The 57,671-nt window shown below is 66.4% G+C and carries 42 protein-coding genes (1 of these 42 running past the window's edge); 20 read left to right on the forward strand and 22 right to left on the reverse strand.

The window, feature by feature from the left end; genetic code table 11:
- Window positions 1-36: 36 nt before the first annotated feature.
- Window positions 37-321, reverse strand: coding sequence for a hypothetical protein (locus WC815_14190; GenBank protein MFA5909925.1), 285 nt, complete (start codon window positions 319-321; stop codon window positions 37-39).
- Here WC815_14190 and WC815_14195 point away from each other — a divergent pair, their 5' ends adjacent.
- Together WC815_14195 and WC815_14200 are read left to right on the forward strand one after the other, a co-directional pair.
- The gene (locus WC815_14195; GenBank protein MFA5909926.1) at window positions 322-567 is read left to right on the forward strand and encodes a hypothetical protein; all 246 of its coding nucleotides are present in this window, start codon (window positions 322-324) and stop codon (window positions 565-567) included.
- A gap of 675 nt (window positions 568-1,242) precedes the next feature.
- Window positions 1,243-2,241: a methyltransferase gene (locus WC815_14200; protein MFA5909927.1), complete on the forward strand. Its 999-nt coding sequence runs from the start codon at window positions 1,243-1,245 to the stop codon at window positions 2,239-2,241.
- A gap of 12 nt (window positions 2,242-2,253) precedes the next feature.
- On the opposite strand, the gene WC815_14205 is transcribed toward WC815_14200, so the two are convergent.
- The 10 genes from WC815_14205 to WC815_14250 form a co-directional block, all read right to left on the reverse strand.
- A complete protein-coding gene (locus WC815_14205; protein MFA5909928.1) occupies window positions 2,254-3,450 on the reverse strand; it encodes a cytochrome P450 in 1,197 nt (398 codons plus the stop codon).
- A gap of 16 nt (window positions 3,451-3,466) precedes the next feature.
- Window positions 3,467-4,078: an FkbM family methyltransferase gene (locus WC815_14210; GenBank protein ID MFA5909929.1), complete on the reverse strand. Its 612-nt coding sequence runs from the start codon at window positions 4,076-4,078 to the stop codon at window positions 3,467-3,469.
- A 146-nt stretch (window positions 4,079-4,224) separates the two neighbouring features.
- Window positions 4,225-5,547 carry an LLM class flavin-dependent oxidoreductase gene (locus WC815_14215; protein ID MFA5909930.1) on the reverse strand — a complete coding sequence of 441 codons (1,323 nt, stop codon included), beginning with the start codon at window positions 5,545-5,547 and terminating at the stop codon, window positions 4,225-4,227.
- A gap of 29 nt (window positions 5,548-5,576) precedes the next feature.
- Window positions 5,577-6,104, reverse strand: coding sequence for a GNAT family N-acetyltransferase (locus WC815_14220; protein MFA5909931.1), 528 nt, complete (start codon window positions 6,102-6,104; stop codon window positions 5,577-5,579).
- Window positions 6,105-7,174: 1,070 nt separating this feature from the next.
- Window positions 7,175-7,396, reverse strand: coding sequence for a hypothetical protein (locus WC815_14225; protein MFA5909932.1), 222 nt, complete (start codon window positions 7,394-7,396; stop codon window positions 7,175-7,177).
- A gap of 7 nt (window positions 7,397-7,403) precedes the next feature.
- Window positions 7,404-9,137, reverse strand: coding sequence for a carboxypeptidase-like regulatory domain-containing protein (locus WC815_14230; protein MFA5909933.1), 1,734 nt, complete (start codon window positions 9,135-9,137; stop codon window positions 7,404-7,406).
- A gap of 34 nt (window positions 9,138-9,171) precedes the next feature.
- Window positions 9,172-10,197 carry a hypothetical protein gene (locus WC815_14235; GenBank protein MFA5909934.1) on the reverse strand — a complete coding sequence of 342 codons (1,026 nt, stop codon included), beginning with the start codon at window positions 10,195-10,197 and terminating at the stop codon, window positions 9,172-9,174.
- A gap of 62 nt (window positions 10,198-10,259) precedes the next feature.
- Window positions 10,260-12,011, reverse strand: coding sequence for a carboxypeptidase regulatory-like domain-containing protein (locus WC815_14240; protein MFA5909935.1), 1,752 nt, complete (start codon window positions 12,009-12,011; stop codon window positions 10,260-10,262).
- Window positions 12,012-12,137: 126 nt separating this feature from the next.
- Complete coding sequence (locus WC815_14245; GenBank protein MFA5909936.1) at window positions 12,138-13,712, reverse strand: NAD(P)/FAD-dependent oxidoreductase; 1,575 nt, start codon at window positions 13,710-13,712, stop codon at window positions 12,138-12,140.
- Window positions 13,709-15,289 (reverse strand): NAD(P)/FAD-dependent oxidoreductase, encoded by a 1,581-nt coding sequence (locus WC815_14250; protein MFA5909937.1) that lies wholly within the window; start codon window positions 15,287-15,289, stop codon window positions 13,709-13,711. Before WC815_14250 ends, WC815_14245 begins: the two co-directional genes overlap by 4 nt.
- Before the next feature lie 68 nt (window positions 15,290-15,357).
- Between WC815_14250 and WC815_14255 the strand changes: the two genes are divergently transcribed.
- Window positions 15,358-16,551 (forward strand): aminomethyltransferase family protein, encoded by a 1,194-nt coding sequence (locus tag WC815_14255; GenBank protein MFA5909938.1) that lies wholly within the window; start codon window positions 15,358-15,360, stop codon window positions 16,549-16,551.
- Window positions 16,552-16,621: 70 nt separating this feature from the next.
- Here the strand turns inward: WC815_14255 and WC815_14260 are convergent, their stop codons facing one another.
- Together WC815_14260 and WC815_14265 are read right to left on the reverse strand one after the other, a co-directional pair.
- Window positions 16,622-16,987 carry a hypothetical protein gene (locus WC815_14260; GenBank protein ID MFA5909939.1) on the reverse strand — a complete coding sequence of 122 codons (366 nt, stop codon included), beginning with the start codon at window positions 16,985-16,987 and terminating at the stop codon, window positions 16,622-16,624.
- Window positions 16,987-18,048, reverse strand: coding sequence for a fumarylacetoacetate hydrolase family protein (locus tag WC815_14265; protein MFA5909940.1), 1,062 nt, complete (start codon window positions 18,046-18,048; stop codon window positions 16,987-16,989). The genes WC815_14260 and WC815_14265 overlap by 1 nt, the downstream gene beginning before the upstream one ends.
- A gap of 149 nt (window positions 18,049-18,197) precedes the next feature.
- On the opposite strand from WC815_14265, the gene WC815_14270 reads away from it, so the two are divergent.
- The 3 genes from WC815_14270 (at window position 18,198) to WC815_14280 (ending at window position 23,477) form a co-directional block, all read left to right on the forward strand.
- Window positions 18,198-19,022 (forward strand): nitrilase-related carbon-nitrogen hydrolase, encoded by an 825-nt coding sequence (locus WC815_14270; protein MFA5909941.1) that lies wholly within the window; start codon window positions 18,198-18,200, stop codon window positions 19,020-19,022.
- Between the two features lie 176 nt (window positions 19,023-19,198).
- Window positions 19,199-22,156 (forward strand): ATP-binding protein, encoded by a 2,958-nt coding sequence (locus tag WC815_14275; GenBank protein MFA5909942.1) that lies wholly within the window; start codon window positions 19,199-19,201, stop codon window positions 22,154-22,156.
- The gene (locus WC815_14280) at window positions 22,140-23,477 is read left to right on the forward strand and encodes an APC family permease (GenBank protein ID MFA5909943.1); all 1,338 of its coding nucleotides are present in this window, start codon (window positions 22,140-22,142) and stop codon (window positions 23,475-23,477) included. Before WC815_14275 ends, WC815_14280 begins: the two co-directional genes overlap by 17 nt.
- Window positions 23,478-23,480: 3 nt before the next feature.
- On the opposite strand, the gene WC815_14285 is transcribed toward WC815_14280, so the two are convergent.
- The 3 genes from WC815_14285 to WC815_14295 are packed head-to-tail and all read right to left on the reverse strand — an operon-like array spanning window position 23,481 to window position 24,990.
- Window positions 23,481-23,954 (reverse strand): PIN domain-containing protein, encoded by a 474-nt coding sequence (locus tag WC815_14285; protein ID MFA5909944.1) that lies wholly within the window; start codon window positions 23,952-23,954, stop codon window positions 23,481-23,483.
- Window positions 23,951-24,247: a type II toxin-antitoxin system prevent-host-death family antitoxin gene (locus WC815_14290; protein ID MFA5909945.1), complete on the reverse strand. Its 297-nt coding sequence runs from the start codon at window positions 24,245-24,247 to the stop codon at window positions 23,951-23,953. Before WC815_14290 ends, WC815_14285 begins: the two co-directional genes overlap by 4 nt.
- 44 nt (window positions 24,248-24,291) lie before the next feature.
- A complete protein-coding gene (locus tag WC815_14295) occupies window positions 24,292-24,990 on the reverse strand; it encodes a DUF2461 domain-containing protein (protein MFA5909946.1) in 699 nt (232 codons plus the stop codon).
- Window positions 24,991-25,013: 23 nt separating this feature from the next.
- Between WC815_14295 and WC815_14300 the strand changes: the two genes are divergently transcribed.
- The 6 genes from WC815_14300 to WC815_14325 all read left to right on the forward strand — a co-directional run bounded on the left by WC815_14300 (window position 25,014) and on the right by WC815_14325 (window position 33,236).
- Window positions 25,014-26,372, forward strand: coding sequence for an FAD-linked oxidase C-terminal domain-containing protein (locus WC815_14300; GenBank protein ID MFA5909947.1), 1,359 nt, complete (start codon window positions 25,014-25,016; stop codon window positions 26,370-26,372).
- Window positions 26,372-28,792, forward strand: coding sequence for a DNA topoisomerase IV subunit A (locus WC815_14305; protein MFA5909948.1), 2,421 nt, complete (start codon window positions 26,372-26,374; stop codon window positions 28,790-28,792). Before WC815_14300 ends, WC815_14305 begins: the two co-directional genes overlap by 1 nt.
- A gap of 16 nt (window positions 28,793-28,808) precedes the next feature.
- Complete coding sequence (locus tag WC815_14310) at window positions 28,809-30,695, forward strand: response regulator (protein MFA5909949.1); 1,887 nt, start codon at window positions 28,809-28,811, stop codon at window positions 30,693-30,695.
- Window positions 30,696-30,779: 84 nt separating this feature from the next.
- Window positions 30,780-31,310, forward strand: a complete 531-nt coding sequence (locus tag WC815_14315) for a GNAT family N-acetyltransferase (GenBank protein MFA5909950.1) — start codon at window positions 30,780-30,782, stop codon at window positions 31,308-31,310.
- Between the two features lie 7 nt (window positions 31,311-31,317).
- Entirely contained in the window at window positions 31,318-31,863 is a 546-nt protein-coding gene (locus WC815_14320; GenBank protein MFA5909951.1) for a DUF1697 domain-containing protein, read from the forward strand.
- Window positions 31,860-33,236, forward strand: coding sequence for a M20/M25/M40 family metallo-hydrolase (locus tag WC815_14325; GenBank protein MFA5909952.1), 1,377 nt, complete (start codon window positions 31,860-31,862; stop codon window positions 33,234-33,236). The genes WC815_14320 and WC815_14325 overlap by 4 nt, the downstream gene beginning before the upstream one ends.
- Window positions 33,237-33,329: 93 nt before the next feature.
- Here WC815_14325 and WC815_14330 read toward each other — a convergent pair whose 3' ends face one another.
- Window positions 33,330-36,257, reverse strand: coding sequence for a TonB-dependent receptor (locus WC815_14330; GenBank protein ID MFA5909953.1), 2,928 nt, complete (start codon window positions 36,255-36,257; stop codon window positions 33,330-33,332).
- Window positions 36,258-36,396: 139 nt separating this feature from the next.
- Between WC815_14330 and WC815_14335 the strand changes: the two genes are divergently transcribed.
- Together WC815_14335 and WC815_14340 are read left to right on the forward strand one after the other, a co-directional pair.
- Window positions 36,397-36,786 (forward strand): PA2779 family protein, encoded by a 390-nt coding sequence (locus WC815_14335; GenBank protein MFA5909954.1) that lies wholly within the window; start codon window positions 36,397-36,399, stop codon window positions 36,784-36,786.
- A 20-nt stretch (window positions 36,787-36,806) separates the two neighbouring features.
- Window positions 36,807-38,891 carry a C39 family peptidase gene (locus tag WC815_14340; GenBank protein ID MFA5909955.1) on the forward strand — a complete coding sequence of 695 codons (2,085 nt, stop codon included), beginning with the start codon at window positions 36,807-36,809 and terminating at the stop codon, window positions 38,889-38,891.
- A gap of 45 nt (window positions 38,892-38,936) precedes the next feature.
- On the opposite strand, the gene WC815_14345 is transcribed toward WC815_14340, so the two are convergent.
- Entirely contained in the window at window positions 38,937-39,485 is a 549-nt protein-coding gene (locus WC815_14345) for a peroxiredoxin (protein ID MFA5909956.1), read from the reverse strand.
- Between the two features lie 62 nt (window positions 39,486-39,547).
- On the opposite strand from WC815_14345, the gene WC815_14350 reads away from it, so the two are divergent.
- Complete coding sequence (locus tag WC815_14350) at window positions 39,548-46,162, forward strand: translocation/assembly module TamB domain-containing protein (protein ID MFA5909957.1); 6,615 nt, start codon at window positions 39,548-39,550, stop codon at window positions 46,160-46,162.
- A gap of 2 nt (window positions 46,163-46,164) precedes the next feature.
- On the opposite strand, the gene WC815_14355 is transcribed toward WC815_14350, so the two are convergent.
- Window positions 46,165-46,731, reverse strand: a complete 567-nt coding sequence (locus WC815_14355) for a tetratricopeptide repeat protein (protein ID MFA5909958.1) — start codon at window positions 46,729-46,731, stop codon at window positions 46,165-46,167.
- 292 nt (window positions 46,732-47,023) lie between these two features.
- On the opposite strand from WC815_14355, the gene WC815_14360 reads away from it, so the two are divergent.
- The 3 genes from WC815_14360 to WC815_14370 all read left to right on the forward strand — a co-directional run bounded on the left by WC815_14360 (window position 47,024) and on the right by WC815_14370 (window position 51,902).
- Window positions 47,024-48,499, forward strand: a complete 1,476-nt coding sequence (locus tag WC815_14360; protein ID MFA5909959.1) for an NYN domain-containing protein — start codon at window positions 47,024-47,026, stop codon at window positions 48,497-48,499.
- Window positions 48,500-48,578: 79 nt separating this feature from the next.
- Window positions 48,579-50,483 carry a DNA topoisomerase IV subunit B gene (locus tag WC815_14365; protein ID MFA5909960.1) on the forward strand — a complete coding sequence of 635 codons (1,905 nt, stop codon included), beginning with the start codon at window positions 48,579-48,581 and terminating at the stop codon, window positions 50,481-50,483.
- Window positions 50,484-50,501: 18 nt separating this feature from the next.
- A complete protein-coding gene (locus WC815_14370) occupies window positions 50,502-51,902 on the forward strand; it encodes an MATE family efflux transporter (GenBank protein MFA5909961.1) in 1,401 nt (466 codons plus the stop codon).
- Window positions 51,903-51,907: 5 nt separating this feature from the next.
- Here the strand turns inward: WC815_14370 and WC815_14375 are convergent, their stop codons facing one another.
- The 3 genes from WC815_14375 to WC815_14385 all read right to left on the reverse strand — a co-directional run bounded on the left by WC815_14375 (window position 51,908) and on the right by WC815_14385 (window position 54,130).
- Window positions 51,908-52,744 carry a hypothetical protein gene (locus WC815_14375; GenBank protein ID MFA5909962.1) on the reverse strand — a complete coding sequence of 279 codons (837 nt, stop codon included), beginning with the start codon at window positions 52,742-52,744 and terminating at the stop codon, window positions 51,908-51,910.
- A gap of 102 nt (window positions 52,745-52,846) precedes the next feature.
- Window positions 52,847-53,695, reverse strand: coding sequence for a Cof-type HAD-IIB family hydrolase (locus WC815_14380; GenBank protein MFA5909963.1), 849 nt, complete (start codon window positions 53,693-53,695; stop codon window positions 52,847-52,849).
- 3 nt (window positions 53,696-53,698) lie between these two features.
- Window positions 53,699-54,130: a hypothetical protein gene (locus WC815_14385; protein ID MFA5909964.1), complete on the reverse strand. Its 432-nt coding sequence runs from the start codon at window positions 54,128-54,130 to the stop codon at window positions 53,699-53,701.
- Window positions 54,131-54,270: 140 nt separating this feature from the next.
- Between WC815_14385 and WC815_14390 the strand changes: the two genes are divergently transcribed.
- Window positions 54,271-57,198, forward strand: coding sequence for a 2-oxoglutarate dehydrogenase E1 component (locus WC815_14390; protein MFA5909965.1), 2,928 nt, complete (start codon window positions 54,271-54,273; stop codon window positions 57,196-57,198).
- Between the two features lie 5 nt (window positions 57,199-57,203).
- Window positions 57,204-57,671, forward strand: the 5' end (the start) of a protein-coding gene (gene odhB, locus WC815_14395; GenBank protein ID MFA5909966.1) for a 2-oxoglutarate dehydrogenase complex dihydrolipoyllysine-residue succinyltransferase. The gene runs 816 nt beyond the window's last position; only the first 468 of its 1,284 coding nucleotides appear in the window; its start codon is at window positions 57,204-57,206; the stop codon falls past the right edge of the window.

The raw sequence follows: 57,671 nt of genomic DNA on the forward strand, positions 1-57,671 counted from the left end.
GAACAAGATGAAGTCAGGGCAGAAGAACCGAACGTACTAACTAACCCCGAAGGGGCCATTCTCCAGTAACGATTGGTCCGAAGAAACCCGGCAGGTCACGGCGCGTCGGGCATTCTGCTGGAATGCGGCATCAAGTAATCCCACAATGACATCGTTAAGAGCGGCCTCTAGCTGTTGGGTCTTGCCGTCCTTCCAGGTATGCCGAACACCCCAAACTCCTTCAATGGTGAGCACGAGCGTTCCTGATGCGACGAGATCGTAAGGCGTGGGCCGCATCCATGCGTATTTCTTGGAGTTGGCGATCTCCTGCGCGGTCGGCACGTGCTTGACCTGCTTGCTTGGCTCCCGCAGGCTGAGATCAAACCGCTCGTCCAGAACCGTGATGTTCGTTTTGCCGTCCTTCGTCGCGTTAACGGCCTGGCCGCGCTGCTCGAGTGCAACAAACAGCGCCTGCAGCAGCTCAAGGCGCGCGGGAGGATTGGCAACGAAACGCGAATGTTCAGATGCGGCAGCTTGTTCTCGCCGTACGTGACCTCGCCGCGCTTCTGCGCCGCCCAGTATTCCTGAGACTGCTTGATAGCAGGGTGCTTGGAGCGCAGGCCATCAGGCACAACGACCCGGTTCTCCGCCTGTCGCTCAAAGGCGATGAGGGGATGAACCGCTATTGCTTCTTCTTCGGCTGGCGATTCAGAACGCAGCGATCCGAGCAGGGTTATGATCTCGCTGCGCGCCGTTAATTTGGGTAGCGCCGGTCGACGATCAGCGTATCCAGCCGCCTTGCGCTGCCAATAGCCGCGCGGTGGCACCGGGATGCCGTGGCGTCGACAGGCCTTCCCCAAGCCAACGTTTGATATCCCGAATTCTTTGCACAATTTGTCGATCGGCGCTGCCCAAACGCGGTCGTACAGCTGCTGGCGAGTAAGGGTTGTGCTCATTGCTGTTGGCCCTCGGGCCGCGATGAATAAGAGCGGCGGCGGCAGCCGGCCTGACGCACTGCCTCGACTACGAAGCGCAATGCCGGTCAAGCGTATCCCTGATATTCTCTTGGTTGCGTCCTTTCATTTTGGAGGTAAGCCATGCGCTACGATCATTAGCCGGCGAAGAGACGTTGACACTTCCGCATCCAAACGATTTCGGGCGGGGCAAGGGCGGTGCTGTAGGCATCTGCCTTTGTCCTCGTGCTTTTTGTGTGATGTCTCAACTGCCTTTGACCGCCTTTGGCTGCGGCATTGAGGGTTGAGCATGGTGCAAACGGATGAAGAGCTGCTTGTTCATCTCTTGCGCGGATCCGCCCTGACCCAGGTGATCGCTTCGGCCGTTCGGTTTCGCATTCCCGATCTGACGTGCGATCGAACCGTGACCGTCGCCGAGCTGACTGCGCTTACCGGGATCGACGAATCCGTCCTGCCGCGCTATCTGCGCACCCTGGAAGCTCTCAATCTGATTGAGGAAACAAGCCGCGGGACGTATACCGGCACCACCCTTGCCAAGTTGCTGCGCCGTGACGCCGGCCCCCTATATGGGCAGGCCCTAATGTCGGGAACCGAGTATTACGATGCATGGGCTCAACTAGATCAGTGTCTTACGGATGGCGTTTCAGGCCTTGAACGAAGCGCCGGAACAACGCTGTGGGATCGGCTGCTTCAACAACCCGACTCTGCTGCGTCATTCGCGCGAACAATGGGATGGAACTCTCGCCGTGCGTTGGCTGAGGTCAGTGTTTTCTATGAATTTCCCAATATAGGACTGATTGCAGACCTTGGTGCTGGTGACGGTTCCTTCCTCGCTGGCATCCTTGAAGGTCGAACAGCGCTTCGCGGGATTGCACTCGAGCATCCCGCGATGGTCGAGCACACGCGACGCACGGTCAGAGCAACTGGCCTGGCTGACCGATGCGATGTAGTTGAAGGGGATATCCTTCGGGGCGATTTACCGACCGCAGACCTGTACATCTTGAAATCCGTGCTTCACAACTGGAACGACGACAGTGCGCGGATGATTCTCAGCCACTGCCGTCGAGTCATGCAGCCTCACAGCAAGCTGTTGATCATCGAGAGAGGCTTCGACGACAGCGATCCGCTGGCTTCGGGGATCCGAGACCTTACGATGCTTGTACTGTTTGGCGGGCGAGATCGCACAGCGGACGAATGTTCAACGCTCCTGCGATCGGCAGACTTTGCATCGACTGAGATCAGGGCCGGCGCCGCCGGATATTTCGCAGTGGAAGGTGCCCTGGCCTGAGGCGCTGAGACTTCAGTTCCTCAGTCTTACAGGAAGATACTCAAGGCAACGCAAGGTTGCTGTCCGGCGCCTCCTCGGTGTGCCAGCAAGTTCGATCGCTCGCGGCAGATTTGCAAGGCAGCTAAGGTACTCTGCGAGGGCTTGCTGTCCAACAAAGCCTCCGAGGCAAGCATGGGGACCCCATCCAAAACCCAGATGGCGGTTCGGTGATCGATCAAGAATCATTTCCGCGGGCCGGTCAAACTGTCTGGGGTCGCGATTCGCCGCTGCGAATAACGTCAGTACGACTTCGCCACGCTTGATCGGTACGCCACTGAGTTCCGTGTCGCGCGTCGTTACGCGGCTCGTCCCCTGCGCCGGCCCGGCGACTCGGACGATTTCTTCGACTGCAAGCGGAAGCACTGACCGATCACGCAGCTTCTCAAGAGCGTCGGGATTCCTGAGTAGAGCCAGCGTCGCGTTTCCTGTGGTCGCAAAGGTGGTGCTGTAGCCAGCATTAACAATGATGCCGATAGTGTTACGGATTACGTGCCTGGGGTATCCCAGACTGTCAGATCGCCCTTGCACCATCGCCAAAAGGCCTTGATCCGATCCAGGCTGAGACAACCAATCGTCAACAAGCTCATAGAGGCGTCGGCGCGCACTGTCGCCAGGCGCAGCTGTCGAGGGATCTAGACCTGCGTCCATGCGTCGAGCAATGGCCTCTGAGACAGCTGCAAACTCATCCAAGTTCGGCTCGCGAATGCCTAGCAGCTTGGAGACAACGAACATCCCGTATGGCGCGGCAATCTCCTTCTGGAACTCAAACTCACCTGACGGCTCCAATTCCTCGAGACGGTGTCGGATAATGTCGCAGCCTTGACGGCAGATCTCTGTGATCGGCTGCAATTTGATTGCGCTCATGAGAAAGTTGCGGAGCGCCGTTTGCTCGGGAGGGTCCATTGACTGGACGCTCTGTTTATCATCTGGAACGTCCTCGCCGGCGAGGCGAAAGTCGCGCGCATAGAGATCGCTGTTTGTTAAGACATAGCGGCAGTCCTCGTATCTAGCGACTACCCAACACTGCATCTGGGCGTGCCAATGAACAGGATGCTCCGCGAGTAGGTAGTCGTAGATCGGCTCGGGATTTTCGATGGTGTCGAGACCGAGAGGTTCGTAGACAGGCGGATTTGGCACGACACCTTCCTTAGAGGCAATACCTTGATTCACTTACCGCGAACGATACCTATGCAGGTGCCGGCGTGGCGAACAAGTGTCTTCTGTCAATGCGCTCGACGCAATACCCGTGCTTGCGGAGCCACGCGACTAGGCGCTCTTGCCTCCGGTGGTGTTCAACAACCAAAAGCGGGCGACACGTTGCCAGTGTTTCCAGCGATCCGGTTAGTGCCTCTTGCTCAAAGCCTTCGATGTCTAGCAGGATGACGTCCGGATCAGATGACTTGATCGCGCGAAAGTCATCAAGCGTGGTCACCGGCACAATGACGGTACTTTCCAGTGGGTCACAGGTGGCTGCCATGTGGTGGCGGCCATCAGAGGGCCCGGCCATCATCGGTCGCTCTCCCGAGCAGTCACCGACCGCACAATGGTGGGGCGATATGACGTCGGAGAGCCGAGGGTTACAAGCAATATTTCGAGCGAGTAGGCGATAGTTCTCCGCCCATCCCTCGAATGCGTGCACGTGTCCTTTACCGCGAAGCAGGCTAGCGATCATCAAGACGTGAATTCCCAAGTGTGCGCCTACGACGTAAACGGTCATCCCGGGCTCGATAACTTGCCTGAGCCACTGCGTGACGTTGGGTTCATACGCTCGATAGAAGACCTCTTTTCTCTTGACCATCAGACCGGATAGTTCAAAGCGGATTCCACGGTAGGGCCCGATGAGGCTGCGGCGAACGCTGCCTTCCCGCAAGTAGGCGCCGGCGATGATGTCAGCGATACGGTCGCATTCGTGTCCTGATCATTCTTGGTCGGGCGCGCCGATGTTCACGGCCGAGGCAGACCCAGATTCTCTCGAAGAGTGTCACCCTCATATCCGCTTCTAAATCGGCCTCGACGTCGCAACTCTGGCAATACCAGTTCCGCGAAGTCCTCTAGACCTCCAGGCAGCACTGCGGGCATAAGGTTGAAGCCGTCAGCGGCCTCGTGATCGAGCCATTCCTCGATCACATCGGCAATCGTCTGAGCGGTGCCAACGACTTGCAGATGACCGCGCCCGCCTGCAAACCGAAGGTAAGTTTGTCGCAGGCTTAGACCATCTCGACGCGCCGCGTCGAGAACCAGCGCCTGTCGGCCTCTGCTGCCGTCGGTTAGGGGCACTTCCGGTACTGGGCCATCTACGTCGTACTTAGAAAGGTCGACCCCACCGAGCAGAGAAGACAAGAACGCCAGCCCCGCCCTCGGATGAATCAGTTGCTGGAGTTCTGACAGATGCGCTTCTGCTTCCGCTTGGCTGCGACCGACAATTGGCACTATGCCGGGCAGCACGAGCAAGTCCTGCTCGCGACGTCCGTGGCGAGCTAGCCGACTCTTGACCGACCGATAGAAGGCCTGGGCACCCTGCAATGTTCGCTGCGCGGTGAAGACAACGTCCGCTGTTCTGGCCGCCAACTCCTGCCCGTCGTCGGATGACCCTGCCTGGACGCGGACCGGATATCCCTGAGGAGAGCGCGCAATGTTCAGTGGGCCGCGGACGCGAAAATCGCTGCCGACATGATTGAGCACGTGCAGCTTAGTGGGATCGAGTTGGCGACCCGTGTCCTTGTCTCTCAGAAACGCATCGTCAGCCCAACTATCCCAAAGGCCTGTGACAACGTCGATGAATTCGCCGGCCCGCCTGTAGCGCTTGTCGTGGTCGAGATGGTGCTCCTTCCCAAAGTTGGCTGCTTCGTTGGGGTTCGCCGACGTAACCAGATTCCAGCCTGCTCGACCAGATGACAAGTGGTCGAGAGATGCAAACTTGCGCGCGATGTGGTACGGCTCGTTGTACGTGGTGCTCGCGGTGCAGATGAGCCCAACACGAGTGGTCACAGCTGAAAGCGCGGACAGCAGCGTAATGGGCTCGAAGTGCCCAGCACGCGCGCCGTACTCGGCAGCTTCTGGAGTCTCTCGTGGCAAGTGAAATGCCGCAACATCAGCAAAGAAGATCGCATCGAGTGCCGCCGCCTCCGCACGCTGAGCGATGTCTTTGAAATGAGCGAAGCTATGGCCAGCATCGCGGGGGACGCTCGGATGTCGCCAAGCGGCCAGATGGTGACCGTTGGCCGTTACGAAGAGGATTAGCTTGGCTTGTTTCCTGTCGCCGGGCATGGTGGGTCGCTCACTTGAGAATCCGCGATTTAGCGCCCTGGCGTGCGGTCACGTAAATCCTTCGACATTTCGATCATGGTCGACACGAATCCTCTTTTGCCATTCATAGCAAGCATTTGCGTATTGTTGGAATGCACGGTCACAGAGATCTTCTCGGCCCCCTTGTCGCGAGCCCATTGCTCGCCTCGCGACATAAGTTCAGTTGCGATTCCAGAATTCCAGCAGTCTTCGTTTACCCACAGGGAGACTCTCCGCGCGCATGTCGCTTGATGCCTTCCGTCGTGATATCCGGAGTACTTGGCAACCTTCGGTCCACGCGGTTCGATCACCAACCAATGAAAGCCAACTAACTGCGCGTTAGGTGACTCCACCACCAAGAGGAGTGATTCCGATGATGCCTGAGAAGCGCTAATCGTCGCCTCGACGTTCTTTAAGCCTTCCGACGATACCTGCCAGCCTTTATCCCAGTAGCCGGGGCTTTCGCAGTACACGCGAGCTGCCCAAGCAATTTCGTCACGGCTCGCGAAGTCTAACGTCCGATATTTGAATGGCCCCATGAGCAATCACACGCTTCTCGAACGGTTCGCTGCTGCGGAGATCATCGCGCTAGGGCAGGTCATCAACGCATAATTCCTGGCCGTTCCAGAACGCGAATACTGCCCCCTGACGGACTCGAAGAGTAAATCCATTTAGCGGCGACAATTGTTCAGCCGCCGCGGTTGGGCCGAAGAGCCAAGCCATTGCTGGCATCAAGATCGAATAGTGGCTTACGCACACGCCATTCCCTCTGCCCAGCCTCTCAATAGCGACTGATAGGAGTATCGGGACAGCCTCCTCAGGCGCACGCATTCCAGGGAGTTTCGTCCCTTCAACGAGGGCCCGGACGACCCCCATGCTTCCTCGCGCCGCGAACTCCTTCACAGCGTCTTCCCGGGATTCGATCCACGGCCCGTGACGACCTAGCCTAGTATCGATTTCTGGATCCACGCCGAAGCATCGTGCGGTCACTTGGCAGCGCTTATAGGGACTCGTTGCCGCCCACGCCACGGGGGCGGGCAGTGCCAAGGCAAGTGCCGCAACCGCTGCGTAACCCTCAGGCGTCAGATCGACATCGGCGTAAGGATCGTCAGGAGGAATTGGCGGGCGATCCGCATGCCTCATGAAGAGCACAAACTGGTCGGCGGCGAGGGCCATAGCTGAGCTAAACGTAGCACGACGCAGGCCGAGCGCAGGGCGGCAGCCGTGTGGCTCGAGCACGTCACAGACGAACGGTACCGAACAGTACCGAGGGCTCTTCGGTGCGCCCGCTATGGGGACTGCTGATTTGGAGGCGGCGGGCACACTCCCAAAATTCACGGGATCGGGCAACGTGTCCCGCCGCCTCCAACATGTCTCCACGAATTGGGTCGATTTCTGGGGATTCCTGGGAACGTGAGTGGAGTCAACGAGCGGCGGCAAACACCGCCGTATCAACGCGTTAGCATCAGAAGTCGCGCGCCATCAGCAGTTTAGGAAATCTGCCGATTTTCGTTTCAACTCCCGCCGCCTCCAAAAATACCTCCACAAGTCAGGTCGAATTCTGAGGATTCCCAAAGACACCGGCCCGGCTCCCGGGTTCCGGCAGGTTCTACTTCCTGCCGCCCAGATCGAAGACGCCCGATCGGTCACCGGCTTTCAGATAATCCGTCAGGCATTTCCGCGAGCAGAACAGGCCCGCGTCCTCCATGTGCACGTTCGCCGTCAGGCTTTCGGCGTCCGCCGGCGTGACGTGCTGCCGGCGCACTTCCCACATGTCGTACGACTGGCCCTTCGGGAACGACTCCGCGCACTGCTTGCAACGCATGCTCATACCAACCTCATTTCGGTGCGGAGAGTTTAACGTCAACCGCCTTGGTTTCGCCCTCGCCGAGCGAGAACTTGGTGGCGAGGTCTTTCACCGAGGCCAGGAACTCCGCGTCCCCGGCCTGGCCGTCTTCGAGGACTTGCAGTGCCACGACCAGGTAGTCCTCCGACGGCGGCAACGCGGTCATGCGATACGTGCCCGCTTGATCCGGACGAGCCGCCTTGATGAACCGCGACTGAAACGCCCAGAGCTTCTCGTTGGCGGGGAACACCACCACGGTGGCGTCGAGCAACGGCTGGCCGCGCGAGTCGGTCACCTGGCCTGACAGCGTGCTCACCTTCTTGGTGAGCACCACCTGCACGCCGCCGACGGTCTGGCCCGCCGGGAACTCCGTGGGCACGTCGGTGATGTCCTGGCCGTTGAGGCCAACCGACTTGAGCACCCAGCCGGTCGGGGCGCCGACGCGGATCAGGCGCGTGTCGGTGAGGCCGCGCAGCTCGAAGCTCCAGTCGTCGCCGACGCGGCCGAGGCCGCCGCTGCCGATGCCCTGCACGTCGATGTTGACCGCGCGCGCCGCCACCTGGAGCTGCTGCGGGCGGAAGTCCAGCGGCTCGCCCGTGTCGCTGACCACGGTGCCCGTCACCACCGCCCCGGGCGAGGTGACCATCGTCAGGCCCGTCACATCCTCCGCGCCGACCACGAGATCCATCCTGGCCAGCTCGCCTTCGCCACCGCGACCGCCGGTTCGTGCCTGTACCTGGTAGCGGCCCGGGGCCACGTTGCCCACCTGGAACGCGCCGGTACGATCGGTGCGTCCGCCGTTGCCGCCCTGTTGCATCACGACGCCGCGTCCGCCCGCGGTGCCGCCTGGAACGAGCATCACCGTGCCGCCCGAGGCCGGCGCGCCGTCCGACGACATCACCGTGCCCGACACGCGCACCATCCGCGTGGCGATCAGGCCGAACGACACCGACGTGTTCTCCTGCGACACGGCCAGCGTGACGCGCGCGGCTTCGGCGATGTTCGGAGTGCCGGGATAGTAGGTGGCGGCATAGCCCGAGGTTTCGCCGGCGGGATCCGCCGCTTCAGTGCCGCCGGTGCGGAGCGTCGCGCTGACGAAGTACTCGCCGGGCGGCAAGCCGAACAGGCGGTAGTGTCCCTGGTCGTCGGTGGTGTCGCGCGAGTTCGATCCCGGCGCCGCGGTCAGTCGTCGCCCTCCGGCCGCGTAGCTGTAGCGCATGGCGATCACCGAGGCGTTGGCCACCGGTTCGCCGAACTCATCGGTGACGCGGCCGCCCAGCACGCTGCCGCGCGGCAGCGCGATCTGCAGCTTCTCGAGCGTCTGCCCATCCGCGAGCTCGATAGGCGTGCCAGATTCGGACGGACGCCGCTGGCCGTATTGCAGCGAGACGAACCCGCCCTTGCTGGCGGTCATGGTGTAACGGCCGGCGGGCAGTTCCTTGATTTCAAATCGGCCCTGCGCGTCGGTGGCCGCGAGCCGGCCCTCGCGCGCTTCGTTCGACACAATCCGCACCTGCGCGCGTCGGATCGGCGCGCCGTTGTCGGCGGCCACGATCTGTCCGCGCATCACGGCCGTGCCCCGGGGCGCATCCGCCCGCGGCGCATTCGCGCGGGCGGGGCCGCGCAGCTGGCCCTGCGCGCCGCCGGGTCCCCCGGCGCCACCCTGGGCCAGCAGTCCCACCGACGCCAGGCACGCCACCACCGCGACGAGAAGATGTTGCTTCACATCTACAGTCTACGAGCGAAGGGGGCGGCCCCGCTTACCGGCCGGCGGCGGCAAAGGCGTCCTTCATCTGCGAGTAGGTGGCCCACTGGGCCTTGCCGGACGCGACCAGCGGGTCGATTTCGTCCTGCAGCCACCGCTCGAGCGTGCGATCGCCGCCGTAGCTGTTCCCCTGCAATTCGCCGGGGTGCAGCGTCAGGTGGAACACATGCGTCACCGACGGCTTCGACGCCACCATCGACAACGATCCGCTGAGTCCGTCGGTCCAGTAGTCCTGCAGCGCCCGGGCCGGGTCGGCCGCGGCGTTGATCTCGTCTTCGTGCATGGCCTTCGGCTCGATCGCGCCGGTCGGCAGGTAGACGACGGCGGCGTTGGCGTTGTGGCGCAGGAACGCTCTCATGGTCGCTTCGCTGGGCCCGCCCGATGGCCGCCACGGCGTCGTTACCTGCAGTCGCGGGTCGGCATCCTGCGTGCGCGGGTTCTTCCAGTCGCTCATCACGTCGAGGCCGACGGCGGCCGCGGCCTCGAGCACGTGCGGATACAGGTTGCCGCCGCTGAACATGCGCACGCGCTCCACGCCCAGGGCGCGGATCGTCGCGAGCTGGCTCCCCATCACCTCGATCCAGCGCTCCACCGCCAGGTCTTCGCTGTCGGATCCGAGATGCGCGTCTTCGTGGAAGTGGAAGGCGATCTCGTGACCGCGCGCGGCGAGCTCACCGATCACGTTGTCGCCGTACTTCACGCACGAGTCGGTGAACGGCGATTGCACCTGGATGGTGGCGCGGCCCCCGTGCGCTTCGATGGTGGCCATCAGCGAGCGCAGCAACTCCGCGTGCCGGCGGAAGTAGGCCTCATTGTCGTAGCTGCCGCTGCGGCCGGTGCTGACGATCACGCCATCCTCGAGGCCGAACGGCTCGACGTGAATGCCGATCCCGACCAACAAAGTGCCGGCCGAGCCTTGCTCGGCCCGGAGGGACGCCTCCCGGGCCGGTCCGGCGACGGCCAGCAGGCCGGCAATCAAGGAGACGGCAGCGAAACGATGGGCAATCTTGTGCGCGCGCATAACGTAGTCCCCTCCTGGGGATGAGCACTACGTCAGACCCGGTGCCCGGCCGAATGGTTACATCAAGGCTGCAGCTTCGACAACTTGATGTCGATCGCCTTGGCTTCGCCCTCGTTCAGCGTGAACGGCTTGGCCTCTTCCCTGGCCCGATCGAGGAAGTCCGGGTCGCCGCCCTGTCCCTGCTCGAGGTTCTGGACCGCGATGATCAGATAGTCCTCGCCCGGAGGCAGCGCCTTGATGGCGTAGCGGCCCTGGGTGTCGGGCCGCAGCGTCCGAAGGTAGCGCGACTGGCTGGTCCAGCGCTCGCGATTGACCGGGAAGATGACCACGCTCGCGTCAACGACGGGACGATTGCGGTCGTCGGTGACGAGACCGGAGAGGTCCGTGGCCTTCCTGGTGAGCACGATCTCGATGCCTTCGACCGCACGGCCGGGGACGAAGTCAATGCCGGTATCGGTCACCTCGTTGCCGCCCTGGAAGACACCCTTGACGTACCACCCTCCCGTCACGAAGGCGCGAATCAGGCGGCGGTCCGACAGCCCGGACATCGTGAACGTGAAGTCGTCGTTGACCTTGGTCTGCGGCATGCCTCCCGCCATCACCATCGGTTCGGCGGTCGTGGCCGAGACCTGGACCTCGCCGGGACGGAACGTGGGCGCCGCGCCGTCATCGGTGGTGATGACGCCGTGAGCGGTGGCGCCAACCGACGTCGTGACCAGGACGTTGTCGATGTCGTCGTTGCCGACCGTGATCGGGACGATGGCGAATTCAGCCGTCGCGTCGGGCATCCCGTTGGGACGGGCCTGGAGGTTGTAGCGGCCGGGCGGCACGTTCGTGAACTCGAACGAGCCGTCCGAGCGCACCATGGCGTTGCTCATGTTCATCATCATGGACATCTGCGCGGGATCGCCCGGCGACAACATCAACATCATTCGCGGCACCGGCTCGCCGCGGGAGTTCATCGCGCGTCCGCGCACGCGCGCCATCCGTGCCACGATCATCGCGAAGTTCGCGCCGGTCATCTCCTGGCCGGCCTTCAGCGGGATCCGCGTCGCCTCGCCGATGTTCGGTGTGCCGGGATAGTAGGTGGGCGCGAAGCCATCGGCCTCGGTGTTGTTGCCACCGGTCACTATGATCATGCTGCGGCTGACGGCGCTGACGTAGTAGTCGCCGGGCGGCAGGCCGAACAACCGGAACCCGCCCTGGTCGTCGGTGCGATCGTTCGAGCCCTCGGCGCCCGCCGGCATCAAGCGCCGGCCGCCCCCCATGAACACGTAGCGCACGGCAGTGACTTGCGTGCCCGACACCGGCTCGCCGCCATCGTCCAGGATGCGGCCGGCAATGACGCCGCCGCGCGCGAGCGAGAAGTTCACCTTTTCCGCCGTTTGCGCGTCGACCAGCTCGATGGGCGTGCCTTGTTCGCCGGGCCGGCGCTGGCCGTACTGGCCCGTGACGAAACCGCCCTTCTGCGCCATCAGGCTGTAGCGTCCGGCCGGCAGTTCCTTGATTTCAAAGCGTCCTTCGCCGTCGGTGCTCGTGACACCGCCGCCTCCGCTGGCGTCCATGGCCATCGCGCGAACCTGCGCGCGGCGGACCGGCGCACCGGTCACGGCCGCGACCACGGTGCCACGGATGATCGCGGTGCCCTTAGGCGGCGGTTCACCCGGCCGCGTCGGCCGCGCCGGCATGCGGGTGGGTTGCCCCGGCGCCGGCTGCCCGGGCTGAGCCGTCTGTCCTGGTGCCGTGGGTTGCGGCGCTTGAGCCAAAAGGGCTGTTCCAGCAGCGATGGTGAGGACGAATACGAGATAACGCATCGGCTTCTCCGTGTCCCGACCTGTCCTGAGCGAGCGGGTGCGATGGCGGTCGCGATCGCACCCGCGAGTCGAAGGACTCCCGACTCCCGGATTAGGACGTGTTTGTAGAACGGTTTGTTTGGAGGGTCAAGCCAGTTCGCGTGCAATCACCGCGGCGGCATTTGCCCCTGAGCCCCCAGTGAGGCCGGTGCCGGGATGCGAACCGGAGCTGCACAGGAAAAGACCGCGCACCGGCGTGCGATGGTCGCCGAATCCCAGCAGCGGACGCATCGTGAAGAACTGGTCGAGCGACAACTCGCCGTGGAAGATCTGGCCGCCGGTCAGTCCCCAACCGCGCTCGAGGTCCAGGGGCGTGAGCACCTGCCGGGCGACGACCGACGACGAGAAGCCCGGCGCGTAGTGCTCGATCGTCGAGGAGACGATGTCGCCGAAAGCCTCGCGCTCGGCGTCCCAATTACTGTCTCGCAACTGGTAGGGCGCGAACTGCGCGTAGGCCGACAGCACGTGCGCGCCCTTGGGCGCGAGCCCGGGGTTGTCGATCGACGGGATGGTGAACTCGACCCACGGATGCGTCGAGTAGCGGCCGTACTTGGCGTGATCGAACGCACGCTCGAGGTAGTCGAGGTCCGGCGCCAGGCGGACCCGCCCCGACAGCATTTCCCGCGTGGCGCCCGTGAACGACGGCAGGGAAGACAGCGCGAAGTTCACCTTGGCCAGCGTGCCGCGCGAACGATAGTTCGTGATGCGCCACAGGAACTCCGGCGGCAGGTGGTCGGCTCCGCACAACGTCAGGAGCGTGCGCTTCGGATCGACGCCAGACACCACCGAGCGCGCCTCGATGTGCTCGCCTCCGGCCAGTGTCACGCCGGTGGCGCGATCGTCGGCCACGTCGATTCTCGCGACCGCCACCCCGGTCCTGATCTCCACGCCGTAGCGCTCCGCCGCGCGCCGCAACGCGCTCGCGAACGCCGCCGGCCCGCCGGCCACCACCTGCCCGCCCGGCCACGCCAGCGACCGGTTGGCGGCCGCCAGCAGCAATTGTAGGCCGCTGCCCGCGGACCACGGCCCCAGCATCGCGCCGAAAATGCCATCCGCGGCCAGCGTGGCGCGCAGCAACTCGGTCTCCACCGACTCGCTCACCAGGTCGGCCACCGCCATCGGCCCCCATCGCAGCAGGCGCCACTGGTCGGCCTTGGGCAGCCCGCGGAACGCCGACAGCGTGTGCATCAGCGCGAAGATGTCGCGCGCGTTCGGCGCGTCGATTGACGGCGGCGCGGCCTGAAACAGCGATCCGATCAATCCGCCGAGGCGGCCAAGCGACTGGTGAAACGCCGGCCACGCGCGCGCGTCATTCGCCGACCACGCGCCGAGGCCCTCCGCCGTCCGGCGCGCGTCGTTCCAGACCACCAGCGCGCGGCCATCCGGCGACAGGGTGCTGACCTCGATCGCGGTGTCGAGAAACCGCAGGCCGTGGAGGAAGAGCTGCAAGCCTTCGACGACGTCGCGGCGGACCGGTGCGGTGGCATGCGCCAGCGTGGGGACGCGGAAGCCCGGAGCGATCTCGCTCTCGGCGGCGCAGCCGCCAACCTCGTCGCGCTGCTCGACCAGCAGCGTGCGCACGCCCGCCTTGCCGAGCAGCGCGGCGCAGGTCAGCCCGTTCACGCCGCCGCCAATGACAATGGCGTCGTAGCGCGTGGTCACCGCGACACCTGTTTCAGGATCTGTGTGGCAGCGTTTCTTCCCGGCGCGCCCATGATGCCGCCGCCGGGGTGCGTGGCCGACCCGCACATGTAGAGGCGATCGATCGGCGTCGCGTACTGCGCGTAGCCCGGCACCGGCCGGAGGAAGAACAACTGCTCGAGCGTCAGCTCGCCCTGGAAGATGTTGCCCTCGGTGAGGCCGAACTCGCGTTCGATGTCGAGTGGCGTCAGCACCTGCCGGTGCAGGATGATGTCCTTGATGTTGGGGGCATACTCCGCGATGGTGTCGATCACGGCATCGCCGAACGCCTCGCGCTGGCGGTCGTCCCACACGCCGTCCTTCAGGTGATACGGCGCGTACTGCACGAAGCACGACATCACGTGCTTGCCCGGCGGCGCCACCGACGGATCGGTCAGCGACGGGATCACCAAGTCCATGTACGGGCGGCTCGAAAACCTCCCGTACTTCGCATCGTCGTAGGCGCGCTCCATGTAATCCACGCTGGGGGAGATCGAGATGGCGCCGCGCAAGTGCGGGCCCGGCCCAGGCAGGCAGGTGAAGTTGGGGAGCGCGTCGAGGGCCAGGTTCACCTTGCCGGACGATCCCCGGTACTTGTACCGCTTCACGCCTTCGACGAACTCGGGTGGCAGGTCGCGCTCGTCCATGAACTTCAGGAAGGTGAGGTTCGGGTCAACGCTCGAGACCACGACCTTGGCGTGAATCTCGTCGCCGTTGGCCAGCGCGACACCGGTGGCCCGTCCGTTCTTCGAGAGAATCTGCGCGACCGCGGCGTCGGTGCGAATCTCGGCGCCGAATTCGCACGCCGCCGCGGCAATGGCATTCGAGACCGCACCGGTCCCGCCGCGCGAGAGGCCCCACGACCGGAACGCGCCGTCGATTTCGCCCATGTAGTGATGCAGCAGCACATAAGCCGTGCCGGGCGAGCGCACGCCGAGAAAAGTCCCGATGATCCCCGACGCCGACATCGTCGCCTTGAGCACGTCGGTCTCGAACCACTGATCCAGGAAGTCCACCGCGCTCATGGTGAGTAACTGGACCTGGTTCACCTTGTCGTGGAACCGCATGTCGCGGAAGCGCTTGCCCATGCCGAGCAGCTCGAGCAGTCCGCGCGGATCGAGCGAAGTCGGATCCGGCGGCAGCATGCCCATGATCGGCTTGGCGAAGCGGCCCATTTCGACCATGGCCTTGCCGTACTCGTCGTAGGCCTCGGCGTCGAGGCGCGAGTGGCGGGCGATGTCGCGGCGGGTCTTGTCGTGATCGTTGACGCGCCACAGGTAGTCGCCGTTCGGCATCGGCGTCATGGTGCCGTCGAGCGGCAGCAGCTCCATGCCGTGGCGCGGCAGGTCGAGCTCGCGGATGATCTCCGGCCGGAGCAGGGACACCACATAGGAGCAGACCGAGAACTTGAAGCCGGGGAACACTTCCTCGGTCACGGCGGCGCCGCCGACGACGTGCCGGCGCTCGAGCACCAGCACCTTGCGGCCGGCCCGGGCGAGGTAGGCGGCGCAGGTCAGGCCGTTGTGTCCGCCGCCAATCACGATTGCGTCGTATTTCACAGTATTGTTTTGCCTCGCTCCACCCGGCGGCCCGGCTCCGCAGGCCCGCCCGAAAGTATACTTTCGTCGTGCCTGTCGGTTCCGCCTTCCACGCCCGCACCATCGAGTTGTGCGAAAGCCTGAATTACCGCGATTGGGCGGGCTACTACGCGGTCAGCGCCTACGAGACCCACTACGAGCACGAATACAACGCCCTCCGCAACGCCTGCGGGATGATCGATATCTCTCCGCTGTTCAAGTACCGCGTCTCGGGCAATGACGCCGTCCGCCTGGTGAACCGCGTAATCACCAGGGATGCGTCGAAGATGGCGGTGGGGCAGGTCTACTACACGCCGTGGTGTGATGACGAGGGCAAGGTCATCGATGATGGCACGGTGACCCGGGTCGGGGAGCAGTCGTTCCGGTGGACCGCGGCGGACCCCAGCCTGCGCTGGCTGACGCGGAACGCCTCAGGCCTCGACGTCCAGGTCGAAGACGTGTCGGAACAAGTCGCCGCACTGGCGCTGCAGGGGCCGACCTCGGCGCGGCTGCTGCGGCAGGTGAGCACGGCCAACCTCGACAGCCTCCGCTACTTCCGCGCGACCAGCGGCACGATTGCCGGTGTGCCGGTGGACATCTCGCGCACCGGCTACACGGGCGATCTCGGCTACGAAATCTGGATGCCGTGGGACGCCGCGTTGCGGGTATGGGACGCCATCGTGTCGGCCGGCGCCGCGTTCGACCTGCATCCAGTGGGCATGCTCGCCTTGGACATCGCCCGCATCGAGGCGGGGCTGCTGCTGATCGACGTCGATTTCCACGGCAGCCGCAAGGCTTTGATCGAGTCGCACAAGTACTCGCCGTTCGAGCTCGGCATGGCGCGCCTCGTCGACATGAAGAAGGGCCCGTTCATCGGCCGCCAGCCGCTGGCCGAAGAGGCGTGGCGCGGCCACCCGCGGCAGATCGTTGGCCTGGCGATCGACTGGACCGACGTCGAGAAGCTGTTCGAAGCGGTCGGCCTGCCGCCCACGGCTCCTGCCGGCACCTCGCGCGTCGCCGTGCCGGTCTACAAGGGCAGCACGCAGGTCGGGCGCGCGACCTCGACCACGTGGTCGCCGATCCTGAAGCAGCTGATTGCGCTCGCCACCATCGACGCGCCCCACTTCGCCGTGGGGACGCGCCTCGAAATGGAAGTGACGGTGAATGCCGTCCGGCATCGTGCCAGGGCCACCGTAGTCCCCACTCCGTTCTTCAATCCGGCTCGAAAGACCGGGTCCGCCTGAAGGCGGACCCCACAAAATGTGGCGTCCGGCTTCTCGGGCACCGAAGCCTTGGCGAAGGTGGCCAGCCGGACTACTTGCCGAGTCTCGCCTTGCGGGCAGCGATGAACGACTGGACCCCCAGCGCGACGTAGACGATCAGCAGCACGGCCATGATGGCCTGCGAGATGAACGCCGGCCGCATGACATCGCCGCCGTTCAGCATCGCCGGCACCGCGCGGCCCAGTGACGCGAGCGCGCCGATCAGGCCGACCGAGACCGCCGCATGCATCGCATGCTTCCGCATGGCCTCCTTGCGAGCGACGAGCGCGCACATCACGAACACCGCGCCGAAGATGGCCGGAATCAGCGCGGTCACGCTCGTGCGCCCGGTGCCAACGTAGCTGGCCACGCCCAGCACGATTAAAATCAATCCAAACAGCCGCGTCGTCGAGGGCATTACTTCTCCGCCTTTACTGGGTTTTCGAGCGTGCCGATGCTCTCGATCGTGCACGTGGACGTGTCGCCGTCCTTGAAGTAGATGGGCGTGCCGCGCGCGGTGCCGACGCCCGCCGGGCTGCCCGACGAGATCATGTCGCCCGGCCGCAGCGTCAGCATGTGCGACGCGTACTCGACCAGCTCGTAGACGTTGTGCGTCATGCGATCGGTGTTCGAGTCCTGCATCACCTTGCCGCTCAGCGAGAACTTGATTGCCAGCTTCTGCGGATTCGGCACGAACTGCCGCGGGACCACGTAGGGGCCCATGGGGTAGAAGGTGTCGTGGCTCTTGCCGAGCATCCAGTCGGAGCCGTGGCGCCCGTCGGCGCGGCCGCCGCGGTCAGAGACGTCGTTGTCGAGGGTGTAGCCGAAGATGTACTCCGCTGCGTTCTCGGCCTTCACGTTCTTGGCGGTCTTGCCGATCACGATGTTGAGCTCGCACTCCCAGTCGATCTGCGTGCGGCCCTTCGGCAGGATGATGGGGTCGCCGTGGCCGGTGATCGAACTGGATGCCTTGATGAAGTAGTAGGGGTTCTGGCGCGGATCGCCCGGCTTGCGGTTCCAGTAAGCGGGTATGCCGAGGGCCACTTTCGGATCCACCTTGTCGGCGCTGGCGGCGCTGGTGGCGACGCCGGTCATCTCGATGCCGTGCTCGCTGTAGTTGACGGCGGCGTTGAGCAGCACCGACGGGTCCGGAATCGGCGGCAGCGACTTCACCTCCGAGACCTTCATCGAGAAGGCGGGCGCCTTGGCCGCGGACGACGCCGCCAGCGCGGCGAGGCGCGTGCCGGTGTTGGCATCCCATCCGGCGATGAGCTGCTTCAGCGTGGCCGGCGCCCCGACATTCGCGCGCGACAGGTCGATGACGACCGTGTCGTTCTGGATCACCATCCCGACAAACGACCGCGTGCCCTGCCGGAACATGCCCAGCTTGTAGGGCGTCGCACTTTGCGCGTCTGTGACCGCCACCCCGACGATGGCGGACAGGACCGCGGCGAGCAACCCGGCGTACAGTGTCTTCATTGATGCCTCCATGGCGGAGCCCATAATACCCCGCGCGATTCTCACGGGGAGGCATACCTTGACGGGGGTGTCTCCCGACTCGCGGTGCCCTCCCGACCCGAGGTGCCCTCCCGACCAGTGGTGCCCTCCCGTCAAGTAACATTGGCGCGATGAAGATCGCGCTCATCCAGCAACACGCCACCAAAGACAAGACCGCGAACGTCGCCCGCGGCCTCGCCGCCCTCGACGAGGCGGCCAGGAACGGCGCGCGGCTGGCGTGTTTTGCCGAGCTGGCGTTCGAGTGGTTTTACCCGCAGCGCCCGGCCGAAACCGGGTTCCGCGAGCTGGCCGAACCGCTTGACGGTCCCACCGTGAAGGCGTTCCAGCAGAAGGCCCGCGAGCTCGGCATGGTGGTGGTGATCAACCTCTACGAGCGCGAGGGCCACAAGACCTTCGACAGCTCGCCGGTGATCGACGCCGACGGCACGCTGCTCGGCGTGACCCGGATGGTCCACATCACCGAGTACCCGTGCTTCCACGAGCAGGGCTACTACACGCCGGGCGACCAGGGCGCGCCGGTGTTCGAGACCAAGGCCGGCACCATCGGCGTGGCGATCTGCTACGACCGCCACTTCCCCGAATATATGCGCGCGCTCGCGGTCAACGGCGCTGACCTGGTGATTGTTCCGCAGGCCGGGACGCTGGGGGAATGGCCCGACGGCCTGTACGAGGCCGAGATGCGAGTCGCCGCCTTCCAGAACGGCTACTTCACCGCGCTCTGCAATCGGGTGGGGAAAGAAGACTGCCTCGAGTTCGGCGGGGAGTCGTTCGTCTGCGGACCGGATGGCGAGGTGCTGGCCCGCGCCCCCAAGAGCGAAGACGCCATCCTCTATGCGGACGTCGACCTGGCGTCGGCGAACAACTCAAACGCCCGCCGGTTGTTCCTGAAGCACCGCCGCCCCGAACTCTACGGCGACTGGGTCAATAAGAAATAACAGGAGATCAGGAGATCAGGAGAAAACCAAGTCTTCTTCTGATCTTCTAATCTCCTGTTCAGGATCCGCGCGTATATTCGGTCCATCTCCGTGCCGAACCATGCCGGATCGGTGTACGCTCCGGAGTCCAGCGTGGTGCGCGCACCGTGCGGAGAATTGGTGCTCATTCGGCAATCATGGCACGTCGCGGCCTCATAGATTATCGCGGGCGCTCGCTGATCACGGGCGCGATCGGCGTGCTTGCGCTCGTCGCCTTGTCGCTCGTTCCGGCGCACTCGCAACCCTCGGCGACCGAACGGATCTCGGCCGTCCGCCAGCGCACGTCATGGACGCCGTCGCCTGGGCTCGTGCGCGTGCGCGCCACCGTCACCCTGCGCGACGAGCAGCGGCACCTGCTGTTCGTGCAGGACGCCACCGGCGGCATGTTCGTGACGCTGGCGCCCCGGGCGCCGGCCCTGGCGCAGGGGCAAGTCGTGGAGCTGTCGGGCACCGCCGTGACGACATCCCGCGGGCCCAGCATCATCAACGCCATCGCCACCATTGCCGGCACTGCCGCGGTGCCGGCGTCCCAACCGTTGTCGGCCGCCGCCGGCCGCCTAATGGCGGCCGATGCCCGGCTGGTCGCCGCCGACGGCGTGGTGCGCAAGCTGCAGGCGGTGGGCGCGGGCGTCGAGGTCACGCTGCGTACCCCAGAGGGCACCTTCACGCTGCTGCAGCCTGACGGCACTCGCCTCGAACAGACACCGGTCGATTCGGTCGTGCGCGTGGAAGGCGTGCTCTCGCACTTGATGGCGCAGGATCGATCGCTCCAGCGCCGCGAGTTGCTGGCGGTGTCGCCGGCCCGGCTCATCGACACGCCGCCGGCCGACCCGTACGCCCCCGCCGAGATCAGCGTCGCGGACCTCCGCCGGCAGCCGCCCGGTAACGAACTGACTCGGCGCGCCAGGGTGAGCGGCATCGTCACGCGCCAGCGCGCCGGCCGCTCGCTGCACGTGAGGACGGCGACGCAGCCGATTCGCATCGAGTCGGATCAGGACTCCACGGTGATGCCGGGCGATCGCGTCGAGGCGGTCGGCTTTCCCGAAGTCGACGGCTACTCGCCGTTCCTCGCCGACGCGATCTTCCGCCGCGTCGAATCAGGCCCGCCGCCCCTGGCGGTGGCGTCCACCCTGAACGAGCTGATGGATGGCACCCGCGACGCCGAGTTGGTGCGGGCCGAGGGTGTTCTGCTCGACAGCGAGGCCGGCCGCGACGAGCACACGCTGGTGATTCAGGACGGCGACGTGATCTTCAACGCCACCTTGTTGCGCGCCCAGGCGGCGGAGCTGCCGCCCGGGTTGCGCCCCGGCCGGCGCGTCCAGCTCACCGGCATCTGCACCGTGATCGTGGACAGCGAGCGCGCGCCCCGCGCCTTTCGCCTGCAACTCCGCGACGCCGCCGATGTGACCGTGCTGTCACCCACGCCGTTGATGCCGTTCGCCTCGCGTATTCCCTGGTGGGCGTGGATCAGCGTGGCGCTGGCCGCCGCGGCCGCGGGCCTGGCCGGCGTCGCCTTTCGCAGCGGGCGGGAAAAGGAGCAGACCATCCGCCGCCAGTTGGCGCGGGAATCGGCGTTGAAGGCCCGCTTCGACGACCTCTTCGAGCGCTCCAGCGAAATCATGATCGTCCACGACCGGCGGGGCCGCGTCTCCACGCTGAATCGCGCCGGCGAGCAGGCCACCGGCTATTCGCGGGAAGAGCTGCGGATGCTCGACCCCAACTGGATCTTCGGGTCCGACTACCTCGACGCCATCACGCACATGCTCGAGGAAGGCGCCGACAGCACGCCGCGCGCCTTCCGGTCCGAGCTGGTGCCGCGCAAGGGCGCCCGCATCCCGATTGACGTGCACGCCCGCGTCCTGGTGGGCGACGGCAAGGTGGTGGGCGTCACCTCCATCGCCCGCGACCTCAGCGAGCGCGACCGGCTCGAGAACGAACTGCGCCAGGCGCAGAAAATGGAAGCGGTCGGCCGTCTCGCCACCGGCATTGCCCATGACTTCAACAACCTGATCACCGTCCTGCTCGGCTACAGCGACGAGCTGATCGAGCAGGTGCCGGCCGACTCCGACTGGCAGCGGTCGGCCATCGAGATCCGCCGCGCCGCGGAACGCGCCTCGGGCCTGACCCAGCAGCTGCTGTCGTTCAGCCGCCGCCAGGCCGCGGTGGCGCACACCATCGACATCAACCAGGTCGTCGTCAACATGGAAGACATGGTCCGGCGCCTGCTCGGCCCCGAGATCCGCCTCGAGTTTTCCCTCGAGCCGCACCTGGCGAACATTCGCGCCGACGATGCGCAGATCGGGCAGGTGGTGATGAACCTCGTGGTGAACGCCCGCGATGCCATGCCGAAGGGCGGCACCTTGACAATCGAAACCGCCAACGTCGAATTGGGGGCGGAGAACCTCGACGTCATCCCCGGCCCGCACGTCAGCCTGTGCGTGCGCGACACCGGCGTCGGCATGGCGGCGCACGTCCGCGACCGGCTCTTCGAGCCGTTCTTCACCACCAAGGATTCCGGCCAGGGCACCGGCCTGGGCCTGTCGATGGTGCAGGGAATCGTCCGCCAGGCCGGCGGTCACGTCGTGGTCGAGAGCGTGCCGGGCGCGGGCACCGTGTTTTACGTCTACTTCCCGAGGATTGCCGAGGAGTCACAGGCGCCGCTGATTCCGCCGCTGGCCGCGCCGAGCATGGCGGCGGTGAAGGGAGAGGGCGTCGTCCTGCTCGCCGAGGACGATCGCTCGGTGCGCCGGCTCGTGGTCACGGAGCTCGGCCGCCGCGGCTTCACGGTGCTGGATGCGGAAGACGGCCGCGCCGCGCTCGAGTTGTTCACGCAGCACAAGGACTCCGTCGACATCCTCGTCACCGACGTCGTCATGCCCCGCATGAACGGCGCCGACCTCGCGAAAGAAGTGGAGAAGCTGCGACCCGGCCTGAAGGTATTGTTCATCTCCGGCCATCCCGAACGCGCGGGCTCTGGCGTCGACCCCACGGGAGTCACCAACTTGCTGATGAAACCGTTCACTGCCGACACCCTGGCCGCGCGCATCAAGGAAATGCTGACGGGAAAGAAGGAGTCCGATGGCTGGCTCTCCTGAGTCGCCGGCGCTCCGCCGCGCCCTGGGCCGGTGGGACCTCACCGCCATCGGCGTGAACCAGGTGATTGGCAGCGCCATCTTCCTGCTGCCCGCCGACGTGGCGCGGCTGGTCGGTCCGTGGGGCCCGCTGGCGTTCCTGGGAGTGGGGCTGTTGTCGCTGTCGATCGCACTGTGCTTCGCCGAGGTGGGCAGCCGGTTCGACAAGACCGGTGGACCGTACCTGCCCGCGCGCGCCGCCTTCGGCCGCTTCATCGGCTTCGAAGTGGGCTGGATGATGTGGTTCACGCGCGTCACCAGCCAGGCGTCGGTGGCCAACGGGCTGGCGCTGGCACTGGCGTTCTACTGGCCCTCGCTGGCGACCGGCGTGCCGAGGGCCTCGCTGATCGCGGCACTGACCATCGCCTTGACCTGGATCAACGTCCGCGGCGTCAAGCAGTCGTCGTGGGTGGTGAACGCGCTCACCATCGGCAAGCTGGCGCCGCTCGCCATCTTCATCATCTTTGGCCTCTGGTATGTGGATCCCGCGCGGTTCGCCGAGATGCCGGCCGTCTCGCAGCAGCAACTGTCGAGCGCGCTGATCCTGTTGATCTTTGCGTATGGCGGCTACGAGGTGACCGGCGTGCTGGCCGGCGAAGCGGCCAACCCGCGCAAGGACGTGCCGTTCGCGTTCGTGGCCACGCTGATCACGGTGTCGATCGTGCTGTTCCTGACCTCGGTGGTGGCCACTGGCGTGCTCCCGGATCTGGGCGCCAGCCGCACGCCGCTGGCTGACGGCGCCGCGCTGTTTCTCGGCGCGTCCGGCGCGCTCCTGATTTCCATTGGATCGGCGATCTCGATGACCGGCAACAACATGGGCCAGATCCTGAACGGGTCGCGCACCATCTTCGCGCTGGCCGAGAACGGCGACCTGCCGAAGTGGTTCGCGAGGGTGCACCCGGCCTACCAGACGCCGGCCAACGCGGTCCTGTTTACCGCGGTGATCGCGCTGACGCTGGCGCTCACGGGTTCGTTTGTCGCCCTCGCCGCGGTCAGCGCCATCGCGCGCCTGGTGATGTACCTCGCGGTGTGCGCTGCGACGCTGGTGCTGCGCAAGCACGATCGCGAAATCGCCGCGCAGGTAGGCGCGCATTTCAGCGATGTCGATGGGGCTGTCGGTCCGGCGAAGTTCACCGTGCCGCTCGGCCCGGTGGTGCCGGTGTTCGCGTCGATCGTGGCGCTGGGGATTCTCGCCGGCGCCAGCCAGGCGCAACTGACGGCCGGCGCCGGGGCGCTCGCCGCCGGCGCCGTGCTGTTTTTCGTGGCGACGCGCTTGAAGATGTAGCTGCTACTCCACCGCGTAACCCATTGCGAGCGCGTTCTCCCGGACTCGTCGATCCCTGCTCACTACCGCGACAAACTGCGGTGTCTCGCCCAGTTGTTCTACCGTGGCCAGGTGAATGGCGTCGAGCGTTCGCACGGGCTCGACCGCGAACGGCCGCGCCGCCCGCGCCAGCACGGACTCCGAAATATCCGCGATCTCACAACTGCGCTCGAAGCGGCGAAGCCGGCGCAACAACGCGCGCTCTTCATCGACAGTGAGACGCCCGTCAAGGCGGGCCTTCAGCAATGCCCGGGCCGCTTCGGCGAAGGTGAGCGCCGACGCGAACCGCAGCCCCTCGCCCATGATCGCCAATCTCGCGTTGCGGTCCTCGTCGAGCAGGGCTGCGACCAAGCCGCTGGTTTCGATATAGCGAAAGAGCACGCCACCGGCCGGCTGTTCGGCCTCGTCCAGAGCCCGACTCACCGGCCGGCGTTTCACCACTTATCTTCCCGAGTCCAGTCGATGAGCTCCTGCACCGTGCCCGAACGGAGTTTGATTCGGAGCCCATCATCTGGAAAAGGATCGCCGGCCTCGATGGCCGGCCTGATCGAGCCGGCCGCCACCAGTTCGTCGTGCCGGTTCCGGCGTTTCGCTCGCGGCTTGTCGCTTGGCGGCCCCAGTTCGGCGACGACGCGGCCATGGGCGGTCACGGAGATCCGTTTGCCCGCCTCGACCTGGCGAACGTAGTGACTAAGGTTGTTCCTCAGTTCGCGTATGCCAATCGGCTCCATGAGCCCATTGTAGCCACATGTAGCCACCACCGCAACGGGCGGGCCTACTCATCGAGCATGTGTGCCTTGCGCGTCGGCGACTCGGCGGCCACGAGCGGCTGGTTCAGGAACCGGACCAGCGGCGCCAGCGCCTTGAACGTCCACAGCAGGTTCTTGTAGAAGTCCCGCGACGTCGCATACGCGCCCGGCTCCTCGCGGAATGCCAGGAACTGCTTGTGCATCAGATACGGCGCGGCCTTGTGCGTCTTGTCGAATCCGCGCGGCACCCGCGTCAGCGTGTCTCCCTGCAGCCCGCCGATCTTCTGGAGGTTCGGCGCCTTGACGATGGCGTCGAACTGGCGGAGGTGGCCGGCGATGTGCTCGCGCAGCAGGTGCAGTTGCGACGTGTCCGGCCGGTAGGCGCCACCGCCAATCCACACGTAGTCGGGTCCGACCTCGAAGTAGAAGCTGGCGCCGTTCATGCGGCCGAGCGTGCGGTTGGGGAACGTCGCCGCCACGTTGGTCTTGAGCGGAGTCTGGTCGTCGCTGAACCGCGTATCGCGGAACGGCCGGAACATCGACACTTTCGGATCCGCCACCATCTCGGGCGCGAACGCTCGCAGGTCCACGGCCAGCCGCTCGACGATGGCGAGCATGGGCGCGCGGCAGTGGGCGTCGTACTGATCGCGGCGGGCATGGAACCACTCGCGTTCGTTGTTGCGCTTCAGGGACTTCAGGAACGACAGCGTCTTCGGAGTAAACATGCCTGCGCCTCTATAATGTCGTAGTGATCGACGATCTGAAAAGGATCCTGGGCGACCGCCTCTCCACGGCGGCGGCCGTGCGCGAACACCACAGCCACGGCGAGTCGTGGCACGCCGCCGGGCTTCCCGATGCCGTCGCCTATCCCACCTCCACCGACGAGGTCAGCGCCATCGTCAAGGTGTGCGCGCGGCATGGGAAGCCGGTGGTGGCGTTCGGCATGGGCAGTTCCCTGGAAGGGCACGTCAACGCGATTCACGGCGGCGTGTCGGTTGACCTCACCCGCATGACCCGCGTGCTGCGGCTCAGCCCCGACGACCTCGACATCACGGTCGAGGCCGGGCTGACCCGGCTGAAGCTGGACGCGCACTTGAAGAACTCCGGCCTGATGTTTCCGATCGATCCCGGCGCCGACGCCACCATCGGCGGCATGACGGCGACACGGGCCTCGGGCACAACGGCGGTGCGTTACGGCACCATGCGCGACAACGTGCTGGGCCTGACCGTGGTGCTGGCGGACGGCCGGGTCATCAAGACCGGCGGACGCGCCCGCAAGTCGTCGTCCGGATACGACCTGACGCGGCTGTTGGTCGGGTCGGAGGGGACGCTCGGGGTGATCACCGAGGTCACGCTGCGGCTTTACGGCAAGCCCGAGGCGGTGCGGGCGGCGGTGTGCCCGTTCGCGTCGATGGCCGGCGCCGCGGCCACGGTCATCCAGACCATCCAGCTCGGCATCCCGGTGGCCCGCATCGAGATCGTGGACGAAGCGCAACTCCGCGTCGTCAACGCCTACTCGAAGACCAATTATCCAATCGCGCCGACGCTGTTCTTCGAGTTTCACGGCATCAGCGACGTGATGGTGGACGAGCAGATCAAGGCGGTGGAGGAGATCGCGCGCGAGCAGGGCGCCCAGGGCTTCCAGTGGGCCTCGACGCTCGAAGACCGCGCCACGCTGTGGACGGCGCGGCACAACGCCTACTACGCCACCGTGGCCTCGCGCCCGGGCGCCCGGGCATGGACGACCGACATTTGCGTGCCCATCTCGCACCTCGCGGAGTGCATCCTCGAGACGCAGGCGGATCTGCGGGAGGCCGGCGTGGTGGCGCCCCTCGTCGGCCATGCCGGCGACGGCAACTTCCACCTGATCTTCATGCTCGACCCCGATGACCCGCGCGAGTTCGATCAGATCTCGCGGCTCAACGAGCGGCTGGTCGAGCGGTCGCTGAAGTTCGGCGGTACCTGCAGCGGCGAGCACGGCGTCGGCATCGGCAAATTGAAATACCTGGACCAGGAGCACGGGGCCTCGCTCGACGTGATGCGCGCCATCAAGCGCGCGCTGGACCCCAACAACCTGATGAATCCGGGTAAACTGATTCCTGACTAGTGGCCAAACGAACACCAGAACCCTCGCTCTTCGATCTTCCAGACGACGACAGTAACGGCGCACCTCCGGCCGGAGGGCGCCCGCCGATTTCTGGCGGGACCGGCGACGGCACCACCAACGTCGCGCTCCACGAGGCGGCGCAGTCGCGCTACCTGAACTACGCCCTGTCGGTGATCACCTCGCGGGCCTTGCCCGACGTGCGCGACGGCCTCAAGCCGGTGCAGCGCCGCATCCTCTACACGATGTGGCAGCAGAACCTGACCGCCGACGCCAAGCACCGCAAGTGCGCCAAGGTGGTGGGCGACGTGATGGGCAGCTTTCACCCGCACGGCGACAGCGCCATCTACGAGACCCTGGTCCGCATGGCGCAGTCGTTCTCGCTGCGCTATCCGCTGATCGACGGCTCCGGCAACTTCGGCTCGCTCGATGGCGACGGCGCCGCGGCCATGCGATATACCGAGTGCCGGCTCGCCCGCATTGCCGACGAAGTGCTGCAGGAGATCGAGCAGGAAACGGTCCCGTTCCGCCCGAGCTACGACGGCACCAAGACCGAGCCGGTGGTGCTGCCGTCGCGCGTGCCCAACCTGCTGATCAACGGCAGCACCGGCATCGCGGTGGGCATGGCCACCAACATCCCGCCGCACAACCTCAACGAGATCATCACCGCGCTGATCAAGCTGCTCGACAACCCCGACCTGACCACGCTGCAGTTGTGCCGGTGGGTGAAGGGCCCGGATTTTCCGACCGGCGGCCACATCCTCAATTCGCCCGACGAGCTGAAAGAGATCTACCGCACCGGCTCGGGCTCGGTCCGCATCCGCTCCACCTGGGAGGCCGGCCCGGCGACGCGGTCCGAGAAGAAGATCTACATCACCAGCATTCCTTACGCCGTCAACAAGTCCCAGCTGGTCGAGCAGATCGGCGACGTCGTCCTCGGCCGCAAGATGCCGCACTTGGTGGACGTTCGCGACGTCTCGACCGACGATGTCCGGATTGAGCTGGAGTTGAAGGCGGGCGCCGACGACAACCTGGTGATGGCTTACCTGTTCAAGCACACCTCGCTGCAAACCACGTTTGCCGTGAACATGACGTGCCTGGTGCCCACCGAAAACGCCGAGGCCGGCCGTCCCGAACGCCTTGACCTCAAGCAGATGCTCTGGCACTTCCTCCACTTCCGCCTGGAAGTGGTGACCGGCCGCCTCGAGCACGAGTTCGAACAGCTGCGCAAGCGCATGCACATCCTCGAGGGCTTCGAGAAGGTCTTCGACGCGCTCGACGAGATCATCAGGATCATCCGCAAGTCGGACGGCAAGGCCGACTCGGCGGAGAAGATCATGGCGCGGTTCTCGCTCGACGCCGAGCAGACCGACGCGATTCTCGAACTGAAGCTGTACCGGCTGGCGCGCCTCGAGATCCTGGTCATCCAGAAGGAACTGGAGGAGAAGCGCAAGCGCTCCCGCCAGATCGCCGGCCTGCTCAAGGACGAAGAGAGCCGCTGGAAGCTGGTGCGCTCCGAGCTGGAAGAGATCCAGGCGAAGTACGGCAACCCGAAGATCGATCCCCGCCGCTCGCGCATCGAGGAAGCGGAAGAGATCGAGTACTCCGCCGACGCCTTCATCGTCGAGGAAGACAACGTCGTGATCGTCTCACGCGACGGCTGGGTGAAGCGGCAGAAGGAAGTGAAAGACCTGGCCACCACGCGGTTGCGGGAAGGCGACGCGGTCCTGGCGGCGGTGGCCGGCAGCACCCGGGCCACCGTGGTGTTCTTCACCAACTTCGGCGTGGCCTACACCAGCCGCATCGTCGACGTGCCGGCCTCCACCGGCTACGGCGAGCCGGTGCAGAAGCTGTTCAAGTTCAAGGACGGCGAGCGCGTGATCGCGGCGTTCAGCCTCGACCCGCGCGTGGCGAAGAAGATCGAGGCGAAGAAGGAAGGCGACGTGCCGCCGGTGCATGCCGTGGCCATCACCAGCGACGGCTATGCCATGCGCTTCTCGCTCCAGGGGGTCGTCGACGCCAGCACGCGGTCCGGCCGCCGCTACGCGCGCACGGCCGAGGGCGCGGAGGTCGTGCACGTGGCTCTGACCACCGGCGAAGAGACGATCATCGCCGCCACCAGCGCCGCCCGCGCCATGCTGTGCCCGGTCGAGGAAGTGAACTTCCTGTCGGGCCCCGGCCGCGGCGTCATCCTGATCAAGATCGACTTCCCCGAAGACAAGGTGATCGGCGCCATTGTCTCGACCGGTGACCGTGATCTGCTCACGGTGGAAACCTCGCGTGGGGCCGAGCAGACGATCAGCACCACCAAGTACGAGATCGTCGGCCGCGGCGGCAAGGGCCGCGAGTTGATGCAGCGCGGCCAGTTCACGCGCGTGGTACCGAACGAGGTTGCGTTGCCGACACTGGACAGCGTAGGCTGACCGCGCACGGCATTTCATGTTCCCGGCCCGAGACTCCGCTCATGTCACGCTGCGGTATGCTCTGGCCGGCGCGGTGTTCGGCCTCAGCTTTCCGCTGTTCGCGACCCTGCTCGACGTCCTGCTGAAGGATCTGCCACTCTCCTTCGCCTCTTTGATCTCGGTGCAGGCCGCCAATCCGCTCCACTGGGTCATCGATACGGCGCCGCTGTTCCTGGGTGTGTTCGCGTCGGTGGGCGGCCATTTCCAGGGCCAGGTCCTCCGGCTCAATCACGAACTTGAAGGACGGGTGACCGCACGCACGGCCCAGCTGGAAGAAAGCAACCGGAATCTGGTCGCATCCCGGGAACGCGCCGAATCCGCCGATCGCGCCAAGTCGGAGTTCCTGGCCAACATGAGTCACGAGATCCGGACGCCGATGAATGGCGTCATCGGCATGACGGCGCTGCTCATGGACACCGACCTCACGAACGACCAGCGCGACATGGCGGCGACCATTCACCGGTCGGGTGATGCGCTGCTGGCCATCATCAACGACATTCTCGACTTCTCCAAGATCGAGGCCGCCAAGCTCGACCTCGAAGACATCCCATTCGACCTTCGGGATCTGATCGAGGACACGGTAAGTCTCGTTTCGGAACGGTCGTCCGAAAAGGGGCTGGACCTGAGTCTCAACGTTGAAACGGGCGTTCCCGAACAGGTCCACGGTGATCCGGGCCGTATTCGCCAGGTGATGCTCAATCTGCTCAGCAACGCGATCAAGTTCACCGAAGCCGGCGAGGTCAAGGTGCGGGTCAGCACCGTGCCGTCCGACCCATCCACGATTCGGTTCACGGTGTCCGATGCCGGCATCGGCATCCCGGCCCACGTGCTCCCGACCCTGTTCTCGGCATTTATGCAGGCCGACAGTTCGACGACCCGGAAGTACGGCGGCACGGGCCTCGGTCTCGCCATTTCACGCCGGCTGGTGGAGTTGATGGGAGGGACCCTGGAGGTCGAGAGCACGGCCGGCGCCGGCAGCACGTTCTCGTTCACGGCCCGCCTGCCCCGCCAACTGGCGCCGGTCGTGGCGACACCGGAGCTGCTGGTAGGACGCCGGGCCGCGATCGTTGATGACACTCCGGCCAATCTCGAGTTTCTGAAGCGCCAGCTCGAATCGTGGGGCATGACAGTGGCCGCATTCCCGGGGGCCGAAGCCGCGTTCGCCGAGCTCAAACAGCAGCCCGATTACGACGTGGCATTGCTTGACCTGCGGATGCCCGATCGCGACGGCTGGATGTTGGGCGCCGACCTCAAGTCCGACCCGCGCACCGCGCACATCCCCTTGATCATGCTGACGTCCAGCGACAACGCCGGCGACGTGGCCCGCGCTCGGGCGGCGGCATTCGCCGGTTACCTCGTCAAGCCCATTCGCCGCGCCAACCTGTTGCGCTGCCTGGTGCCGCTCTTTGGCGGCGCCTCCGCCGCGCCGCCACCCCGCTCCGACGTTCCGTACGCACCCACCACCACCCACCAGCCGCGGGTCCTCGTTGCCGAGGATAACCGCGTCAATCAGATAGTGGCCGTCCGGATGCTCGAGAGACTCGGGTGTCACGTGGTGGTGGTCGTGAATGGCGAGGAGGCGGTTGCCGCGGTCGCCACGCAGGCGTACGACTTGGTCTTGATGGACTGCCAGATGCCGGTGCTCGACGGCCTCCAGGCCACGCGCCGCATCAGGGCCGAGGTGCCCGGCGCCCCGCCGATCGTGGCCATGACGGCCGGCGCCATGCCGACGGACCGGCAGATCTGCCTCGACGCGGGAATGGATGACTACCTGACCAAGCCGGTCACCCTGGATTCCCTGACTGACATGGTGCACCGCTGGCTGCCGGCGTCGATGCGCGATCGCCATCCGGATCAGGACTAGTCTAACGAGGAGATGATTCGGGAGCACGCGCGTCAAGGCGGCTTCCCGGCCGACACGATCTCCGCCCCAAATCTGAGGGATGACGTGAGCACACCAGCCTGGTCACTGCGACGCTTGCACGTGGTGGACGACGCGCAGATCGAGGCGCTCGCCGACGTGCTGATCGACTGCGTGGAGGGCGGCGCGTCCGTGGGCTTCATGCTGCCGCTGACTCGCGAACGTGCGCTGGCGTTCTGGCGGCGCGTGGCCGGGGACGTGGCTGCCGGGAGGCGCGCGTTGATGGTGGCGGAGGATGCGCAGGGGATGTGCGGCACCGTGCAGTTGATCTTCGACCTGCCCGAGAACCAGCCGCACCGCGCCGACCTCGCGAAGATGCAGGTGCATCGTCGCGCCCGCCGCCAGGGCCTGGGCGCCGCGTTGATGCGCGCCGCCGAAGACACCGCCCGCGAGTGCGGCAAGACCCTGCTGGTGCTCGACGCGGTCACCGATGGCGATGCCGCGCGGCTGTACGAGCGACTGGGATGGGTGCGGGTGGGCGACATCCCGAGCTACGCCCTGTTTCCTGGGGGCGGGTTCTGCAGTACCACCTACTTCTACCGCGATCTTTCACATTAGCCCGCACATGACGACATACATCGGCCTGCTCCGCGCGGTGAATCTCGGCTCACACAACAGGATTGCCATGAGCGATCTGCGCGAGTGGCTGGTGGGCCTCGGCATGGCCAACGCGCAGACGCTGTTGCAGAGCGGCAACATGGTGTTCGGCAGTGACGCCCGCTCGGCGGCGCCGCTCGAGAAGACGCTCGAGTCGGCCGCGGCGAAGCAACTTGGCCTGGAGACCGCTTTCTTCGTGCGCACCGCAAAGGAATGGCAGGGCATAATCGCCGAAAACCCGTTCCCGAAAGAAGCCAAGGCGGACCCCGGCCACACGGTGCTGATGTGCCTGAAGGACGCGCCGCCGGCCGCGGCGGTGAAGGCGCTGCAGGATGCGATCAAGGGCCGCGAGGTCGTCACGGCCAAGGGGCGGCACGCCTACTTCCTCTACCCTGACGGCATGGGCACTTCGAAGCTGACGATCACGTTGATCGAAAAGAAACTCGGTACCACCGGCACGGCTCGCAACTGGAACACCGTGCTCAAGCTCGGCGCACTCACGGAGGAGTCATGACTCACTTGCATTCGATGTTGATCCGCTCGCTGCTGGTTGCCACGTTCGCCGGGCTGCCGGCGATGGCTGCCGGCCAGGGCGTTCGCCCCGATGCCGACCCGCGCGTCCAGAAGATCGTCGCCTCGGTGTCCCAGGAGCGGCTCCAGCAACTGCTGGCCAGGCTGGTCAGCTTCGGCACCCGCGAGACGCTGTCAAACCAGGACGGGACCACCCGCGCCATTGGCGGCGCGCGGCAGTGGATCTTCGACGAGATGAAGCGGTCGAGTCCCCGCCTGCAGGTGTCGTTCGACACTCACCAGATCGCGCCACAGGGCCGCATCACGCGCCAGGTGGAACTGCGCAACGTGATGGCCGTGCTGCCGGGCAAGTCGCCGCGCCGCATCTACGTCAGCGGCCACTACGATTCGCTGAACCTCGGCGATCGCGGCCAGGCCGGCCTCAACACCGGCGGTGGCGGCAACCCGCAAGCGACCGCGGAGTTCAACCACGACGCCGAGGCGCCTGGCGCCAACGATGACGGCAGCGGCACGGTCCTGACGATGGAGCTGGCGCGCGTGTTGGCGGAGAGCGGCATCGAGTTCGATGCGACGCTGGTGTTCATCTGCTGGGCCGGCGAGGAGCAGGGCCTGATTGGATCGGCGGCGCACGCCCAGGACCTGGTGGCGAACAAGGCCGTGGTCGAAGCCATGTTCAACAACGACATTGTCGGCAACAGCCACGGCGGCAACGGCGTGGTCGATGCCGAGAGCGTACGGGTCTACGCGGTGGGCCCCGAGGATTCGATGGCGCGGTCACTGGCGCGATACATTGCCCGCGCGGCGGGCACCTACGTGCCGTCTCACCAGATTCGCGTGATGGCTCGCGAAGATCGTTTTGGCCGCGGCAGCGACCAGTCGTCGTTCACCCAGGCTGGCTTTCCCGCCATCGTGTTTCGCGAGGCGAACGAGAACTTCAGCAAGCAACACTCGGCCCGCGACACCATCGACGGCGTCGACTTCGCCTACCTGGCGCAGAACGCGCGAGTGAACGCCGCCGGCGTCGCGTCACTGGGCCTGGCGCCGCCGGCGCCGAAGGTCACGGGCGAGCGCGGCCAGAACCTGTTGTCACGCGGCACCTCGGGGTACGACGCCGACATGCGCTGGGCCGCATCGCCCGGGGCGGTGGCCTATCGCATCTACTGGCGCGACACCTGGTCCAACGACTGGCAGCGCCAGCAGACCATCGGCAACGTCACGCAGTTCGTGCTGCCCAACGTGTCGATCGATGATTTCGTGTTCGGGGTGGCGGCGATCGGCGCCGACGGCCTCGAGAGCCTCGTCAGCGCCTACGTCTCGCCGGTGCGGCGATCCACAGAAGTAAAAGTGGTCAAGTAACCCGGCAAAAACAAAGAAGATCAAGAGATCAGAAGAACACTTAGTTTCTTTTGATCTCCTGATCTCCTGTGACGCTTCTGGCCTTCTGTAGACCTAGAACGACATCTGCAACCCGAACCTGACGTAGCGCGCGTCCATGATCGCCGTCGGCCGCATCCACGCATTGGTCGCCGGGTTGGCGCCAAAGGTCTCGTTGACCCTGGTCACGGTGCCCGAGTTCAGGATGTTGAAGACGTCGGCAAAGCCCTGGATCCGGGTGCGGCTGCCGAACCGGAAGGTGCGGCCGAGGCGCAGGTCGAGCTGCTTCCGCGTATCGAGGAACACGGTGTTGGGCTCGACCAGGTTGACCGCGATCGTGGTGGCGCCCGCGGTCGAGCCGATGATGCTCCGGCCGGCAATGGCCGCGGTCACCGTGTAGTTGGCGGCGACGCTCGGCCCCGGCTGGGCCAGGAACGAGCCGCTCAACTGGAACTCCCACGGCAGTTGATAGGCAGCCGACATCTTGAACGTGGTGCGGAAGGGCGGCACGGCGTCGCAGAAGCGCGCGCTGTTCGGGTTGTCGCGCTCGTCGCAGGTCGTCGAGGCCCGGCGATCGGTGGTGATGCCGCCGAACAGCAACAGCTTGCTGAACCGCGCGTTGGCGCTCAGCTCGAAGCCGTTGTAGATGGTGCGGTTCACGTCCGAGAACGTCCGCAGGTTGTCGGTGGCGACGCCGACCTTCGTCGGGTTGAGCGTGTGCATGGTGATCGCCGAACCGGCATCGGCAAGCCTCGTATCGGCGGGCGCGGTAATCGTGAAGGGCGCCCAGTCGGTGACCGCCAGGTTGGTGTTGTCGGTGACATCCAGGTTGAAGAACTGGCGCCGGTAGAAGCCGGCCGTGACCGACAGGCGATCCATCAGCTGATGCTGCACCGACGCGTTGTATTCCCAGTTGTAGCCGCGCAGCAGGTCGGGATCCGGGCGGCTGGTGATCTGGCCGAAGTTCGACGTGCCGCCGAACACCTCGCCGCGTTGGAGGTTGCCGGCGGCATCGAACAGCGAGCGGTTGCCATCGAAGTCGAGCCACGCGCGGACCTGGGTCGAGTAGGTCATCCCGTTGAAGTTGGCGGCGTAACCGGCCGCGGCCGACGCGATGTACTTGCTCGCGTTCACCTTGATCGCGGTCTTGCCGTCGCCGAACACGTCGTAGGCGGCAGCGGCGCGCACCGACCAGTCATTCCAGTTCGGCACGTTCTCGATGGCCGCGAAGTTGCGCGCCTGGATCCACGGGCCCGCGGCTGCCGACTGGGCGGGGACCATGGCGTTGAAGTGATCGTAGCGGCCACCCAGGTTGAGCGTGAGCTTGTCGATCGTCCAGGTGTCCTGGACGAAGAAGCCCAGGTCGCTCTTGACCTTTTGCTGCGCGTCGGTGGGACCGTTGGCCACCGCGACGGCAATTGGACATGGCAGGGCTGTGCACGGTACGGGGTTGCTGGCGCTGGCCGGCGCACCGAGCAGGCCGGCGTTGAACACCAGCGTGTTGATCTGCCCGTTTGACGAGAACGCCCGCGAGTTGGTGCCCCAGCCCATGGTCACGCCGGTCTTGAAGGCGTGCGAGCCCGTGATGTAGCTGGCCGACGCCGCCGAACTGTAGCTCTTGGTCCAGCTGGTATACGGCGGAATCGTGTTGCCGCAGGCCACGGTCAGCCGGCCGGTGCTCTGCTCCAGGCGCGGCAGGTCGCCCGGTTGAACGCTTTCGCGGCAATTCTGTTCGTAGTCCTGCGTGTAGTAGGAAATGCCGGCCTCGAGCAACAGCTTGTTGGTCGTGGTCTGCGTCCACTTGAGCTGCGGCACCCAGCCCAACCCGAACGCGTCGGTCGAGGCTTCCGGTGACGTGGTCGCGAGGGTGTTGAAACCGTTGTAGAACTCACCGTTGTACTGGCGGTCGAGGTAGAAGCGGACCTTGTCTTTCTGGGAAACCTGCCACGTCAGTCTCGTCACGGCGCTGTAATTGCCCATCGCCTGCCGGAACGCCTTGCTGCCGTCGGCAAACGCGGAGCTGGCGACGTAGGTCTTGTTGTCCTCGTACTTGTAGGTGAAGTAGAACCAGAGCTTGTCGCGCTTGATCGGGCCGCCGAACGACGGATTGACCTGATAGGTATACGCGATACCCGGTTGCGGAATGCCCGCGCTCTTCACCGCGTCGGATCGGTTGTCAGCCTGCATCTGGCTGCCCGCGCCGTAGGCGAAGAACGTGCCGGAGAAGGTGTTGCCGCCGTCTTTCGGCGTGCTGTTGATGCGCAAGCCGCCGTTCTGCATCTCGGCGGACTCGGCGCCGGTCGTGAACGTGACTTCCTGGATGCTCGCGTCGTTCATGTAGAACCCGCTGTACTGGCCGCTGCCGCACAGGTTGTTGACGCGCAGGCCGTCGATGGCGATCACCATGTCCGCCGTGTTCGAGCCGTGCACGCTCATGCTGTATTGGCCGAGAACGAACGGTGTCACCGAGGTGCCCGGAAGCAGCAGTGCGCGCGCCGGGGTGTTGCGATTCGGCGTCGGAATCGCGTCGAGAATGTCGCGGTTGACGACGAACTGCGTCGTGTTGTTGGTCACGTCAACCGTTGGCGTGGCGCCGGTGACGGTGACCGACTCCTCCAGCGAACCGACTTGCAGGTCGCCATTCACGGTCGCGGTGAAGTTGCCTTGCAGCACGATGTCGGCGCGCCGCACGACCTTGAAGCCGGCCAGGGTAAAGGTCACCTGGTACACACCCGGGCCCAGGTCGACGATCCGGTACTGCCCGGCGCCGTCGCTCACCACGCTGCGGGCCTTCTCGATCAGCGCCGGGCTCGAGGCCTCGACGGTGACGCCGGGGAGTACGGCGCCAGACCCGTCCCTCACGACCCCAGCGATGGACGCTTGAGCGCTGGCCGCCCGCGACGTCATGAACACCGCAAAGAAAAGGATTGCCGTACACAGCACGACTCGACGCATGGTTCGTCTCCCTTGAGGGCCTGGATGGGCAAAACAGATGACCGACATCAGTGGCGGACATTACGGGGGTCCAGCTGTGCTGTCAAGACATTTGGAGACACCGACCGTGCCGGTGCCGGCCAACTTGTCCAAAACGGAACATCGGCGGGAATGGCGATCAGCCACAGTCCAAGGTTGGAGGCATTCAATGCGATTCCCGCACAAAGTCGTCACTCTCTTCCTGCTCCCGGTGTTTCTCATCTCGTCGCCGGCGTTCGCCCAGCAGGCCCGCGTCGTTGACGCATCGGCCATGGATCAGGCGCTTGCGGACCGGGCCGCCTCCGAGCGCACCCAGCGCGACCTCGTGCGCCGCGTGCTCGACCGGTCCGACGCCCGCGAAATGGCCGCCCGTTTCGGGCTGAGCGTCGAGCAGGCCAGCACGGCGGTTGCCACACTCTCGGGCGCCGAACTGAACACCGTGGCGCAGCACGCGAGCGCCGTCGAGACCAACGCCCTCGCCGGAGGCGCGAACACCGTCGTCATCTCGGTGACCACGCTGCTGCTGATCCTGATCATCGTGATCCTGCTCGCCAAGTAGGACACGCCATCGCTCTCCGCATGGCTCGCGGCGCGGGTTCCATCGCGTCAGCGCTGGTGGTGCTGCTCGTGTGCGCGCCCGGCGCGGTGGCCTCGGGTCGCCTCCAGCCGGCCGCGGGGGCCCGCGTTGTCGAGGAAGGCAGCGCGCGTCTGCTCGACGTGCCGTTCCTGCCGCAGACGGAAGACCTCTGCGGCGGCGCCGCCGTGGCGATGGTGTTGCGGTACTGGGGCGAGCGCCAGGTGTACCCCGAGGACTTTGCCGCGCTCGTTGATCGCGGCGCCTCGGGGATTCGCACCGACATCCTCACCGCGGAGGTGACCCGGCGCGGGTGGCAATCGTTCCCGTTCTCCGCGGACCAGGAGGGGAGCGGCGGCTGGGTTCGCGGGCACGTTGACCGCGGGCGCCCAATCGTGGCGCTCATCGAAGTGAGCCCGAACCGCTATCACTACGTCGTGATCGTCGCCTGGACGGGCACCCAGGTGATCGTGCACGACCCGGCGCGCGCGCCGTTTCGCGTGATGTCTCACGCCGAGTTCGAGCGGGGATGGGCGGCGGCCGGCCGGTGGGCCTGGCTGCTGCTGCCGCGGTACGACACGGCCTCACCCGCGGCTGGTTCAGTCGCGCCCATCCTGACCGACGCCGTGCCCGCCGCCGGCACCTGCGGGCAACTGATCCGCACCCTCGTCGAACTCGCACGAACCGATGCCGGCGCGGCGGCGGCGGGACTGCTCACCGCCACGCAGCTGTGCCCTCTCGATCCGGCTGGATGGCGCGCGCTCGCCGGCGTCCGGTTCCTCCAGTCGCGATGGGCCGAGGCCAGCGATCTGGCTGAACGCGCGGCCCGCCTCGATCCGGGCGATGACCAGGGCTGGAACCTGCTGGCCACCAGCCGCTTCCTCAATGACGAGCCCGATGCGGCGCTCGGCGCCTGGAACCGGATCGGCCGTCCGCCGATCGATCTCATTCACGTGACGGGCCTGAGCCGGACCCGCCAGCCCGTCGTGATCGATCTTGTCGATCTGCCCGCCCGTGCGCTCCTGACACCGGCGCGGCATCGTCGCGCCGCGCGCCGGCTACACGAGCTGCCGAGCGCGGTCCTCACCCGCCTCAGCTACCGTCCGCTCCCTGGAGGGCTGGTCGAGATCGACGCGGTGGTGGTTGAACGTCCCACCGTGCCGCGTGGCGTGGCGCGGATCGCGGCGGCGGCCGCCACGGCCTGGCTGCACCGCGAGCTTCGCCTCGATGTCGCCGCGCCGACCGGAAGCGGCGAGCTCCTGACTGTTGCATGGCGATGGTGGGAAGCCCGCCCGCGTCTCGCCATGACGTTGGCCGTGCCCGCGGTCTCGTGGCTGCCGGGAGTGACGACGATTGAAGGGTCCTGGGAGCGGCAGGCGTACGCCACGCCTGCGATCGCGCAAGACGAACGACGGCGCGGTGGCGTGAGCGTCGCGGACTGGGCGACCGGCAGCGTGCGCTGGCGAACGGGCGTCGCCCTGGACCGATGGGCGCACGACAGCCACGTCTCGGCCGACGCCGCGATCGACGTGCGACTGGCTGCCGATCGCGTGTCGATCGGCGTGGACGCGGCGGGATGGCTGCCGTTGGGATCGACGGCGCGGTTCGCGCGCGGCGGCGTGTCGTCCGCCTGGCGATCAACCCGCGAGAGCGGCCGTGCGTCGTGGACCGTCACCGCCGGGATCGCCGCCGCGAGCGCCGCCGCGCCATTCGATCTGTGGCCGGGTGCGGGAACGGGACACGCGCGCGCGCCGCTCCTGCGCGCGCATCCCCTGCTGGATGCCGGCGTCGTCACCGGACCGGCGTTCGGGCGCCGGCTGGCGCACGGCACGGTGGAGTATCAACATCCGCTGCTGGCGACCCCGGCAGGGTCGATCAGGCTGGCCGCGTTCGCCGACACAGCGAAGCCCTGGCGCCAGGCCGGCCTTGTCGAACGCGGGTCGTGGCATGCGGATGTGGGAGCTGGATTGCGACTGGCGCTGCCTGGCGGCGCCGGCACCCTGCGAGTCGATGTGGCGCGCGGGCTGCAGGACCGGCGAACGGTCCTGTCCGCCGGCTGGCAAGCGCCGTGGCCCGGACGGTCACCGTAGTATCGTGCAGGGCACCCCTGGAAGGGGCGCCCTGCGGAGTGCCTGCTACTTCCGCTTCGCGATCTTCAGCTCGGCGAGCTTGGCGACCATGTCCGGTCCAGACGAACCGGCCTTGACGGCGTTGTCGATGTGGAGGATCTTGCCGTCCGCGTCGATGTAGAACGTCCACCGCCGTGCGAAGCCGCCAGCGTTGAGGACGCCGTACTTGTTGGCGATTTCCTTGCTGACGTCGCTGAGGATGGGATAGTCCGCCTCGTGCATCTTGGCGAACTTGGTGTTGTCCTCCAGCGTGTCCACGCTGATCATGTAATACGCGACGTTGTACTGCCGAATCAGATCGCCGCTCTCACGGAGCGACTTGCATTCGGCCGTTCAACCACCGGTAAAGGCCTTCGGGAACCACGCCAGTACCACCGCCTGCTTGCCCTTTGACTCCGCAAGCGTGTGGGTCTTGCCATCCGAACCGGGTGCCGAGAACGCCGGGGCCATGTCACCAACCTTCAATTCCGCTGGTGCCTGGGCCATCGTCGCGCTGCTCGTCACCAGACTCAGGACGGCGCCGAGGCCGACCTTGAGCCATGACTTCATACGCATGAGCTGATCCTCCACTGGCGAAGATGGTATCCCACTTGCAGGACTAGAATCGAGGAGTGGGCGTGACGGTTCGAAAGGCGCTGATCGTGGTCGCAGCGGTCGCTGTGGGTGCGATTCTGGCCGCCTTGCTGGCCATTCACACCCCCTGGGCGCGCGGCCGCGCACTGGCCTGGGCCACCGGTTTCCTGGTTCGCTACGACCTCACCCTCAGCGCGAACGCGCTCGGCTATAACGCCATCACCCGGCGGATTACGCTCACCGACGTGCGCCTGGCGGCGAAGGGCCACGAAGACCGTCCCTTCCTGGTCGCCAATCGCATTCAAGTGAAGCTCCCGTGGATCGCTTACCGCGGCCGCTTCGCGATCGACCACCTCGAAATCGACAACGGCATCGTTGACATCTTCCGCGACGCCAACGACGTGGTGAACCTGCCGCCGGGCTCGACGGCGCCGACGCCGGAGACCCCGCGCCGCCTGGACATCCGCGGCCTCACGCTCCACGCGCTCGACGTGCAGTACACGGACATGGTCCGCAACTGGGGCGTCAAGGTTCCGCAGATCGAGTCGGCACTCGTCGATTCGGCCCTCGGCGCGGAGGGCGCCTTCGCCGTGCGCGGGCCGCTCGCCGTTCGCCTCCGCGATCGCACCATGACCATCGCGCCCTTCGAAACGGTGATGACGTTCGACGGATCGAACGTCTCGCTGAAGGACGCGCGGCTGGTGTCGTCCGAGCTCAACGCGTTTCTCAGCGGACCGATCAGCCGCGTGCTCGATTCACCGAGCCTCGATCTCTCGCTCAAGGGCACCGTTGATCTCGAGAACGCGGCGCGGTGGGTGCCGCCGCCACCGGTGCCGGTCAGCGGCGTCGCGGCAATTGAAGGCACCGTCAAGGGGCCGGCGCGCAACTTCGTGACCGCACTGCAGGTGACGAGCAGCACGCTCGCCGTCGGCCGTGCGCGGCAATTGCGGCTCACCGGTCCCGTGCTGGTGACCTTCGAGTCGTTCTCCGGGAGCCGGCTGGCAATTGCGCCGCCATCGGGCGGCGAGATTCTCGCCGACTTCAACGTGCCGTGGGGCCGCACCGCCATCAGCAAGGCCGACGCCGCCTGGAAGGGAGTCGACGCGCAGACCGCGCTCGATATTGCCGACGTGTCCCCGCAGGCGATCGGTGGCAGTTTCGACGGCCACGGCACCTTCGCGTTCGGCGAGCCGCGGCGCTTCGAGATCACCAATCGCTCGACCGGCCGCGCCGGCCGCGACCTCGTGCCGATGACCGGGACCATTCGCGCGACCATCGTCGGCGACGACTATCAATACGATCACAACCATCGTTTCCCGGGATTCGACTTCGAAGGCCGCATGTCCGGCCGGATCAACCGCGGGACGGCGCTGCTCTCGACGATGACGGGACCGGCGCATGCGCGCGTGAGTGATGTGGCCGAAGCGTCGCGAAGCCTGGCCACGCTGGGGTTCCCGGTGCCGGAGATCGCCGGCGACGTGCACGGCGCCGTGGACATGCCGATGACCCTGGCTGGCTCGTATCGCCTGCCCGAGATCGACACTCAGGTGGCGGGAGACGCGGTCGAGATGCCGATCATCGGCCGCGTGCGGGCCTCGGCCCATGTCGTCGCCGACACCATGCGCGCCGACATCACGGCGGTCGACCTCCGGCGTGGGACCGCCTCAATCACGGGCCAGGCGGTGGCCAACATTACCGATCGCTTGTGGACCGGCAGCTTCACGGTTGACGCTCCGCGCGCCGAGGAACTGCAAGCCGATCTCCCCGAGGCGTGGCGCGTCACCGGCCCGATGCGCGCCACGGCGACGCTCGGCGGCACCTTCGACGTCTACACACTCGATACCGTAATCACCGGGTCGGCGCTCACCTGGGCCGGCCAGCCGATCGACAAGGCCACGGCCAAGGCCATGGTGACGGCCGAGGCGATCGACGTCACGTCGCTCGCACTCTCGCAAGGCCCCGGCTATCTCGATGGCCGCGTCCGCTACGCATGGGAGAGCGGCGCCTACGACGCCACCTTCAAGGGCGACCGGTTGTCATGGCAAGGCACCGTGCTGTCACCGAATGACACGCAGGCGATGTTCGCGGTGCAGTTCGCCGGCGCCGGCACTACGGCGCAACCGCGGGGCCACGCGAGCGTGGACTTCTCCCTGACCGGCGGCAAGGCCGGCACCCTCATCGGTGCCGGTGACCTGACCGCGGACCTGATGGGTGACCAGGCGCGCGTGGTGGCGCGCCTGCCGTCGATTGGCGCGCTCGTGAACGCCGACATCGCGACCGCATCCCCGTACGACTATCGGGCCACGGCGGTGCTCGACCGTCTCGAACTGGCGCGGCTCGCGCCGCTGGTCGATGCGGTCCAAGCCGAGGTCCTGGGCTTCGCCAGCGGCAGCGTCACCGCTTCCGGCCGCCTCGCCGACAGCCGCGACCGCGTCGCCGTCGTCAACCTCACCCAACTCGATGCCGGCGTCGGCGGCGTGCCGGTGTCGCTGAACGCGCCGGCGAGCCTGGCCTGGCGCGGCGACGACGTCACGGTGAAGGACCTGAACGTGCGGCTCGGATCCGGACGGCTCATCGCCTCCGGTGAATGGAACCCGCGCCTCGACGGCACGTTCCAGGGGCAGTTCACCGGTGACTTCCAGGACGCCATCCGCATGGGCCGCGCCTTCGGCGTGCCGGTTACCTTCGATGGGACCGGCGCCATGAACGTTGACCTGCGGTCGAACGGCACCCGGGCCGGCACCTCGACCACGTTGACGCTGAAGAACGGCACCTTCAACTGGGGCGGCGGATCGCCGGTGGTCACCAACCTCAACGTCGAGGGCGCGCTGCGGGGCGAGTCGCTCACGGTGTCTCGCATCACCGGCGATGTGGCCAGCGGCGGGGTGGTGGGGAGCTTCTCGGCTTCCGCCAGGGCGGCGGTGCCCGTCCTCGACCTCTCGGCCATTGCCGGCGAGCTGACCGTGGATGCCGCGAAGTTCACCTTTTCAGGTATTCCGGTGGAGCAGCAGCGGCCGTCCCGCGTCGAGTTTGCGCGCGGCGCGCTGGCGGTGGCCGACGTGTCGTGGACGGTGGCGAACAACCCGTTCGCAATTGATGGTTCCGTGGGCTTTGCCGCCGAGGACCCGCCGCTCAACCTGTCGGTGCAGGGCCTGGTCGACCTGCGTGTGCTGTCGGCCTTCATCAGCACGCTGGGGTTCGACGGCAACGCCAATGTGACCGCGTTGATTGAGGGCACGATGTCGCGACCCTTGCTCGACGGCGAGGTGATGCTGCAGGACGCGGAGATTGCGGTGGCCGATCCGCGACTGACCCTCTCGGAACTGAACGGCCCCATCCTGCTCGACGGCCAGCGCGTGGTGTTCGACGGCGTTCGCGGTCTCGCCAACGGCGGCGCCATTGCACTCGACGGCACGCTGCTATTGGAGGGCCTGGCGGTGGTGGATGGCGACGTCAGCATCCAGGCGCAGGGTGTCGCGATCGAGCTGGTGCGAGGGCTCCGCAGCGAGGTCGATGCCCTGGTGACCTACCGGCCCGACCCGAAGGCCCCGTCCATCACCGGCGACATCCGCGTGCTGCAGAGTTCCTACACCGACACAATTACCCTCGCCGCCCTGGCGCGGCGCGCCACGCTCCCGGTGTCGCCCACCGTGCAACGGCCGTATCTGGATCGAATCCACCTGAACCTGGCCGTGACGACGGCTGACGATGTGATCGTGGACAACAACTACGGGCGCTTCGAAGCCGGCGCCAACGTCCGCATCGTCGGCACCGTGGCGGCGCCGGGCATGGACGGCCGCATCACGCTTCGCGAAGGCGGCGAGATCTTCCTGGGCGGCCGCACCTTCCGCATCACGCGCGGCGACATTTCGTTCGCGGACCTTCGCCGCGTCCGCCCGGAGTTCAACATCGCGGCGGCGGCCCGCCTTGGCGGCGAGGACGTCACCATGACCCTCACCGGCACGCTCGAGCGGCCGTCGATCGACCTGACCTCGGAAGGGGGCTCGCGGACGCCGGACGATCTCGCCGCCTTGATCGTGGGCGAGACCAACACCGAAACGGCGGTGGCGCTGCTGTCGGCCGACCTGCTCGGCGTGACCGGCCGCGCCCTCGGCCTGGATACCTTCCGCGTCGAACGCGGCGCCTTCGAAGACCGCGACTTCCGCGACGATCCGACGCTTGTCGGCATCAACCGCACGGACCCGACCACGCGCCTCACGCTGGCCAAACGGTTGAGCGACCAGGTCGAGTTCGCGGTCTCGCAGAACCTGCGCGAGAGCGGCAAGACGACGGTCATCGTCAGCTACTTCCCGACCCGTACCATCGAAGTGCGGGCGCTGTCGCGTGACAACGCCACGGCCAGCCTCGGCATCCGGCACCAGGTTGATTTCGGGGGAGGCCCCAGCCATTCGCCGGCGGAACGCCGCGTGCGGCCCGAGGTGTCGGCCATCACGTTTACGGGCGTGACGCCGGCCGTCGAGCAGGAAGTGCGCGGGCAGATCTCGCTCGATCCAGGGGACGATTTCGACTTCCTGGTGCTGCAACGCGATGTTGACCGCCTGCGCGACCACTTCAAGGCACAAGGCTACTTCGAGGCGCGGATCCGGACCCACCGGGTCGAGGAGCCGCAGGCCAACACGGTGGCGCTTGAGTACCGCATCGATCGGGGCCCGCGCACCATGCTGGAGATTACCGGGACGACGGTGCCGCCGGACGTGGTGAGCGAGCTCGAGGAGGCCTGGCATCGCAACGCGTTCGACCAGTTCCTGATCGACGACCTCACGCATCGGGTGCGGCGCTTCCTGGTCGGCACCAACGAATTGGGAAGTGTCGTGGTCGGCACCGTCGATCGGCCGGCGCCAGGCACCAAGCGGCTGCGCATCGAGGTGACCGCGGGTGTGTCGGTGAGCGGCCGCGAGATTCGCTTCATCGGCAACCGGGAGATGGCCGGCGATCGCCTGCTCGGCGAGATTGTCGCGGAAGGCCTCGAAGTGGAGGCGTGGCTCGATCGCCGCGTGGTCGAGCGGAAGCTGCTCGTCGTCTACAACGAAGCGGGCTTCCTCAAGGCCCGGGTTGACGGCGGCCCGCTGACCATCGACGGCGAGGTTGGCGTGCTGCCGATCACCATTGTCGAAGGTCCGCGCGCGCAGGTGAGCGACCTCCGGTTTGCCGGGGTCCCCGCCGCCCGGTTGCCGATGGTGCAGAAGGCCGCGGACCTGCAGCCGCCGGTACCCTACCTCGCGACCGTGGTCAACGACGCCCGCGTCCGGGTCGAGCGGCAGTATCGCCATCTCGGCTTCAACGCCGCCGACGTCGAGATCGTGCCCACCGTTGCGGACGACGACACGGTCGCCCTGACGTTCGCCATCACCGAAGGGCCGCAACAGGTTCTGCGGGACGTGGAGACCAGCGGGCTCGAGGTCACGCGTGGCCATGTGCTGACCGAGGCGCTGCGCTTCGAACTGGGCAAGCCCGTGGACCCCGACGAATGGGCGCTGGCGCGGAAGCGGCTCTACGACACCAACGTGTTCCGCATCGTCGACATCCAGGCGGTGCCGGCCGGCGAGCCCGTGAACGGCGTGCAGCCGGTGACCGCCCGGGTCGCGGTGGAGGAGTTCCCGACGTGGACGTTCCGCTACGGCCTGCAGCTCGAAAGCGAGCGCCAGGCCGAGCTTGACGAGTTCACGAGCACGCGCAACGGCGGCATCGTCGTTGAACTCAAGAACCCAAACCTGTTCGGCCGCGCGCTCACGCTCGGTGCGTTCGGCATGTATCAGTACGACCGCAACGACGCGTCGTTGTTTCTGGCCACCTCGCGGCTGTTCGGCTGGCGGGCGCGCTCGACCCTGTATGGCTACTTGTCACGCGACCGTCTCCGCGACGACGCCGGCACCGAGGTTCTGGCCATCGCCGCTCGTCAGGGCATCAGCGCCGATCAGCGGTGGCGGATGCGCGGCGCGCAGATTGTGTATGGCTACCGGTTCGAGCGCGGCCGCACCTACGACCCGGATCCCGGCAACGATCCCCTGCCGCTCGACTTCGTGTCGAACCTGGCCGCGTTTACCGTGGCCGGGTTGATCGATCGCCGAGACGACCCGCTCAACTCGCGCACGGGCACGTTCACGTCGCTGTCATTCGAGCAGGCGTCGACGTGGCTGGGATCCGACGTCAGCAACCGCAAGGTCCTGGCCCAGCAGTACGCCTTCTTCCCGGTTGGCGGCATCGTGCTGGCATCGCGCGTGCAGGTCGGCAAGAAGTTCGGCGCCGACGACCTCCTGCCGAACGACCGCTTCCGCGCCGGCGGCGCCACCACCGTGCGCGGCTACGGCGAGGACGGCCTCGGCCCGCGCGACTTCGTCGGCCTGCCGGCCGGCGGCGAGATGTTGCTGGTGCTCAACCAGGAGGCCCGCTTCCCGATCTACCGGTTCGTGCACGGCGTCGGCTTTGTCGACGCGGGCAGCGTGGCGGGGAAGGACGAGACGATCGGCTGGCGCTCGCTGAAGGTCGGATACGGCGTGGGCGTGCGCTTCGTCACGCCAGTGGGCCTGCTCCGCGTCGACTTCGGCATCCCCAACTCGCGGGTGTCCACGCTCTCATCCCGCGAGCCCAACAGCCTCCGTGGAGGCCGTTGGTACTTCGGGATTGGGCATATCTTCTAGGCTTACTTCAGCGACCGCATGATCGCCTGCACGGCCTGGCGCTCGGGCGCTTCGGGCGCGAGGCGCAGGAAGGCTTCGAAGTGTTCGGCCGCCTGCGGCAGCTGACGCTGGCGCTGGTGCACCAGGGCGCCGTAGTAGTGCGCGTAGGCGAAGTCGGGCTTGCGCACAATGGCCCCGGTCAACGCGGTCCCCGCCGTGCCCCAATCGCCGGCTTTGCTGGCCGCGAGGCCCAGCTGATAGAACGCGAACGGGTTGTCGCCGTCAGCCTCGGTGGCCTTGCGAGCGAGATCCACCGCGCGGCGGGCGTCGTTGGCGGCGAGCGCCTCACCTGACTCGGCGATCAGGCGCCAGGCCGGACCGCTGGCGCCCAGCCGAGCGAACGTCGAGACGGCCTGGTCGGTGCGGTCGAGCTTGAGCAGCGCCTGCGCCGCAAGGTAAGTGGACGCCGGGTCCGCGTCTTGCGCGGCCTCGACCACCTGCTCGTAGTCGCCCGACTGGAACAGGCGCTGAATCTCGGGCCGCTGCTCCGCGGCCGTGGCAATTCCCGCGGTGCCGGGCACAATCCACACGGCCAAAGCCGTGATCACGGCAAAAACTGACCTGTTTCTGGTGCAGATTGATGTCATTTGCATACTCCAGCTTTCTCTACTGCAACCAGTGTGCCGACAGGTATACTGTAACAACACCTCCCGGTTGACCCCTCGAGGCCTGCAGACTTGGTGGCTTGCACGACAGCCACTCCGGCCACGCCCCAAGCCTCCACGCCCAGGATCGTCGATTCGGTCAGGATCACAACGCGCATGGCGCAGCAGGACCCCCAAAGGTCCTGACGTTCAGCACAGAAAGTTACGAACGACACACATGTCCTCAGATCAAAGACTCAAGATTGCCGTATTCATCGACTTCGACAACGTCGAGATTGGCGTCAAGACCACGCTCGGCCTCCAGTTCGACATCGGCGCCGTGCTCGAAGCCATCAAGGAACGCGGTGAAGTGATCACCAAGGTCGCCTACGGCGACTGGAAGCGATCGGGCGATTACGGCCGCGCCATGGCGCAACACGCCGTGCGCCTGGTGCAGCGCGTGATGACGCCCGGCGGCGACAAGAACGGCGCCGACATCAACCTCGCCCTCGACGCCCTCGAGATGGCCTTCACCCACTCCCACATCAACGCCTTCGTCATCGTCGGCGGCGACAGCGACTTCATCACCCTGGTTGAAAAGCTCAAGCAGTACGACCGCAAGGTGTTCGTGGTCGGCGGCCGCGCCTTCACCAGCCAGGTGATGCAGAAGAACTGCACCGAGTTCATCGCCTACGAAAACATCGTGCCGGATCGCCGGCCGAGCCACCCGCGGCCGGAGCGCGGCAGCAGCGAGCGGCCCCGCACCCAGAGCAGCGGGACCCAGCCCATCGAGCAGTCGGTGGCACTGGTCAAGCGTGCGCTCAAGGTGCTGGCCGACCGCGAGGTCTCGCCGCAGCTCGGGCTGCTCAAGAGCACGCTGCTCCAGCTCGACTCGTCGTTCTCGGAACGCGACTACGGCGTCGGCAGCTTCCGCGACTTTGCCGACAAGCTGGCGCAGCAGGGCATCGTCACGTTGAAGCACCAGGGCCGCAGCACGCTGGTGGAACTGAACGACGGCGAGACGCCGGCCGTGGAACCGGCGGCGCCCTCGGCGCCTCCGTCGCCGACCCTCGTCGCCAATTCGTCGGCCGACGCGATCTCGGCTTCGCGTGAGGCCGGCCGTCGCGCCGCGCGCGAACTGCTCGAGCAGGCAGACTCGGCCCACGGTGCCGTGGACCCCGGCGACGAAGAAACCCGTCCCGCCCCAACCGAGCCGGCATCGCTCGGCGACGGCGTTGCCCTGGTGCGCCGGCTGTTGGGCGAGGCGGCCACGCAGCCGCGCTGGCCGATGTATCCGCGCCAGTTCAAGCAGTTCCTGAAAGCGGCGCAGCCCGACTTCGACGAACGCCGCTACGGCACGATCGCCGACCTGATGCGCGCCTGCCAGAAGGACGGCATCCTGCGCCTCGAACGGGATCGGCAGGGCGGCCTGCGCGTGTTTGCCAACGGCGCCACCGCGCGCGCCACGGTCCCGCACGGCTGGGGCCTCGTCGTGAACAACACGGTCGAAGCGGTTGACATCGTCGAACCGTCGGCCCTGGTCGAGCCGCTGCCGCCGACCATTGCCGAACCGATCGCCATGCCCGAGGAAGTCGAGGCGGCGGTGGTTGAAGCCGCGCCGAAGGCCAAGCGGCCCGCGCGCGCGAAGAAGACGGCGGCTCCCGCGGCCAAGGCCGCGAAGAAGAAGGCCGCTCCGCGCAAGAAGAAGGTCTAACGTTCTGAACGGTTCTGAATGGTTCTGAATGGTGCTGAACCGTTCGGAACCGTTCGGAACCTCTATAATCGTCTTCCGAGTGGCAACCTCCTACACAGCTAAAGACATCACCGTTCTCGAAGGGCTCGAGCCCGTTCGCAAGCGCCCCGGCATGTACACCGGCGGCGTCGGCAGCACCGGTCTCCATCACCTCGTCTGGGAAACGCTCGACAACTCGATCGACGAGGCCATGAACGGCCACGCCTCGAACATCCGCGTGACCCTTCACAGGGACGGCTCGTCGATCACCGTCGAAGACGATGGCCGCGGCATTCCGGTGGACGTGCACCCCAAGACGAAGAAGAGCGCGCTGGAGGTGATCTTCACCGTGCTCCACGCCGGCGGCAAGTTCGAGACCGGCAACTACAAGACGGCCGGCGGCCTGCACGGCGTCGGCGCCAGCGTCGTCAACGCGCTGTCGCGAGAGCTGGTGGCCACCGTCCGCCGCGACGGCCACCAGTACGAGATGACCTTCAGGCAGGGCAAGCCGCAAGGCAGCCTGAAAAAGGTCGGCCCGGCGCGCGGCAGCGGCACCACCGTGTTCTTCAGACCCGACCCGCAAATCTTCCCGAAGGTCGAGTTCGAGGCGGCGCTGATTCGCGAGCGCCTGGAGATCGCCAGCTACCTCCATCGCGGCGTGAAGGTCACCTTCGAGGACGAGACGACCGGCCAGAAGGACGTCTACCAGCACGAAGAGGGGCTGGTTGACTACCTCAAGAAGATCGTCGCCGGCAGGAACGCGAAGCCGGTGCACGAAGCGCCGTTCACGCTCGAGAAGGAGGGCAGCACGAAGATCGAACTTGTGCTGCAGTGGACCGAGGCGACCGACGAGAACCTCCGCAGCTACGTCAACGGCATCCCGACCGGCTCCGGCGGCACGCACGAGAACGGCTTTCGCGCCGGGCTGGGCAAGGCGGTGCGCAACTACATCGACACGCACAACCTGTCGCCGAAAGGCGTGACGCTCAGCGCCGAAGACATCCGCGAGGGCCTCACCGGCATTCTCTCGGTGTTCATTCAGGAGCCGCAGTTCCAGGGCCAGACCAAAGATCGGCTGAACAACCCCGAGGTGATGTCGGCGGTTGACGGCCTCGTCCGCCCCGGGCTCGAGCACTGGCTGAACAACAACCAGTCGATCGCCGAGTCGATCGTGGCGCGCATCATCCTGTCGGCGCGCGCCCGCGAGGCGAGCCGCGCGGCGGCGTCGGAAGTGGTCCGCAAGGGCCCGACCGCCGGGCGCGTCAATCTGCCGGGTAAGCTGGCCGATTGCACCAACCCGGGATCGATCACGAGCGAGCTGTTCGTTGTCGAAGGCGACTCGGCCGGCGGCTCGGCGAAGCAGGGCCGCGACCGCGCCCGCCAGGCCATCCTGCCGCTGCGCGGCAAGGTGCTGAACACCGAAGGGGTGTCAACCGCGAAGGTCCTGGAGAACAAGGAGCTGTCGGACCTGGTCACGGCGCTCGGCTGCGGGGTCGGCAAGAACTTCGACCTGAGCCGGATGCGCTACGGCAAGGTGATCATCCTGGCCGACGCCGACTCCGACGGCCACCACATTGCCACTCTGCTGCTCACCTTCATCTTCCGGCACCTGCCGCAGTTGATGTCGGCCGGCCGCGTCTACCTGGCGCAGCCGCCGCTCTACCGCATCGACATCGGCAAGGAGACGTTCTGGGCCCTGGATGAACTGCAGAAGGAACAGATTCTCAAGACCAAGACCGGGCGCGCCCACCCCGAGATCACCCGGTTCAAGGGCCTGGGCGAGATGATGCCGAAGGTGCTGTGGGAAACCACGCTCAACCCCCGGACCCGCCGGCTGCTGAAGGTGGAGGTCGTCGATCAGCTGGTGACCGACCGCGTGATCAACGAACTGATGGGTAAGGACGCTTCGGCCCGCTTTCGCTTCATCATGGACCGGGCCGAAGACGCCGTGGAGCTCGACGTTTAGGAGTAGAATTTAGGCCGTTTGTCTGATCCGGTCCAAAAGAAGAACTCGCCGTTCGATCGGTCGCTCGTCGAAGGCCCCATTGGCCCCGCCGTTTGGAAGCTGGCCTGGCCCACCATGCTCCAGAACGTGATTGCCGGCCTCCAGGGCGTGGTCGATCACATCCTCGTCGGGCACCTCATCGGCTACACCGGCAATGCCGCCATCGGCGTCAGCTGGCAAATCTTCCTCGTCGTCATCGTCTTCATTGCCTCGCTGTTCACCGGCCAGGCCGTGTTGATCTCGCGATACGTCGGCGCCGGTGACGTCGACAGGGTCAACAAGACGGTGCAGCAGGCGCTGCTGACGGCGATCGCCATGTATGCGGTGATGGGGCCGATCGGGTTCTTCTTCGCGCCGACCCTGCTCGACCTCGTCAACGCCTCGGGCGAGGTGCGGGCGCTGGCGCTGCCGTTCCTGCGCATCAACTTCGCCCTGAGCATCGGCATGTTGCTGTTCTTCATGCTGACGTCGGCGTTGCGCGCCGCCGGCGATGCCCGCACGCCGCTGCGTCTCGGCGTGACGATGACGGTGCTCAATCTGGTGCTCAACCTGATCCTGATTCGTGGCCTCGGCCCGATCCCAGCCCTCGGCACGGCGGGCTCGGCGCTGGGAACGGCGATCGCCTCGAGCACGGTCAGTGCCTTCGCGCTCTACCAGCTGTTCAAGGGCCGCCTCGTGTTCAAGGTGTCGCTTCAGATGGACTGGCGGCCCGACTGGACCATCATCCGATCGCTCTTTCGTTTCGGGTTGCCCACCGGCGTCCAGGGCATTGCGATGAACGTGGCCGGGGTGATGATGTTGCGCTACATCGGTTCGCTGCAACAGAGCGCCGCCGCCCAGGCCGCCTTCACCATCGGCTACACCGAGCTGTTCTCGATGATCACGTGGACGTCAGTGGGCCTGATGGGCGCGGCCGCGACCGTCGCCGGGCAGAATCTGGGCGCCGGGCATCCCGAGCGCGCCATGTCGGGCGTGCATGCGGCGTCCCGCATCGGCCTCGCCGTGGCCGCGGTGGTGGGTCTGGCGTTCGTCACGCTGCCACAGGTGCTGCTGGGCGCCTTCGGCGCCACGGACGCGGCGGTGGCCACGATCGGTCGACAACTGCTGCAGTACCTCGCGGTCTCGGGTTTCTTCATCACCGTGGCGCTCACCTACACCGGCGGGCTCCAGGGCACCGGCGACACGCGCAGCCCGCTCTTCATCACGCTCGCCTCGCAGGTGGCCGTGCCGATCGGGATGTGCACGATCATCCAGGCCACGCGGCCGCTGGTGGCCGGCGACATCTGGCTGGCCATCGTGCTGGGCCACTTCACGCGCTGCGTGCTGACGGTGTATCGCTTCCGCCAGGGCAAGTGGCGGAGCATCGTCGTCGCCCACTGATCAACTCACCAGCGCAGAACCCTCTTGCCCCGCCAGATGGGCCCTTCCTGCACGTAGCGCCATTCCGGGTTCTGGTGAAAGTCTCGCAGCGAGTTCAGGACGCCGTCGAACACCGGCACTGACTCGTCGTCGCACTCGAAGTAGGTCACGAAATCGAACTCGCCCGGGCGCTCGTAGCCATCGGGGTTGTGATACACGCGGCGGAACAGCGCCGGAATACCGCGTTCGGCGGCGACCGCGTGGCCCTTCACGGGACAGGCGCTCGCGTGATCGACGTGCGGATAGAAGTAGGCGTGCCGCTCGAGCACGCTCTTCTGCCACCATTCGGGTGTCTTGCGAATCGGCACGATGATGGCGTTGCGGGTGACGCGGCCCGAACGGCGCGGCGGCCCGTTCTTGTTCGCGTAGTGCACCAGCTCGGGACTGGAATAGCGGGGGCTGCGCACGGCGCCGTCAAGCGCCAGTAATTCGGCCGTATCGCCGATGCGCCGGAGCAGTTCCTCTTCGACTTCCTGCAGCCGCGGCCGGTACTTGCTCGACACCTGCACGAGGTGGCGGGCCTTGTTGATGCAGGGGCCCACGCAGGTCGGTTCCGGCTGGGGCAGCTCGCCGTCGCGCACGAAGAACTGGATGGTCTCGAAGGGTTGCGCCTGGGTCTCGCGGCTGTCGTCGATGTCGAAGTCGTTGAAGAAGCCGCGGGCGATGTTGCCGCCCGCCGTCCGCAACCGCGCGCCATGGGCGTCGTCGTCGGTGCGCGCCATTACGAACAGAAACTTCGTGTAGGCCAGGTTGGCCCCCACGCCGTTGCCGTCCCGCTGGCCGCAGCCACCGCTTTGTCCCATGACAGACCGGCTATCGGTTACAGGCAGGGGTGACTGTATGAGCCAGCGCAGAACTGTGCAGTCCTGGCCTGGCGGCAGGGCACCCTCAGGTAGGGCACCCCTTCATGGGGTGCCGCGGGCCGCTTCCAGAATGAACCGGTCGATGGCTTGCGCCAACCCCGCTTCGTCGTTCGTGCCGGTCACGTGAAAAGTGGCCTGCTTGAGCTCGGGCTCGGCGTTGCCCATCACCACGCCGACGCCGGCCCACTCGAGCATGTCGCGATCGTTGTGGTTGTCGCCGACCGCCATCACCTCCGCCTGCGCGATGCCGAACCGCCCGGCCACCGCCGCCAGGCCAGAGCCCTTCGTGGTGCCCGCCCCGCAGACGTCCACCATTGAAAAATCGCGCTGAGGGTATTCGGTCAGCATCACCTCGAGCCGCGGCGACACCGGATGCGCGGCCAGGCAGGCCGCAATCGCGCGCATGGTCTCGACACCGCCGTTGAAGGCAATCTGCACGGGGTCCTCGGTCACCGCGTCTTCGAGGCGATCGACCGCCTGGATGATCGCGTCGTTGCGCTGCTTGAAGCGCGATCGATTGGGGTGGGTCCAATCCATCCGGTCGTAGACCAGCTGCCCGGCCGCCGGCCGGTCGAACACGCACGCCGTGTCGCCCCGCCACTCGATCGTCGCCGCGAGCACCTGGTGGGCGACCGCCTGCGGCAGCAGCCGCCGCATCAACGTGTCTCCAGCGCGCGAGCGCGCAATCGCCCCGTTGTAGACCAGGAGCGTGATCGCGTCCGGCAGGTCACCCAGCGCTTGCAGGGCAAAATGGAAGCTGCGCCCGGTGGCCACGACGATATGCACGCCGCGGTGGGCGGCGCGGTGAATGGCGTCGAGATTGGCGGCCGGGACGCGGCCCGTGCTGTCGAGCAGCGTCCCGTCGATGTCAAGGGCGAGCAGGCGGACCACAGTTCACTTGACCCGCTTCACGAAGGCTTCGTACGCGCCCTGGTCCTGTTTCTGGAAGTAGGCGGCGAACTCGTTGCCGATGGTTTCCAGGTGCTTCAAGTAGCCGGGATCCTTGTAGGCCTCGCGCATCCCGGGCAGGTAGTCCCGCACCCGCTCCCACACCAGCAGCAGCTCGCGGCCGCTCTGGAAGAACAGCTCCTTGTTGAGCACACCGGAGGTCATGAATGACGACACCAGGTCCCAGTACGACGTCACCATGCGGACCGAGGCGTTCTCGTCGGTGCCGCCGGGCGCCAGCTTGAGGAGTTCCTCGTAGCTCTTGGCCTTGCAGTTGGCGGTGAACCACGCCCGCGCCTTCCGCATGCGCTCTTCGCGACGCATCTCATACAGTCGCAGAATCAAGTTCACGTCGTCGTAGGTTGGCTGTTGCGTCATTTTTTGTCTCGTTTGCGAGCCTTTCCCGCCCGTCGCAGCCCCAGAGGGCGATTCGGGCTTGCCCCGCCGTAGCCCGGAGGGCGATTCGGGCCTGCCCCGCCGTAGCCCGGAGGGCGAAGGCGGGATAAAGTAGAAAGGTTATGAACCCGTGGGACCAGTTTACCGGGGCCAACGCGGGGTATGTCTACGAGTTGTTCGAGCGCTACCAGCGCGATCCCTCGTCGGTGGACGAGGCGACCCGCCGGGCGTTTGCTACTTGGACTCCCGCCGACCCGACAGAACCCAGACCAAGCCTGCCCACCGACTTGTCCACCGTAGCGCCGGCAGGCGCGAAGGTGGAAGCGGCCGTTGGCCGCGAAGGCGGGCCCTCCGACCTGTCGGACAACGCGAAGGCGGCGATTGCCGCGTTTACCCTAGCCGAGTCGATCCGCCGATTCGGGCACCTGGCGGCGCGCGTCGATCCGCTCGGCTTCCATGATCCCATCGGCGATCCGTCGCTGGCGGCGGCCTCGCATGGCCTGACCACCGACACGCTGAAGAAGCTGCCGGCGTCGATCGTCTCGGGACCGACGGCCGCCGGCACGGCGAACGCGTTCGAGGCCATCGCCCGCCTGCGCGACATCTACTGCTCGACCACCGGCCACGACCACAACCAGGTGTTCGTCCCCGACGAGCGGGTGTGGCTGCGCCACGCCGTCGAGTCGGGCCAGTTCCGGCCGCCGGCGGATCCGATCAACGGCGTCGAGCTGCTCGATCGCATCACCGAGGTCGAGACCTTCGAGCGCTTCCTGCAGCGGACGTTCCCGGGCAAGACGCGCTTCTCGATCGAAGGCCTCGACATGATGGTGCCGATCATCGACGAGATCATCCACGACGCCGCCGAAGGCGGCGTGCAGCACGTGATGATCGCGATGGCGCATCGCGGCCGCTTGAACGTGCTCGCGCACATCCTGCAGAAGCCGTACACGCAGATCCTCGCGGAGTTCAAGGACCCGGTGCTGAAGGACCGGCTGCGCGTCGACCTGGGCTGGATGGGCGACGTGAAGTACCATGCCGGCGCCCGCATCGAGGCGCGGCCCGAAGGGTTGCCGCGGCAGGTGACCATCTCGATGCCACCCAACCCGAGCCACCTCGAAGCGGTGGATCCGGTGTTGAACGGCATGGCGCGGGCGGCGGCGACGTCGGTCGACAAGCCGGGCCCGGCGGTGGTCGACAAGGGCAAGGTGCTCGCCATCCTGATCCACGGCGATTCGGCATTCCCCGGCCAGGGCGTGGTGGCGGAAACGCTCAACCTGTCGCGGCTCGAAGGCTACGACGTCGGCGGCATCATCCACATCATCGCCAACAACCAGGTCGGCTTCACCACCGACCCCGGCGAGTCGTTCAGTACCAGCTACGCCAGCGGCCTGGCGCGCGGGTTCAAGATTCCGATCACGCACGTCAATGCCGACGACCCGGCGGCCTGCATCGAGGCGGCGCGGCTGGCCATCGCCTACCGCCAGCGGTTCAAGCTCGACTTCCTGATCGACCTGGTCGGCTATCGCCGCTACGGGCACAACGAAGGCGACGAGCCGGCGTTCACGCAGCCGCAGGTCTACCAGATTGTGGCCGGCCACCCGACCGTGCGCGAGAAGTACGCGCGGGCGCTGGCCGACGCCGGACAGGTCTCGCCGGAGCGCGCCGACGAGATGGTGCGCGAGCGCATGACGGCGCTCGAGCAGGCCTACGCCGCGGTCAAGCCGGAGCAGGACTACGTGCCGCCGGTGCCCGAGGTGCCGCCGAGCGGCGCCGCCACCAAGGCCAAGACGGCGATGCCGCTGGCGCGCCTCGCGGAGTTGAACGCGGAGCTGCTCAAGGTGCCGGACGGCTTTGCCGTGCACCGCAAGCTCGAGCGCGGGCGCGAACGGCGCAAGGCGATGTTCACCGAACCCGGCGAGCGCAGCATCGACTGGGCCGCCGCCGAAGAGCTCGCGCTGGCCTCGATCCTGGCCGACGGCATCGCCATCCGGTTGACCGGCGAAGACGTCGAGCGCGGCACCTTCAGCCACCGGCACGCGGTCTATCACGACATGGCGACCGGCGACGAGCACGTGCCGCTGCAGCGGCTCAGCCAGGCGAAGGCGGCGTTCGAGATCCGGAACAGCCCGCTCTCCGAATACGCCTGCGTCGGCTTCGAGCTGGGCTACAGCCTCCAGGAGCCCGGCCGCCTCGTGGTGTGGGAAGCGCAGTACGGCGACTTCATCAACGGCGCGCAAATCATCCTCGACGAGTACCTCACCTCGAGCCGCGCCAAGTGGGGCATGTCGCCGTCGCTGGTGCTGCTGCTGCCGCACGGTTACGAAGGCCAGGGCCCGGATCACTCGAGCGCCCGCCTCGAGCGCTTCCTCAATGCGGCCGCCGACACCAACATCCGCGTCGTCAACTGCACGACGGCGGCGCAGTACTTCCACGTGCTGCGGCGCCAGGCGCTGCTGCTGAACACGGATCCGCTGCCGTTGATCGTGATGACACCCAAGAGCCTGCTGCGGCACGGCTTCACCGCGTCCACGCCAACCGAGCTGGCCGAGGGCAAGTTCCAGCGGGTCATCGACGACCCTGCGACTGGCTCAGCGTCGCCCCGGGCGGAGTCGAGGGGCGACGAGATGATCATTCAGCCGGGGAAGGTGCGCCGGCTGGTGCTGTGCAGCGGCAAGGTCGCGGTTGACCTCATGACCAGCGAGCAGCGCAAGAGCAACCCCAACGTGGCCATTGCCCGCGTCGAGCAGCTCTACCCGTTCCCCGACACGGCGATTGGCGATGTGATGGCGCGCTACCCGAAGCTGCGCGAGGTGTGCTGGGTCCAGGAAGAGCCGGAAAACATGGGCGCGTGGGAGTTCGTGCGCCCGTTGCTGGAGTCGCTCATCGACGGCCGCTGGCCGCTGCGCTACATCGGGCGCATCCGCAACTCGAGCCCGTCGGAAGGCTCGTCCAGCTGGCACGCCGCCAACCAGCGGGCGATTGTCGAGCAGGCCTTTGAAGCCAAGGCCGAAACGAAAGAACTCGATCGCGTCCTCTCGAAGCAGGTTTAGGAAAAATGGCAACGAACATTGTGGTTCCGGAACTCGGCGAGTCGGTGGTCGAAGCGCGGGTCGCGAAGTGGCTGAAGAAGCCGGGCGACAGCGTGGCCGCCGGTGACGCGCTGGTCGAACTCGAGACCGAGAAGATCGACCTGGAAGTGAGCGCGGATCGCGCCGGCGTGATGGGCGCCATCAAGCACGAGGAAGGCGCGGACGTTAAAGTCGGAGAAGTGCTGGCGATTCTTGAGGAGGCCGGCACCGACGCGGTGCCTAATGTGCCTGAGGTGTCCGCCTCCGCGGCCGCAGGCCGCTCCGGCGAGACCTCGCCGAAGCTCGCCGGCAGCCCGGCGAGCGAAGGCGGGCCTAAGGTGCAGGAGCCGCCGGCAGCCGAGAAGAAGGCCACGCCAACTGCGAAGAATGTTGCCAAGGCGCACGACGTCAAGCTCGAGTCAGTCGAGTCGTCCGGAGCGCGTGTCACCAAGCAG

Source organism: Vicinamibacterales bacterium (assembly GCA_041659285.1).
Classification (GTDB): domain Bacteria; phylum Acidobacteriota; class Vicinamibacteria; order Vicinamibacterales; family UBA2999; genus 12-FULL-67-14b.

Excerpts from the sequence above, each read along its gene's own strand:
- WC815_14200 (MFA5909927.1), top strand. The coding sequence starts at position 1,243 with ATGGTGCAAACGGATGAAGAGCTGCTTGTTCATCTCTTGCGCGGATCC.
- WC815_14210 (MFA5909929.1), bottom strand. The coding sequence starts at position 4,078 with ATGGTCAAGAGAAAAGAGGTCTTCTATCGAGCGTATGAACCCAACGTC.
- WC815_14215 (MFA5909930.1), bottom strand. The coding sequence starts at position 5,547 with ATGCCCGGCGACAGGAAACAAGCCAAGCTAATCCTCTTCGTAACGGCC.
- WC815_14220 (MFA5909931.1), bottom strand. The coding sequence starts at position 6,104 with ATGGGGCCATTCAAATATCGGACGTTAGACTTCGCGAGCCGTGACGAA.
- WC815_14225 (MFA5909932.1), bottom strand. The coding sequence starts at position 7,396 with ATGAGCATGCGTTGCAAGCAGTGCGCGGAGTCGTTCCCGAAGGGCCAG.
- WC815_14235 (MFA5909934.1), bottom strand. The coding sequence starts at position 10,197 with ATGCGCGCGCACAAGATTGCCCATCGTTTCGCTGCCGTCTCCTTGATT.
- WC815_14240 (MFA5909935.1), bottom strand. The coding sequence starts at position 12,011 with ATGCGTTATCTCGTATTCGTCCTCACCATCGCTGCTGGAACAGCCCTT.
- WC815_14260 (MFA5909939.1), bottom strand. The coding sequence starts at position 16,987 with ATGCCCTCGACGACGCGGCTGTTTGGATTGATTTTAATCGTGCTGGGC.
- WC815_14265 (MFA5909940.1), bottom strand. The coding sequence starts at position 18,048 with ATGAAGACACTGTACGCCGGGTTGCTCGCCGCGGTCCTGTCCGCCATC.
- WC815_14270 (MFA5909941.1), top strand. The coding sequence starts at position 18,198 with ATGAAGATCGCGCTCATCCAGCAACACGCCACCAAAGACAAGACCGCG.
- WC815_14275 (MFA5909942.1), top strand. The coding sequence starts at position 19,199 with ATGGCACGTCGCGGCCTCATAGATTATCGCGGGCGCTCGCTGATCACG.
- WC815_14280 (MFA5909943.1), top strand. The coding sequence starts at position 22,140 with ATGGCTGGCTCTCCTGAGTCGCCGGCGCTCCGCCGCGCCCTGGGCCGG.
- WC815_14290 (MFA5909945.1), bottom strand. The coding sequence starts at position 24,247 with ATGGAGCCGATTGGCATACGCGAACTGAGGAACAACCTTAGTCACTAC.
- WC815_14295 (MFA5909946.1), bottom strand. The coding sequence starts at position 24,990 with ATGTTTACTCCGAAGACGCTGTCGTTCCTGAAGTCCCTGAAGCGCAAC.
- WC815_14310 (MFA5909949.1), top strand. The coding sequence starts at position 28,809 with ATGTTCCCGGCCCGAGACTCCGCTCATGTCACGCTGCGGTATGCTCTG.
- WC815_14320 (MFA5909951.1), top strand. The coding sequence starts at position 31,318 with ATGACGACATACATCGGCCTGCTCCGCGCGGTGAATCTCGGCTCACAC.
- WC815_14325 (MFA5909952.1), top strand. The coding sequence starts at position 31,860 with ATGACTCACTTGCATTCGATGTTGATCCGCTCGCTGCTGGTTGCCACG.
- WC815_14330 (MFA5909953.1), bottom strand. The coding sequence starts at position 36,257 with ATGTCGGTCATCTGTTTTGCCCATCCAGGCCCTCAAGGGAGACGAACC.
- WC815_14335 (MFA5909954.1), top strand. The coding sequence starts at position 36,397 with ATGCGATTCCCGCACAAAGTCGTCACTCTCTTCCTGCTCCCGGTGTTT.
- WC815_14340 (MFA5909955.1), top strand. The coding sequence starts at position 36,807 with ATGGCTCGCGGCGCGGGTTCCATCGCGTCAGCGCTGGTGGTGCTGCTC.
- WC815_14360 (MFA5909959.1), top strand. The coding sequence starts at position 47,024 with ATGTCCTCAGATCAAAGACTCAAGATTGCCGTATTCATCGACTTCGAC.
- WC815_14375 (MFA5909962.1), bottom strand. The coding sequence starts at position 52,744 with ATGGGACAAAGCGGTGGCTGCGGCCAGCGGGACGGCAACGGCGTGGGG.
- WC815_14385 (MFA5909964.1), bottom strand. The coding sequence starts at position 54,130 with ATGACGCAACAGCCAACCTACGACGACGTGAACTTGATTCTGCGACTG.
- WC815_14390 (MFA5909965.1), top strand. The coding sequence starts at position 54,271 with ATGAACCCGTGGGACCAGTTTACCGGGGCCAACGCGGGGTATGTCTAC.